A 57,671-nucleotide genomic window follows, 5' to 3' on the forward strand; every position below is an offset into this window, starting at 1 on the left:
TCCATTCAACTAATGTGATATTATATTTTTCACTCAATGACACAAATTTATCTTTGGCATAATCCGAAATCGTATCATCTATTACTTTTCTTCGATACTTCACAACTAACACAAGATGGTAATGCATCAAAAATACTGAATGATTGTTACTGTCTAATTTCATTGTTATCTCAATCCTTATACTTAATAAGACTGATTATACCATAATAAGAAAAAAGACAAAATAAAAAACCTTTGGGCTGTCGCCCAACCGACATTCATCTCCCCCTTATCGTTGGCTACGCCCTTCACACGCTTGAAGAGGGAGACTTCTTTCGGAAGTGCGTTAAAAGTTACGAGTAAGCAGTATATCCATAAGTAGCTCGTGTCTTAAAATGATGAGAAGTAACTGTAATGGATAGATAACATATGAAGAAATAATCAAAAAACAACAGAAAAAGGAGCGAGAAATTTATGACAAACGTCACGATTATTTTTTACAGTATGGGTGGAACAAACGTCCAATTAGCAAAATGGGCAAAAGAAGGTGCAGAACAAGCAGGTGCTAATGTGCGCTTAGTTAAAGTAGAAGAATTAGCACCAGAATCCGTTATTAATAGTAATGAAGGTTGGAAAAACACAGTTGAGTCAATTAAAGATATTCCATCAGCCACAAGTGATGATATTGAATGGGCCGATGCGATTATCTTTAGTGTACCAACACGCTTTGGTACGATGCCATCACAAATGAAACAATTTATTGATATGCAAGGGGGTCTATGGGCGAATGGTAAGACCGTCAATAAAGTCGTAAGTGCCATGACATCAGCTCAAAATCCTCATGGTGGACAAGAAGCGACATTGTTATCACTTTATACAGCGATGATGCACTGGGGCGCCATTATCGCAACACCTGGTTACTCTGATCCAGTTGTCTTTGGTGCGGGTGGTAACCCGTATGGTACAAGTGTATCGGTTGACCAAGACGGTAACATGGTTGAAGATGTTGAAGCAGCAGTAAAATATCAGGCTAAACGTACAGTGACAGTAGCCGATTGGGTAAAACAAGGTCAAGCTTAAGTATTCATTAACTGAATAGAAATCAAAAAAAGTTTTATGAAGCTACTTATCCTGCATCAGGAATTCTCACCATTTTCTTTAAAGTCGTCTTTCTTGTTTGTTCTGAAGAGATTAGCTCAGTGAGATGATTCAGTAAGGAGGGACCTCCTTCTGCTTGTTTAGGGACATGGAAGTTATACTCACCGAAGCGATAAAGATATAAGTAATCATCATCCATTTCGTGATAGCCGAGATAGATCAGTTTTCTCTGATCAGCTAATATTTTTAATGCCCTATCTTTTAACTTATACAAATTCCGTTGGCGAGATTTTCGACTCTGTGTTGTCTGGTGATCGCCCAAGAAATAGGCGAGATTTTTCGCATCGCGGCTTTTTTTAGCGAATTTGTTAATGATGTATAACGCTTCGCTCAATGTTTTATCTGTAAGGGGGAAATGTTTGGTTTCTACATGACGCTTCTTAATCGGAACAGCATCTTCAATCGCATATAATTTAAAATTTTTACGTCCGTGTGGTGTACAGAGGCTTACGGTCCCTCTTACTTTAGTCTTTTCAGTGATTTTTCGGTGGCGGACTTTCAGAAGGGTTGTTTTCGTCGCTAAATGGTGGGGGATCTGTTTGAAGTGTTCCATAAATATACTCCTCTTATTGTTATGACTAAGAGTATATCAGAACCATTTAAAACATGATGATAATCGAGGTGGTAAAAGCATTGATTCATAAGGATGAAAATAAGTGATGGCTTCGTTTTTTTAAAAATCAATGACATTTTACATATAAAAAACAATCACACTAAACAGCATGATTGTTTTAGAATGAGTGATTATTTTTGTGGTTTAAACAATTCTTTCATATCGTCAGGAATGCGGATCACATTCACAATCTTGAGCTCTTCCTCATTGTCGAGTTGAGGCTTAAATTTAATCAACAGCATTTCACCATTATCGAAAGTGAGTAATTCATAGTTTTTAAAATTTTCGCCTGATGTCGACAGCTCACCAAAGCTTTCAAATGTTTCCACGGAAATGATGTCTTCTCGTCCTTCTGAGAACAACGACTGGAAATAATCATAATTTTGACTATCGATGTGTCATTTCATTAAGTATGCTGTATTGGTTGGTGTGGTTGGTTTCATAGGTTGGTCACTGCTACAAGCGGTGAGCAGTATAACTGAAAGTAAGAAAACAAGTTTCTTCACTGACACGCCTCCTTATGTATTTGTTGTTGATAAATGTTTACGTACAGTCTGCTCTACTGCTAGTTGGTACGTGATTCTTTGGTAAATGATCTTACGAATAATGTACCGGCTAAAACGGCTAAAATCATATGTGTTTCAGGAATTATCAGTGCCTCAAGATACAAAGGATGATCTAACCTAAACCAAGCGATCCAACTTGTCGCAGGGATAAAGACAAAGACCATTAATACTGATGTCACAACGAGTAACGTTGATTGAAGGCGGATGTCGCCTTTAATGACGCGGGATAGTCCCCTATATTCCATTAACATACCAAAAAGAAAAGCGTAAAGTGACATGAGAATAAGTAAGGTTGATAAATTGCCGGTGACTTGATTTGATGCTTGTTCAATATCAGCATAAGTAATGGTCATTAACGATAGCAACACAATCATTCCTAACAAAATCAAGACTGTAGGTAATATCTTCTTCATTAAAACACCTCCTAATTAAATTAGTAGAAAAGAGAAAGTAACAAAAGAAAATACAATATATTTGGCGTGAAGGAAACAAAAGTGTTTGTCAAAGGCTTACAAGATTTTTTGTTAAGAAAGAGATGATATGTTAGGCGTTTTAATCAACATTAATGTTGGCCATTTTAACAACTTCTATACCGGCATATAAACTTGAATCTGCATGGATCAGTTGATTATGATGATAGAGTTTAAAGTCAAGCTTTCCACCTAAACCCTCTTTAATGGTATCGGTCATGGCACCATTGAGTGGTGCTTTTAATTCTTTCGCGTCATCAAGCCAAGCGTTTATTTCTAATCGCCATTGCTTTTTGGTTAATATTAAGAAGAGATGTTTGTCGGTGATTTTCAACTTCGTAATTTTACTGCCGTTGTAAGTCGCGAAGCGATATTCCTTTCCGTCAATGTGAAGATTACATAAATGCCCGATAAAAGACGTTCTTAATAACGGAATCGTTGCAACGCTGACCATTAAGCTGGCTTGCTTTTTAGGGAAGTGATTGGCTTGTGACCAAATATATTTTTCAGGGAAGGAGTGCCCCCAGTCTTTTTCAATATAGCCGTAATCATCTTTAAATGTTAGGGTATGTCCGCTCGCATCGGTTAATGTACCATTTACATGGTGATGCATACTCATCACCCCGTGCTTACACGCCATCTTTGGGATGTAGCTGAAAAATCCCATAATATTAGGAGTGAATAGTGTTCGGTCAATCGGTGTTAAGTTATCGTAATATAACTGCCCTTTAAAGTGATGGTTACCATCAGTTATATCAATGCGTGTTTCGGTCAAACTAAAGAAAGAATCACCTATTGTCAAAGAAAAAGGGACATCCGTCGTATGAAAACTCTCAAGAGGATAGGTGAAATAATATGTTCTTACGGGATGAGACTGGATGACTTGAATAAAAGCATGGCTGTTATCGGGATTTAAACTGACGCCGGGAATAAATGCAATGCTTTCTTTTGATGATGTTGATGTATGCTTTAAATACCAGCCCTCGAAATAATGTTGATGTTTTAACTGACCTTGAAAGATTTCAGGGTGTGTATGTCGGTTAATCATATGCGTCATCCTTTCAAACGATTGTTTTAATTGATAGCTTTTATTCATTATAACAATTTTCAGCAAGGAAAGCTGTTTTAATCTGATATGGTACACTTTAACGCCTATCATAGCGTTGGAGAGCGTGTTTCTATCTTGACAGAAGGAGCAATTGCTTGTACACTATAATTAATGATTACACTTGTAAACGAAAGTGGTGACACGATGGCAATTGAAATGGATAAAGACATTACCAATGCGGAATGGGAAGTGATGCGCGTTGTCTGGGCGCAAACAGAAGTACCTTCTCACGTCATTATTGACGTTTTAACAGATAAACGAGGGTGGAAAGAACCGACGATTAAAACATTAATCGGTCGCCTTGTTAAGAAAGGTGCTTTAAAAACTAAAAAAGACGGACGAAAGTTTCTTTACTCAACGGATATTAAAGAAGATACGCTTGTCAATGAAACATTGGATCAATTTTTCCATAACATTTGTAGTAAAGATATTGGTAAAACGATTGGCGTGTTGATTGATGAGGCTATGCTGAGTCATGATGATGTTGCTTTATTAAAAGAAAAGCTGAAGCAAAAAGAACCGATTGCCTATGATACGGTTCTTTGTAACTGTGTCAAAGGTCAATGCCAATGTCAGCATCACGGGTAACGATTTGACACAAGTGATTATCGTATCATATCAATGGATATAGGGTGAGAGAAGCGAGTATTTTTAATAGCTCTCATTAAATGTAAGGAGGGAAATAATATGACAAAAACAATCTTTGAAGTAGCGGGTATGAATTGTATGCACTGTGTAGGTAAAGTAGAGTCAATCCTCAGAGATCAAGCGGGTGTAGAGAAAGTCAAAGTAAACTTAAAAAAAGGTGAAGCTAAAGTGAAATACGACGAATCAGTCGTTACCGCTGATCAGTTAATCGAAAGCATCAAAACGGCGGGCTATACAGCCACAACAAAATAAGCCAATAGTCATCAATGGTTAAATACAATGACAGAAAAATCAAAAAAAGGGGGGAGTTCACTGACTAACGCCCCTCTTATTTTTTGTTGTTCTTTAAATGATCATCTTACAACGTATTACCCTTAGCGGGAATCGGGTGATCTTTTAACAGTTTAGCAAAATACAAGGTATTATAAACAAGCATTTCGATATGTTTATTCGTAAAGGCATTCTCACTTGCCTCGCCATCCATATAAGATGGCCCTGGTCCTGCTTCTCCGACCCAGTAAGCATCAACGTTTGGTGGAATGACAAAACCGATATGACTGAGCCCGTAAATAATCGAAGCTGCGGCATGTTTCGCCCCGTCTTCATTACCCGTAATCACAACACCCCCCACTTTGTTGTAATAGATTGCTTGGCCCTTGTCGTTTGTATCGCCGCTCGTGCCGTATAACCGTTCAATGGCTTGTGTGGAGAGACTGCTTTTTTCGCCGAGCCAAAGCGGGGTACCGATTAAGACAATATCAGCTTTCTTTACTTTTTCTAATAGCTCTGGCCACTCATCTCCTTCTCCTTCATCTCCTGTGACACCGTAATGAATGGCGTAATCAGCCAGGCGCACGCTTTCGGTGTGTGCCCCTTCTTGTTCATAAAGCTTTTGTGCCTTCTCGTATAAACCTTGTGTGTGTGACGGTTCTGAACTGTCTTTTAAAGATGCGTTAAGAAACAAAACATTAATGGCTGTCATGTGAACCGTTCCTCCTTTTTGTCTGTCACTGTACATGTTCCACTCAGCCATTAGCATTAAACGTGTTGTGATTATAAATGTATTAAGATGCAAGTTTTAGCTTCTGGTTAAGTTTTTCAGAGAATACTAACATAAACCCAGTTAAGATAAGTAAATAAACAGGGAAGAAGCCGATAGTTGACACACTCACGATGAATCCGAAAAGTGGTGGCATAACGGTTATCCCAAGGTAAGCACTTGCCATTTGAATACCGATAATACTTTGCGAATAGCGCTTAGGGAAGTTCACCGGTGTTGAGTGAATGATTGATGGATAAATCGGTGCACACCCTAGCCCAATAATAATTAAACTTATCATATACATTGTGTGAGAGCTGTAATCAAACATAAATAAGCCGACACCTAACAAGATGATAAGCGATCCATAACGGATCATATGCTTATCGCCAACAACATCAGAAATAAATCCCGCAAGAAACCTGCCGCCAGTAATCCCGATAAAAAAGAACGAAGCAAATTTTGCAGCAATATCTGCCGGTAACCCCCGGTATTCTACTAAATAACTGCTGGCCCAAAGTCCAGTAGTACTCTCGATTGCGCAGTAACCGAAAAAGGTGATTAAGACAAATAGGACCCCTTTGATTTTTAAAGTATCTTTAAGGGTAATCGGTTCGTAATGCTCAGTCGAGGCTGTTGCCACACCCTTTGGCTTTTTCCATAGCGGTAAGCTTACTAGTAAGGTAAAGGTGACGAATATTTGTATCAAGGAAACAAAGAAATAACCTTCTGTGTACGCGCGCCCTCCAGTTAAAAAATAACTCATAATATATGGACTAATCGACGCACCCACACCCCAAAAGCTATGAAGCCAGTTCATATGCCGTGAGGCATAATGAAGTGCCACATAGTTGTTGAGTGCCGCATCAACTGCGCCTGCACCAATTCCGTAAGGGATAGAAAAAATGAGTAACATGCTGAATGATTGGGTAGAGCTAAAGCCAAATAAAGCAATGGCGGTTAATAGGACACTCAAAACGGTCACAAGACCTGTACCGAATTTTTTTGTTAGACGGTCTGAAAGTAAACTCGATACAATCGTTCCGATGGAAATGACAACCGTAATCATACCGGCATAAGAAATAGGCACATCCAGCGATTGATGCATGACGGGCCAAGCTGATCCAAGCAACGAATCAGGTAGACCAAGACTAATGAAAGCTATGTAAATAATGACGAGTAACAGTGTATACATGAGCGACTCCTTAATGTAGTAAATATTTTACTGACTGCCCATCATTGTAAGCGATTTAATCTGAAAAAGCCAAGAAAAAGATTAAAATAATCGATACATATTCTGTTATAGGTATAGTCTATAACGTCCTATCAAAAACAACCATTACTTACCAAAGGTTTGGCCGTGCTATAGTAACGTTAACTTAATTAGAGGAGGCGTTTTAATATGAAAAGTGCGATTATTGGTTACCCGCGTATTGGTACAAACCGTGAGTTGAAATTTCAGACCGAGGCTTATTTTAGAAAAGAGAAAACCGAGGAGGAACTAAAACAAGTAGGGAAGGACTTACGACAAAAACACTGGGAGAAAGAGCGAGACGCAAGGGTCGATTATATCCCGTCAAATGACTTTTCTTTTTACGACCAAGTCCTTGATACTGCGATCCTGTTAAATGCGATTCCAAATCGTTACCGTGCACTGAACTTATCACCGCTTGATGTCATGTTTGCGATGGCAAGAGGTCATCAACAAGGGGATAAGGATGTCCACGCCTTGCCAATGAAAAAATGGTTTAACACGAACTATCATTATCTCGTACCTGAGTTATCAGACCCTAAAGAGATAAAGCTCGTCGGCACTAAACCGTTCGATGAATACAAGGAAGCAAAAGTACTTGGGATTGAAACAAAACCAGTCCTCATTGGCCCGTTTACTTTCTTACAATTGGCGAGTTATCAGGAAGGATTAAACAAGAACGCATTTGTTCAACCGCTGATAAAAGCTTATCAACAACTGTTGCATCAATTTGATACATTAGGAACAGAATGGATTCAAATCGATGAACCCGCATTGGTCTATGATTTAACAGAAGAAGACCAAAAGCTATTTACTCAATTATATGAAGAAATCTTACGTCATAAACAACACGTCAACGTCCAGCTTCAAACGTACTTCGGTGATGTACGTGATGTGTATCAAACACTGCAAACTTTACCGTTTGACGCGATCGGTCTTGACGTGATTGAAGGTGTCTACAACATAGAACTCATTAAAACGTATGGTTTCGATCAATCAAAAGTGCTCTTTTTAGGTCTTGTTAATGGGAAGAATATTTGGCGCAACAATTATAAGCGATCACTAGACATCATTAACCAAATCAAGCCACACGTCGGTGAAATCGTCTTATCGTCATCATCGTCACTACTTCATGTGCCGTATACAGTGAAAAGCGAGAGACATTTATCGGCTGAGTATGTGCGATATTTTAGTTTTGCAGAAGAAAAGATTACGGAATTACATGAATTAAGTCAGTTAGTAGACGTAACGGATGTTGCCGCTGATGAGTGTTTTATAAATAATCAACAATTATTTGAAAACGCGCGAACAGAAGTTGACCAACATGTAAGAGAACGTGTGGCGCGTTTAACGAGTCAAGATTTTAAGCGCTCGCCGTCACTGCATGAGCGAAAGAAACGCCAACAAGAACGTCTAAAGTTACCTCTTCTCCCAACAACGACAATCGGGTCGTTTCCGCAAACAGCTGATGTGAAAGACAATCGACGTGACTTTAAGGCAGGAGAAAAAACAGCCGACGCTTATCACTGCTTTAATAAAGATAAAGTAAAGGCGTGTATCAAATGGCAAGAAGCGCTAGGACTCGATGTGTTGGTACACGGAGAATATGAACGCAATGATATGGTCGAGTACTTTGGGGAGCAACTGAACGGCTTTATTTTCACTTCACATGCGTGGGTACAGTCTTACGGCACGCGTTGTGTGAAACCACCGATTGTATGGGGCGATGTGTCAAGACGTGCACCGATGACTGTCGATTATGCGACGTATGCCCAAAGTCTTACTAAGCTTCCGGTTAAAGGCATGTTGACCGGCCCAATCACGATTTTTAATTGGTCATTTCCGCGTGAGGACTTACCGGTTAAAGCGACAGTCGCTCAAATCGCCTTAGCTATTCGTGAGGAAGTATTAGATTTAGAAGAAGCCGGTATCGGTATTATTCAAATCGATGAAGCGGCGTTACGTGAAAAATTACCGCTAAGACAATCGGATTGGCATACCAATTACTTAGACTGGGCTATCCCGCTCTTTAGATTGACACATGCGAAAGTAAAGCCAGAGACACAAATTCATACTCATATGTGCTATAGCGAATTTACAGATATTATTCACGATATAGATGCGATGGATGCAGATGTCATCACCTTTGAGTCTTCGCGTTCGAACTTAGAGCTACTTCAAACACTTAAAGCCGTTGATTTTAAGATGGCAGTCGGACCAGGTGTGTATGATATCCACTCACCGCGTATCCCGTCAGTACCTGAGCTAAAAACAACCATCGAATACATTCTGTCTGTTTTGCCGATTGAAAATATTTGGATTAATCCGGATTGCGGTTTAAAAACACGAGGAGAAAAAGAAGTTGATCAGAGTCTTAAACATTTAGTAAATGCGATCCAATTTGTAAGAGAGACGATTGTTTATGAAAACGTCTGAACTATTTCAACGTAAAAAGGTGTTATCTTTTGAAATTTTTCCGCCTAAACAGACGGAAAATTTAGCGGCTATTTATCAAACGGTCAATGCGTTAAAAGAACTGGCACCAGACTTCATTAGTGTCACCTTCGGCGCCCTTGGCACAAAGAATAACCAGCGCACATTAGATATTGCCTCAACGGTAAAACACACGTATGGCGTGGAAAGTGTGGCGCACTTACCTTCTAGTCAATTCACAAAAAGAGACGTGCAAGACTTGCTCACCCGTTTTAAACAATTAGGGATTGATAATATTCTTGCTTTACGTGGAGATGACATCACAGAGCACAAAGAGAAAAAAGATTTTCATTATGCGAGTGATCTCATCGAATATATTAAATCAGAAGGTGACTTTAACATCATTGGCGCCTGTTATCCAGAAGGCCATATTGAATCTGTGTCTATACTTGATGATGTCCGGCATTTAAAAAGAAAGGTTGATAGTGGGTGTGACCAACTGATTTCGCAATTGTTTTTTGATAATGATTACTTCTATACTTTCAAGGAACGCACCGAACTGGTTGGCATCGATGTACCGATTCAAGCGGGCATTATGCCAGTTGTGAATAAACGCCAAATCGAAAAAATGGTTAAAATGTGTGGGGTTAACGTACCGAAAAAATTCCTGAAAATGATGGAGCGTTATGAACATCATCCAGAAGCGATGCGTGATGCGGGGATTGCTTATGCGATTGATCAGATTGTTGATTTGATTACTCAAGGGGCAGATGGTATTCACCTTTATACGATGAATAACCCCTATATTGCCCATAGAATTTATCAAGCGGTCAATCAATTGTTGATCGCATCATAAAGAGAGGTCTGCCTCTCTTTTTTTTGATGGAGTAAAAGTTGTATTTAAAATATGGGACTTTTAATTTTATTGATTTTTGTACGTACCTTTTAATTTATTTATTATTTTAATTTTATTTTAACAATAACTTAATGATAAATCCTTATTTTATAAGCAATTGATTTTAAAAAGTATATGTCTTTTATAATTTTAACTTGGACTTACAAGTTAATCATGGTATGATTTAATAAGAGAATCATAAGGTCAACTTATAAGAAAAGATGTATTTATGTAAACGTTATCTTTTAAGTCTAAAATGATTAAGTCAATGGAGGGTTTATGATGCATGATATGAAACAAATGATTGAACAAGGCCAAACAGTCTTAGGGATTGAGCTCGGATCTACGCGTATTAAAGCGGTACTCATTGCGGAGAATAACCAGCCGATTGCCAGTGGGGCATTCGATTGGGAAAATCAATTGGTAGAGGGTTACTGGACATATAGTGAACAAGCGATTTGGGAAGGGCTTAAACAAGCGTATCTGAAGTTGAAAGAAGATGTTCAAAATCAGTATGGTGTCACGCTTAAAAAAATTGGTGCGTTAGGATTCAGTGCGATGATGCACGGCTATATTGCGCTAGATAAAGAAAGTAACTGGTTAGTACCGTTTCGGACGTGGCGAAATAATCGTCAAGAAGAAGCAGCCAGCTCGTTAACGGAAGCGTTTAACTATCAAATTCCACAGCGCTGGACGATTGCGCATTTATATCAAGCAATCTTAAACGGGGAATCACACGTGAAAGATATTCATACGTTAACGACGTTAGCGGGTTATGTGCATGAGAAGTTAACCGGTGAAAAGATTTTAGGTGTTGGTGAGGCGTCAGGTGTTTTCCCAATCGATTTAGAAACAAAGTCATACCAACAAAAAATGGTGGATACATTTGAAAAGCTTGCGAGCGATAGAGGTGTAGTGATCGATTTACGCGCGATTTTACCTGAAGTAAAAGTGGCAGGTGAATCAGCAGGGGGGTTAACAGAAGCTGGTTGTTTATTACTTGATCCATCGGGTGACTTGAAAAGCGGCTCATTACTTTGTCCACCAGAAGGTGATGCTGGTACGGGCATGGTTGCGACAAACAGTGTCAAGGTGAGAACAGGTAACGTCTCAGCAGGTACGTCTGTCTTTGCGATGGTCGTGTTGGAAAAAGAATTATCAAAAGTCTATACTGAAATTGATTTAGTCACCACACCAACCGGAAATCTCGTGGCGATGGCCCACTCAAATAACTGTACGTCTGACTTAAATGCTTGGGTCAACTTGTTTAAAGAATTCCAAGAAACAATGGGGATGCCTGTTGATATGGATGCTTTATATCAAACGCTATATGAGACAGCGCTGTTAGGTGAAAAAGACGGTGGTGGTCTACTGAGTTACGGCTACTTATCGGGTGAACATATGACGCACTTTGAAGAAGGAAGACCACTCTTTGTCCGAGGCACCGACGCTAAGTTTAACTTAAGTAACTTTATGCGTACCCACCTCTATTCAGCACTTGGGGCAATGAAGATTGGCATGGACCTCTTACTAAAAGAGGAACAAGTCGCGCTTGATGAGATGCTTGGTCATGGTGGTTTATTTAAAACAAAAGGCGTTGGCCAGTCCATTATGGCGGCGGCTTTAAATACGCCTGTATCCGTGATGGAAACAGCCGGTGAAGGTGGGGCTTGGGGGATTGCGGTACTTGCATCCTTTATGCTTCAAAAAAGCGAAGAGCAAACGTTGGGTAACTTCCTTAATACACACGTCTTTAATAAAGCAGAAGCAGATACGATTTATCCAGATCGAGACGATGTTTTAGGATTTGAACAGTTTATGACGCGTTATAAACAGGGGTTACCAATTGAACGAGCAGCTGTTGATCATCTCAAATAATACTCTTTTCTTAGGCAGGTCAGCCGTCAAAGGTGATCTGTCTTTTTTTTTCGCTTGAAGTTAAGCACAGCTTACCTTATGGGCGCATACGTTAGAGGTAGCAAGAGAAAAAGAGGAGGTCTTTTATGTACCCGTTTAATCGCTTACCCCGACAAAATAGCGTCCCTTATGTGACGAATATTGACACGCTCACCCAACAGAACAATGCTTACCGGAGAGTAATCTGGACAGGAGATGAGTTACAGCTCGTCGTTATGAGCATTCCGCCAATGGGTGACATTCCGTTAGAAAGACATGATGCAGAAGATCAGTTTATTCGAGTGGAACAGGGCCAGGCTTGGGCAATCGTTGGTCCAAATGAGCAACAGCTAAATCAGCAATGGATCCTAGAAGAAGATGACGTTTTACTGATCCCGAAGGGATATGCGCATTACATTAAGAATTTAAATAACGCCCCGCTTAAGCTCTATACCCTTTATGCTCCACCACACCATCCACCGCATGTAATCGAACAACTGCCATCGTGAGTTACTGAGCGCAACGAGGCCTTGGTCTGGTTGCGTTTTTAACGTCATTAAAACATGGTGTTTTTACTCTACTTTGTTTGGTTTTTGATATGAACGTTTTCTGATAGAGTAAAGGTGATAACGTATGACAATGAACCCGACAATATTATTCAATCGCGATTGGTTGTTTCAAAAAAAACCATTACATACCACAAAAGTCACATAAGAAAATTTTGAACCAGTAGAAATTCCGTACGATTGGCTGATTTATAACAGTCAATCCTTATTAGTGATCTATGGTCACTCACTGGTGGATAAAAATACGATTCACGTGCGCTTTTATGATGGCACGACAGAAAACAATCAGTTAATCGAATTTACTGAGACAGGTACGCTAACTGAAAAAGTTTTTGAACTAGATCGAGTGTATGGTAAACAATCAGTGACTTTTATTTTTGTTCCTGGTTCGCACTTTGATTTTGCTTCATTTAAATTCACAACAAAACAGTATCCATATCAAAAAGTCACGTGTAGTCAGAGTGGTAAAGCGAGTTGGGTAAGTGAATAACTTTAGAGGTAAGCGCGTAAAGACCCGTACAGATTTTTACGTGCTTTTTGATGGGAAAAGATGAGTGGAATTGAACTACCCCACCTAACATTCTTACGAATGTTTGAGGAAGGGGATTCCGTAAGGACACCCTAAAGGGGACCCATGCTCCTTCAACTAAGCATAGGTTTTTCTACTTTCCAACCGCCGCAAACCTATTTTCTCAACCTCTGTTAAAGCCTCTTGAGGAAATAGTGTGTCCAAGGAACACAACTTGCTTTGGTCAAATCGTTCTGTATAATCATTTAATCCGTAACGTTGCTTTAACCGTTGATGGATGGAAACGGGACTTTTCTCTCTCAATCCCCTAAGCTCACGGCCCTCCGCTTGATAGCGAAAATGTTTAGCTTGATTAAACACCCAGAGGGTGTGATCCATGGACATAACAAAATCAGGGTGGATATTATGCTTATATAAGGAATTTGAAAAAAATGACCTTCATGCTCATGATACCCACCCTCTCTTTGTTTTGTGTCGATCATTGTTAACGTTTTAATTGCACCGTGTGGAATATACGTTTGCCACTTCGAAAATATTCAAAACAAGCGATTCATCACCCACCTAGTGCTAACGCACTTGAGGAAGCTGTCTTCTCGCTCTAAAACGATAAAATAAGATTGACGGACATTCAAATGTGTATTAGAATGTAATTAATCAAATGATTGTTTGAATGTTGATGTTATCAGTAAGAGGGTGAAAAGTATGATACATATTGGCTTATCAAGCTTTGGTGACCACCCACAGCTTTATTTACCAGAAACAAAACCAGGTGAACGACTCGCTGATTATGCGAGTCATTACTTACTCGTTGAAATAGATAATACCTTCTATACGGGTTGCCAGCTAAGAGAACACGTTACTTTAGTGACGTGGTGAATTAGCATCTCGGGCGACCCGCATGGTATTCGGTTAGTTGGTTATCGACATGGTCTTTAACGATATGTTTTGATACATTGCCTAAAACTGATATATATTCAGGTTAAAGTGTTATGAAAAGAAAGGAAGAGGAGTTATGGGACATCAACACCATCATCACAATCATGGTCACGAGACAGGTAATATTAAAATCGCGTTTTTCCTCAATCTCAGTTTTACGATTATTGAAATCATCGGAGGATTAATGACAAACAGTATGGCCATTTTAGCCGACGCCCTGCATGACTTAGGAGATTCTCTATCTTTAGGCATCGCGTGGTTTCTGGAAAAAGTATCAGGCAAAAAACCAGATGATACGTTTACATTTGGCTATGCACGCTTTTCTTTGTTAGCGGCTTTTATTAATAGTATGGTATTGATTATCGGGTCAACAATTATTTTATACCATGTCATACCAAGACTCTTAAATCCTGAACCCGTTGAAGCAAGTGGCATGTTAGTGTTATCACTTCTAGGTATTTTTATCAATGGTTTGGCGGTATTACGGCTTAAAAAAGGGCATTCAATGAATGAAAAAGTTGTCACCTGGCACTTAATGGAGGATGTTTTAGGGTGGATTGTTGTCTTGGTAGCGAGTATCGTATTAATGTTTGTTGACTGGCCTATTATTGATCCGCTATTGTCACTCGGTTTGACGTTTTATATTTTATATAATGTCGTCGGTAACTTAAAGGAAATCGTCGGGATTTTCTTGCAAAAAACACCGTCAGGTGTATCAAAAAGCGAGCTTAAACAGGCGCTTGAGAAAGAACTCAACGTCCATACACATCATCTGCACCTTTGGTCACTAGACGGTGAGAAAACGATGCTATCGCTGCATTTAGAAGTAAACGACGACTTAGCAACGGATGAATTAATTGAAGAAAAAAGGCGGGTAAGAACATGGCTCAATGATCATGAAATTGATCACGTTACAATAGAGTTAGAGTTTGAAAAAGAGTGTTGTGAAGCAAGTGATTGTGAGTAAGACTGAAGGCACTTAGTGAACCTAAGTGTCTTTTTGTTAAGAGTATGTAAACTTCTTGTATTTATTATGGGGATTGATTAGTATATAAGTATACACTTATATAAGGTTAATTGAGTAATAAGTAGGGAAAGGTAACAGTGTGAAAAGAAAGATGTTTAATAATTGAAATATAATTGAGGAGGCAGACAAGATGAAACTTATTGTCATAGGCGCAGTAGCTGCCGGAACATCAGCGGCCGCAAAGGCAAGGAGGAACCAAGATGATTTAGAGATTACGATTTATGAGAAGGATGTCGATATTTCTTATTCTGGTTGCGGCTTACCTTACTATATTGGGAATGAAGTTGAATCGATTGAGGAGTTGACGCCAAGAGATCCAGCTTTCTTTAAGAAGAAATACAACATTGATATTCATACCGCGCATTTAGTAACAAAAATAGATCATGACAACCAACAAGTGTATGTGAAAAACTTGCAGACAGACGAAACGTTTACCGATTCCTACGATAAACTTGTTATTGCAACCGGAGCAAAAAGCATTGTGCCACCGATTGACGGTGTTGATTTGCCGCATGTCCATTCATTACGTACCGTTCAAGATGCGCGCCGAATTAAAGGTTATATCGATGAACATCAACCGAAAAAAGCGGTCGTTGTTGGCACAGGCTTCATTGGATTTGAGATGCTTGAGAACTTAATCGAGCGTGATATTGATGTGGTTATTGTTGAAATGAAGCCCCACATCACCTCAAATCTTGATCCTGACATGGCGGATTATTTAGAAGATAAACTTGCGAAAAAAGGTATTGACGTGAGAACGAGTAAAACAGTTCAAACCATTCGAGCTGATTACGTCTTGATTGATGAAGGAGAAACGATTCCAGCTGATCTTGTCATTTTAGCTACTGGTGTGAAGCCAAATGTGACGCTCGCTAAAGCGATTGGTATTGAGATTGGTCAGACGGGTGCGATTAAAGTAAATGAGCGAATGGAAACAAATATTAAAAATATTTACAGTTGTGGTGACTGTATTGAAACGTTCCAACGACAAACAAATCAACCTGTTTATCGTCCGCTTGGTTCTACTGCGAATAAAACGGGTCGTATTGCCGGAGATCAATTATCGGGTGGCTCGTTAGAGTTTAAAGGCATACTTGGAACAAGTATTTATAAGTTATTTGAATTTGCGATTGCTAATACAGGTTTGTCTGAAATAGAAGCGCGAGATGCAGGCTATGATGTTGAAATTTCTCACAATATTAAACCCGATAAACCGGCATACTTTAATGGGACAGAGATGAATATAAAGGCCATCGCTGATCGTGAGTCGAAAAAATTACTAGGTGTACAAATTGTAGGACAAGCGGGCGTAGATAAACGCATTGATGTATTTAGTACGTTAATTACTTATGGTGCGACAGTTGATGAATTGTTCCATTTAGATCTTGCATATGCACCGCCGTTTTCGACAACGAAAGATCCTATACACTATAGTGGTATGATACTTGATAATGCTATGACGAATAACCGCGCATTAAAAACGAGTGAAGATGTTAGAAAAATGCAGGCTGACAATCAACCGTTACAAATAATTGATGCAAGGGCAGAGAAACAACATATAGTAAACTGTGTAGATGGTGCCATAAGTATGCCACATGCGATTGTTCGTGCGAGACTTAATGAGTTAGATAAGAACTTACCTACAGTGACTTATTGTAATAGTGGTACGACTGGGAATGCGGTACAAAACATTTTGATTAATTACGGATTTAAGGATGTTTCAAATCTCTCTGGTGGAAATAAATTTTATCAAGCAACTAAAAAGAAACAGGATAAGTAATAGTTAACAAGAAGGTAACTCATATGAGTTACCTTCTTGTTTTACTTTATTTTCCATCGTGTTTATCATGTTTTTATACATTAAGCATTCTGTTAAGGTGGTGGAAAGTAGAGAAAGTTAGGAGTGAAGATGAATGATAAGTAAGATAGGCGTCCCAATTGAAGGTTTTAGTGCATTTAGTCGAAAGGTGGCTGCTGAAGGTGCTGTATTATTAAAAAATAATCATCAAACGCTGCCATGTGAATGGACACACCGAGTCGCTTCATATATTTCATCTTGCCAATTTGACTGGTATAAGTGGGATTAACAACGTAGACAGCAACCCCCATTTTTTCGGTTCTTGACTTGATCGCTAGGATCATCTTTTGATAAGCAAATGCACCCATTTTCCGATTGGCTTTCTTGTTTCCATAAGGACGCGACGCTTTGGACCGCCGTTGTATCCAATCTTTCGATGGCAAGTGGTTTATGCTGTTTAACGGCATAGTCAACCAGGGCAATAACCTCTGCTTCTATTATTTTCGCCTTCTGTCCACTCGTTTTACCCTCTAATGGAACGAATATATTAACGAAAGAAAATGTCACGCCAGTCCTTAACTTACACAGTAGCCAATTCAGGTGTTTATCGGCCGTACATTGCTTATACATCAATAGGAGAAGATTTAAGTCAGTAGGCTGTGACAGTTCATTTAAATGATATAGTAATCGGAACTGTTCAAGCTAGCGATACATAAGAAGAGAAAGTTACTCAAAAGCTACCAAAAGTGATACTAGAGGAAGGTGCGTATAACCTAAGGTTTAACGTTCAAAAAGCGCGGCTATATGTTCAAGAGATAGTGTTTATAAAAATAAAAGATTAAAATGTCACCTTCGCCCAATGTATCTAGCTTATAGCAACATAGTTTAAAAAAGACCAAAAGTTACTTAATACTTTCGGTCTTTTTTGGTATGCGATGAAGCAGACTTAGCGTTCCGCTAATTGTTTTAATTTGAATAAATCTTTATCTTCGCCAAGTACAATAAGCGTTTGATAAGGTTTTAATCGATAATCTTTCATAGGGTTAAAAATAATATCTTCATCTTGTGGATTTTTAATCGCGATAATAATTAAATCTGTTTTTTCAGGTATATTAGCCTCCATCAACGTTTTATTACATAACTGTGATTTAGGATTAATCACGACCTGATTTAAATTAAGGTCAATGTTACCTGAATGGGTAATGGTATCTAAAAAAGCTACGACAGACGGCTTTAATAACATGGAAGCCATTCGATGCCCACCAATTTCATTCGGAGAAACGGTCTTATTTGCACCTGCGCGAATTAATTTATCATGAGAATTATTGTTAATGGCTCTTGCGACGATCATCAGTTGCTGATTCATTTCTCGGGCTGTTAAAACAGTGTATAAATTACTTGCGTCCGTTGAAAGAGTTGCTATTAAACCTTTAGCTTTTAAAATCCCGGCTTTTTCTAGTGCTTCATCTGTTGTCGCATCATCCAAAAAAGCTATCACTTTATTGCGCTTCAAAGCTTCAACCTTTACTTCATCCTGTTCGATAACAACAAATGCAATATTTTCTTGTTTTAATGATTCAATAACATGCCTACCTGTTTCTCCAGCCCCACAAACAATCATATGGTCTTTCAATTGACTTAGTTGATCACGCATTTTACGTTCCCTCCATGCCTCTCGCATTTTTCCTTCAAAAAAGAAATGTACCAACGATGTCCCTGCATAACCTATAATTCCCAAACTTAAAAAGATTAAGAGAATAGTAAATATTTTAGCTGAAAATGTTAGAGGAACAACCTCTCCAAAACCAACAGTGGAAATAGTGATAACAGTCATATAGAGAGCATCAATAAAGGGGATATCTAGTAAAGTTAAATACCCGATTGTGCCAATAATATTAACGATTAGTAATAAAGAAAAAATATAATATGTCCGTTTATACTTCTGCAATGGTAATCACCTCGAGGTGTATCTTGATTTTTCAAGTAAAGCACTTTCATTGTAGCACTTTTTGCATGTTGAGGAAATACAAGAGACTGAGTATAAATGCTTTATATGCCATAAGCGTATCTAACGAAATGAAACGACTTTATTACTTTCAATGAGATAGGTATATAAACCTATTTATTTTAACGATTACTACAATAAATTGTATTTTAACAATAAATACAGTATAATTGACTCAAGTTAAAGAGGGTATAATAGGTTAAAATGTCACATACCCTACGGTGTTAACGTAATGATTTTGGATTTTTCTTGTATTTTTTACCGAAATAACTCAAGGTTATATCACTGATTTGTTACATCTCTCAAGTCAATAAGTATAAAAGGTTATTAGTAGAATCAGATGCATCGTTATCAATCATGCGCTTTATGGAATTTGAGTAGAAAATACGCAAGTAGATAGGGGAAACCTAAAGCTAATAACTGGACATAGGGTATGTTCTTGTAGGTGTTCGGAAACATGTTAAGAATAAAATGATTGGTGAAGGGAACTGATGTGATGAGTGAGTTAGAGAAGTTAATAGAACGTATTTTCACGATTGTTCATACTAATAGTGATTTTAAAAAGGCAAAGGACACACTCGTTGAAGTGCTAAAAAGTTACCGTATAGAATTACACCATCAGAATGATGAATTAAGAGACATAAATCAAGTACTTTGGGAAACTAAACAGGAATATGAGCGCTTGTTTATGGATGCACCTGTCGGTTTTTTGATAGTGAATAGAGCGGGTATCATTGAAAAAGCTAATCATTATAGTCATCATATATTTCGCTCGCTCATACCATATCAATCCGAGTTACAGCATTTCATTTCAGAAAAAGACCAAGAACGATTTTATAGCTTCTTTCAACAATTAAATAGCGATCATTTAGCGACCTCTTTTTCGTTTCAAACGCGAACAGAACCGGTAAAGAATATTAAATTTCTTCAAAAACTTTCACGGTCAAATGAAACCGTGATTCATCTGGCTGTTATTGACGAAACAGAACTGGTCACCTACCAGAAAAAAATTCAATACATGAGTGAGCACGATGCGTTAACAGGTGTTTATAACCGTCACTACTATGAGCAACTTATCGAAAGGTTAAACAATGAGCTAACAGAACATTTCGGTGTGATTTTTTTGGATATTAATGGCCTGAAAATGATGAATGGCGCATTTGGTCATGATTTTGGTGATGAATTAATTAAGCGTGCGGTAGAGATCACTAAAGCTCAATTGGACGAGACGATGTACTTATCGCGAATTGGAGGAGATGAGTTTGTTATTATTATGACAGAAACATCAGAAGATTTAATGAAGTCATTTGTGCAAAACCTCAAAGAGAAAGCAAAACAGGTAAAAGTAAAAGATATTCAATTATCTATTGCGTTTGGTTTTAGCTATAAACGAAAAGAAGATCAGACACTGTTGAAATTGATTCACTTAGCTGAGGACCGAATGTATCAGAATAAATTATATACAAAATCGAGTGGGCGAAAAGACATTATTGGTGGTATTTTGGCTGTGCTACATGAGAAAAAGCCGCGAGAGAAAGAGCACGGTGAGCGTGTAAGTTTTCTAGCAGAACAGTTTGGTAAAGTGCTCGATCTAAATCAAACGGACATTTATCGATTAAAAACAGCAGGGCTACTGCATGACATCGGAAAAGTAGCTGTTGATCATACGATTTTAGATAAAACAACGAGATTGGACACAAAAGAGAAACGTGAAATGAAACAACATCCGGAAATGGGTTTTCGTATTTTGCAAGCATCACAAGAATTTAAAAGTATAGCAGATATAGTGCTTGCCCACCATGAGTTTTTTGATGGCACGGGTTACCCGAGACAACTTAAAGGGGAAGAAATCCCTTATCTTAGTCGTATTTTAGCCATCTGTGATACGTACGATGCGATGACAAAAGAACGCCCTTATTCAGTCGCTGTTTCTAAAGAAATGGCTATGAATGAGTTAAACCAACATAAAGGCACACAATTTGATCCTGAGCTTGTAGAAGTTTTTATACACAAAGTATTAAAACAATTAAACGAATAGAAAAGATGAGGCTGACAGTTAGTCAACCTCATCTTTTTTTGAATAATAAAAGGAGTGTGTGCTGCTTTTACGTAAAAGGGTTAATTAATTAATTAATCCTTGTTCGGTCAAGTACTCTTTTGCAACGATAGCTGCCTCTTCATTTTCAACGCCTACACGATAATTCATTTCACGCATTTCATCAGAGGTGATGCGACCACTTAATTGATTTAAAATAGCTTCAAGTTGTGGATAATTGTCTAACGTCTCTTGTCGCAATAATGGTGCCCCCTGATATGGTGGGAATAACTCTAAATCATCTTCTAAAACGACTAAATTATAGCGTTCTAATTCAGGGTCTGTTGAGTAGGCATCAATCAGGTTAATATCCCCAGATTCAATCGCTTGATAACGCAAACTAGGTTCCATTGTCTGCAGCGATGAGAAGGTAAGATTGTATAGCGATTGAATACCTAAATAGCCATCTTCTCTATCAGAAAATTCTAAAGTGAAACCTGCTTTAATATCGTCAACGGCTCGCTCCAAATCAGAAATCGTTTCAAGATTGTAAGTTTCAGCAAGTGTTTCTGTAACAGCTAGAGCATAGGTGTTATTAAATGCCATTGGTTCTAAAAGTGCCATGTTGTAATCGCGCATAATACCAGATCTTGCTTGGGCATAGACGGCTTCAGCCGAGTTTGTTTCAGCTTGTTCTCTGATTAACTCACCAAGAACTGTTCCCGTAAACTCAGGGTATAAGTCAATTTCTCCACTATCTAAGGCATTAAAGACAAAGGTGGTTCCACCTAAACCAGAGCGCGTACGCACTGTTACATCTAATTCTTCTTCAATTAATGCCTTATACATTTCAACAAGAATCTCAGGTTCAGCACCAAGCTTACCACCGATTATGATGGTCTCATCTTCTTGACTAAGAAAAGATGGGGCTAGTGTTAAACCTAGTGTTAAAACAAGAATCGCCACAATGGCTGTGATAGAGTATTTGTAATTCACTTTTTCTAGTTTTCTTAAGATGAAATCAAATAAAATAGCTAATAAAGCAGCGGGTATTGCACCAATAAAAATGAGTGACGTATTGTTACGGTCAATACCCAGTAAAATAATATCTCCTAAACCACCTGCGCCAATTAATGCGGCAAGTGTGGCTGTACCAACAATGAGGACCATAGCTGTTCTTATACCAGCCATAATAACGGGCATAGCAAGGGGGATTTCCACTTTTACGAGTCTTTTTATGGAATTCATCCCCATAGCTGTTGCTGCTTCAATAAGTGAGTCATCCACCTCTTTAATTCCAGTAAAGGTGTTTCTTATGATAGGTAATAAAGCGTAAATGGTTAAAGCGATAACGGCAGGTACTTTACCAATTCCGAACAAAGGAATAAATAGCCCGAGTAAGGCTAAAGATGGTATGGTTTGTAAAACAGCTGTTATACCAATGATCGTCTCAGCTAGGGACTGTTTGCGTGTTAAATAAATGCCAAGAGGAATAGAGATAAGTACAGCGAAAAATAGGGCGATAAATGATAGCTGGATATGTTCAATTAAAGCGCTAATTAACTGGTCTTGACGCTGAGATAATGTTTCAATAAAAAGTGTCATCTTAGACCACCCCTTTCTCGTAATGATCGATAAAAGCATCGATAAACATATCTTTTGTTAGAGTGCCGATCACTTTATCGTTCTCTGTGATAATGAGTTGGTCTGTTGTTTTGAACCGTCTTAATAATTCAAAAGTAGATGTGCTAATAGCAACGTGTGGTGCATCATTTTTAATATCTTCAATTATTAGTCTTTTTAAATCAAAGGTGTTATTGCGTTGCACACTTTTGGTAAAGGTACGAACGAAATCGTTAGCTGGTTTATGAATGATTTCTTCAGGTGTACCTACTTGAACGATATTCCCTTCTTTCATTAAGCAAATGCGATCAGCTAGTTTTACTGCCTCACGGATATCGTGGGTAACGAATACGATTGTTTTTTTAATTTTCTTCTGCAAGTCTTGGATGTCAGTTTGTAATTTTTCACGACTAATAGGGTCCAGTGCGCTAAATGGTTCATCCATTAGTATGATATCAGGGTCTGCTGCTAGCGCACGCACTACCCCGACGCGTTGTTGTTCGCCACCTGATAACTCATGCGGGTAGCGTTTACGATACTTTTCAGCTTCTAATCCGACCATGTTTAATAGCTCTGTCACCCGGTGCATAATAGCGGCTTTGGACCACTTTTTTAGTTCAGGCACAATCGCAATATTTTCTTCGATGGTTAGGTGAGGGAAAAGCGCAATTTGTTGAAGAACATAACCGATATTCCAACGCAATTTATTAATATCGTAGGCGCTAATTTTTTTATCTTGAATAAAAATAGTCCCATCAGAAATTGGAATGAGTCGATTGATTGTTTTAAGTGTGGTCGTCTTACCGCAGCCGCTTGGTCCGATAATAACGAAGAACTCACCTGCTTTTATGTCAAAGCTACTATCCTTGATGGCCACTGTGCCATCGTTAAATGTCTTTTTTACATGTTCAAAGCGAATCATTGTATTTCTCCTTTCAAGATTAAGTTTCTTTAATTGCTTCAATAATTTTAAGTACCCGATAATGATAGAGTCAAAACAATGCGTTAACAGCTAGCCAATAGTTCAATAGATTTGATATGATAGAATTGTTGGAATAGATGTTTTTTTGTGTGGTTATTAAATGGAGGTTATGGTGTGAAGGAGAAGTTTAAACAATTTATGATTGGACGTTATGGTCTTGATCAGCTTTATATTGGTATGTTGGTGCTATATTTTGTGTTGCTTTTTTTAAGTCGTTGGTTTATGCCGGCTTTAATGACTGGAGCAATGACCATTGTTATTACCCTAGCTGTCTTTCGGATGTTTTCAAAGAATATTAGTGTAAGGCAACGAGAAAACGCTGTCTACTTGAGTGTAATAAATCGAGTGAAGCAAACGGTGAGGCAAATGTTTCAACGATTAAATGATTTACCATCTAAACGTTATCGTGAATGTCCTGCTTGCGGTGTAACATTGAGATTGCCGAGAAAACGTGGAAAACATAAAACAAGTTGTCCAAAATGTGGGACGTCATTTGAGGTTACAATTAAGTTTTAACAGGATCATATTTAAATTATGATAAAAGCCCTTCACTAGTCAAGGTTATGACGGTGAGGGGCTTTTTAATAGAATCATTGTTTAAGTTGTTTCACCTTTAATTAGCTCTACATCAAAGATTGCTCGTTCTGTTAGGGGCTGATCGTTATGTTTCATTTGTTTAATAAGTGATTTAACCAATTGTTTTGACAGTTGTTCAATCGGCTGTTTAATTGTTGTTAATTTTGGCGTCTGTAATGTCCGTATAAAACTATTGTAATCATACCCGATAATTTTTAAATCATCCGGCACAGTGATGCCGTGTCTAAATGCATAGACTGACAGTGCATAAGCCATTATGTCATTACTGCAAAATACACCATCAAAATCTCTGATTATATCAGCTAAATTATCTTCAATGAAACGATAATTATCCTCAAATGTGAAATCAACATTTGCTCCTTCAATAACATCCCACATTATGCTGTTTCGAGAACATGTCATCTGAAAAGCATCGAATCGACGATTGGAAAGCATCTCAAAATCTAGAGGGCCGGCAATGTGTAATAACTTGCGACAGCCTCTTTTAATTAGGTGTTGTGTAGCGAGCTCTCCGCCATGGTAATTATCACTTGCAACGTAGGGGATTTTAGATGAAATAATACGATCAAAGGTTACGATGGGCATCGTTAAGCTTTTATATACTTCTATGTCTAACGTATGTGAGCACATAATGACACCATCAGCCCGGTGCTCTTTCAACATTTGTAAATACCCAGATTCTTTTTCTTTATCGTTAACGGAGTTACAAATAATGATTTTGAAATTGTTTTGGCTGGCATAATGTTCAATCCAGTGAACGATTTCACTAAAGAATGGATGACGGATTTCGGGAACAATTAATCCTATTAAATGCGACTCATTAGATAAGAGGGATCGCGCAATTTGATTAGGAGAATAATTGAGTGCCTTTATTGCCTCTTCCACTTTCTTGCGTGTTGCCTCCCCAATGTATCCACGATTATTCATTACGCGTGATACGGTGGTAACGGAGACTCCTGCATGTTTAGCAACATCTTTAATACTGACCATAGGGCATTCCTCATTTGTGTGATAGTTGTAGTTTATGACATTAGTATATCATATGTTAAAGGTTTTCATAATATTTTCAGTTAAAGCGTTTCCAATTTGTGCAAAGTGACAAGGTTTGCGATGTTAAATCGCACATTATGTGTATTTTTGGTAGTTTTAAGTGTTTAAAAATATAAAAAAACGTATGAAAACGATTGACATACATTTTCGCGGGTGATATTATGTAGTCATAAAGTTAATGCAAACTTACACTTTTAAAAGGAGGCGTATCCTCAACAGAAAGAAAGACGGTTTATTTTTTAGGTTATAGTTGATAACGCTTACAAAAAAACAGGAGGTTAGGAAAATGAATAAAATGATAAAAGGTGTCATCGTATTGTTACTTGCTTTACTAGTATTAGCTGCATGTGGTGGGGATGACACAACAGATAATGAGGCATCAAATGGTACGTCAGGTGATCAGGTTGAATTGGAGTTCTTTCAATTTAAGAGTGAAGCAGTAAGAGAATTTGATGCGTTGATAGAAAAATTTGAAGCAGAGAATCCAAACATTAAAGTTGTTCAAAATAATTCACCGGATGCTGATACGGTTTTATTCTCGCGATTGTCTCAAAATGATATTCCAGATGTTTTAACAATTAACGGTGGTGTTACATTTGGTGAAGTAGCTCGCGCTGGCGTGTTGAAAGACTTATCTGGTGACCCGCTTCTTGACACAGTAACAGATGAATATGAAGACATGTTAAAACGCTTAAGCCGCACGGATGAGTTGTATGCGTTCCCTCATTCAGTAAATGCAAATGGTGTTATTTACAATAAAACTATTTTTAATGATTTAGGTCTAGAAATTCCAACGACATGGGATGAATTTATTAGTTTGCTAGATGAAATTCAAGCGGCAGGTGTGAATCCGTTAATGTCAACATACGGTGAAGCTTGGACGATTTTACCACCACTTAATACAATTGCATCAAATACACACGGGATGGAATTCTTTGACGAATTAGAGGCAGGAAACACATCTTTTACTGACGTATATGGTGAAATTGCTGAAAAGCTATTAACGCTTCTTCCATATGCTGAAAACGATGTCTTTGGATCAGATTACAATATGGGTAATACAGCCTTTGCTAATGGTGAAGCAGCAATGTACTTACAAGGTGTTTGGGCATTAGGTCCGATTTTGGAAGCGAATCCAGAATTAGAAGTAGGTGTATTCCCGATGCCAGCGACAAATGGTCATAATAGCATTGTATCAGGTGTTGATGTAGCCATTGCGATAGCAGATGATTCAGACCATCCAGAAGAAGCACAACAATTTGTTGAGTTCTTACTACAGCCGGAAAATGTCGAATTTTATTTAGAAACACAGCGTATGTTCGCAGCGGTTGATGGTGCTGAACAAACAGACCCAGCACTTCAAGAATTACAACCATTTTTTGAAGTTGGTGATGTTTTACCGTTCTCAGATCACTACTACCCTCAAGGCTACGCAGTTGAGGTTATGTTCCAAGATTATATATTAGGTGGTTCATTAGAAGATTTATTAGCTGAAATGGACTCTGAATATGAGCGATTAAGCCAATAATGTGATATGGAGGAGAAATAGTATTTCTCCTCCTTACTTTTAAGGAGGAAAATCCAATGATGGATAAAAAGAACACGCGGGTATATTTAATGATGGTATTACCTGCACTTGTTTTATTCTTTAGTTTTCATACTTTCCCTCTCTTGCAGGGGATTTTTTATAGCTTTACAGATTATCGGGGATACGGTGATTGGAATTTTATCGGTATTGATAATTATATCAATGTATTTAGAGACCCACGCATTTTAAACTCCTACCAATTTACCTTTAAATTTGCCATTGTATCAACTGTATTAGTTAATATTATAAGTTTAACAGTTGCACTAGGATTAAACTCGAAAGTGAAGTTTCATAAAACACTCCGTGGCATTTATTTTATGCCAAATATTTTAAGTATTTTAATTGTCGGTTTTGTCTTTAAATTCATTTTTTCTGTTTTTATTCCTGAGATTGGACAGTCTTTTGGTATTGAGGGAATTGCAAAGAGTATATTAGGAAATCGTGATTATGCTTGGATCGCTATTGTAATTGTTGGTGTATGGCAAGCAGCTGCACTGAATGTCATTCTCTATCTATCTGGATTAGCAACAATTCCAGAGGATTTATACGAAGCTTCTGGCCTTGATGGTGCGAGTAAATGGCAACAATTCCGTCATGTAACGTTTCCATTAATTGCGCCATTTTTCACGATAAATATGGTACTAGCAATGAAAAACTTCTTAATGGTCTTTGACCATGTTGTTGCTTTAACTGGGGGTGGACCAGGTCGTTCAACGCAGTCTATCTCACTCTTGATTTATCAAGATGGTTTTACGGGAGGTCAATTTGCGTTACAATCTGCTAACGCTGTTGTCTACTTCTTCGTTATTGTCACTATATCAATAATTCAAATTAGATTCCTTCAAAAACGGGAGGTGCAATTGTAATGCGTAATAAAACAAATTATATAACGACGATTCTTCTTATGTTAGGATCGGTATTCATTCTATTCCCGGTGTTTATTACGGTGATAAATGCCTTTAAAACACCAGCAGAGACAGCGCAATCTATTTTAGCACTACCTTCTGTTTGGACATTTGATAACTTTAAAACAGCTATCGAAATGACCAATTTCTTTAACGCATTTGCAAACAGTGCGTATGTTACATTTTTCACCGTTATATTTACAATACTATCCAATTCACTTGTCGCTTATGCTATTGCAAGAAACTTACACAGAAAAGCTTTTAAGTTCTTGTATTTTTATTTAGTTAGTGCGATGTTTGTTCCGTTCCCAATTATCATGTTACCCATTGTTAAACAAATGAGTGCGATTGGTTTAATGAACTTAAACGGTCTAATCATCCTTTATGTTGTTTACGGTCTTGCTTTTAATACGTTCCTCTATACCGGTTATGTAAAGACCATCCCGAAAGAATTAGAAGAAGCTGCCATTGTTGATGGCTGTTCAAAATGGGGTGTTTTCTGGCGAATTATCTTCCCGATTTTATCTCCAATGAATGCGACAGTAGGTATTCTCACAGCACTTTGGGCATGGAATGATTTCTTATTACCATTAGTTATCCTATCTGATCAAGGTGATCGAACATTGCCGCTAGTTCAATATGTCTTCCAAAGTCAGTTCGCCACAAACTATAATTTGGCTTTCGCATCATATTTAATGGCATTATTACCAATGTTAGTCGTATATCTTTTCTTGCAACGACGCATTATTAGCGGTGTTACACAAGGGGCAATTAAATCATAAGAAAGAAGGGTACTTATGGCAATCTATTTTGATCAAGAGACAAAAACATTTCATTTACAGACAAGTCAATCAAGTTATTTATTTCAAGTTGTAAATAATAATTATCTTGCACATTTATACTGGGGTAAACGTGTACGTTCGACATCCATGCCGAAAGCTCTACGTTATATTGATCGAGGGTTTAGTGGTAATCCGAATAAAGAAGATCGTACATTTTCATTAGATACTTTACCACAGGAGTATCCATCATATGGTCATACTGATTTTCGCTCGCCAGCACTTCATATCGAATCGCCAGATGGTAGTCGAATTACTGATTTGCGTTATGTTAGTCATGAAATTGAAGCAGGAAAACAAGCCTTAACAGGACTTCCATCTACTTATGTAGAGGATAACTCAGAGGCGGATACGTTAAAAGTATATTTAATTGATGCGTTGACGCAATTACACGTCACATTGATTTATACGGTCTATTCAACTAGAAATGTTATCACACGCTCAGTTCTTTTTGAAAATAAGGGAACAGACACACTTTCACTACAAAAAGTAGCCTCTATGAGTGTTGATTTTAGAGATACAGAATTTGAAATGATTAACCTACCGGGAGCGCATGTAAGAGAGCGAGATATTGAACGTTTACGACTGCGTCGCGGGATGCAAAGTATAGAAAGTCGCCGTGGATCTAGTAGTCATCACCAAAATCCTTTCATTGCTTTGGTAAGAGAGGAAACGACCGAGACTAAGGGTGATGTATATGGGCTTAGTTTTGTCTATAGTGGAAACTTTAAAGCTGAAGTTGAAATTGATCAGACTAACCAGGCCCGCGTGATGATGGGAATCAACGATTTTGATTTTAACTGGATACTAAAACAATCATCGGTTTTTCAAACACCAGAGGTCGTCATGGTTTATACCGATCAAGGATTAAATGACATGTCGAAAACGTATCATGACCTTTATGGAAGACGACTGGCCAGAGGGAAGCATCGTGACAAGCAGCGCCCGGTTTTAATCAATAATTGGGAAGCTACTTACTTCGATTTTAATGAAGATAAGATTTTAACCATTGCTGATAAAGCAAAAGATGCTGGTGTGGAATTATTTGTGTTAGATGACGGATGGTTCGGTCAACGTGATGATGATTTTACTTCTTTAGGCGATTGGTTTGTTGATGAAGCAAAATTACCAAATGGCTTAAAGTCTTTAGCTGAAAAAATTAATGCTATGGGTATGCAGTTTGGTTTGTGGTTTGAACCTGAAATGGTCTCACCGGAAAGTGAATTATATAAAGCACATCCTGATTGGTGCCTACACGTACCTAATAGACGACGATCAGAGAGCCGCAATCAATTGGTCTTAGATTTTTCGCGTCCAGATGTATGTCAAGAAATGATAACGCGTGTATCAGCCATCTTAGAATCAGCACCGATAAGCTATGTGAAGTGGGATATGAATCGTAATATGACAGAAATCGGTTCAAGTTATTGGCCTAAAGACCAACAACAAGAAGTGGCACATCGCTATATGTTAGGTCTTTATCATGTCATGGAAACCATCACGTCAAGATTTCCTGAGATATTATTTGAAAGCTGTTCTGGTGGTGGTGGGCGCTTTGATCCAGGAATGCTTCACTATATGCCCCAAACATGGACAAGTGATAACACGGATGCTATTTCTCGCTTACGTATTCAGTATGGAACAAGTCTTGTCTACCCTATTAGTTCAATGGGATCTCACGTATCAGAAGTCCCAAATCATCAAGTGGGAAGAACGACACCGCTTGAGACAAGAGGTCACGTTGCAATGGATGGCAACTTGGGTTATGAACTCGATGTTACGAAGTTATCGGATGAAGAGATTAGAGGTATTAAAGACCAAGTAGATCTTTATAAGTCTATTCGCAAGACGATTCAATACGGTGATTTTTATCGCTTAGTAAGTCCGTTTGAAACAAGCAACTATGGCTCTATTCATGTCAATAAGTCAAAAGATGAAGCGGTATTTATTTATGTACACACTTTAGCAGAAGCAAATGGACCATTTAAGTCTGTCAAATTATTAGGATTAGATCCTGATAAAGATTATCGAATTATTGAAACAGGTGATATTTTCAGTGGGGATAGCCTGATGCATATTGGCCTCAATGTGCCTTTTGCTAAGCACGATTTTAAGAGCACATTATATCGTTTAGAGGCTACTAACTAAGAAAGGAGCGATCGCTATGGTAAGACTAGATCAACCCTTTATGTTGAAAGCTGCTTCAACCGATGTGCTTTCTATTGGGGAAATATTGATTGATATGATTTCGGATAGTTATCAAGCGTTAACTGAAAATAATGGTTTTCATGCTTATTTTGGAGGCTCGCCCGCTAACTTGTGTATGAATATTAATCGCTTAGGTGGAAAAGCAAAGCTTGCTGCTTGTGTGGGAGAGGACCGTTTTGGGGACTTTCTTATCCATCATTTAAAACACCAAAAAGTCGATACGTCGCTTGTTCAACGAAGTCAAGTGTCCACAAGTATGGTTATTGTGAATAAAAGTAAAGGTAGTCCTATACCTATTTTTTATCGCGGTAGCGATTACCGTATTGTGTTAACGGAAGAATTAAAGGCGGCTATTCAAGATACGAAAATAATGCATATCTCATCATGGCCACTGTCGCATCGATTATCTCGAGCGGTGATATATGAAGCTGTGGCGTTAGCTAAGCAATCAGATGTGATTATTGGGTTTGATCCTAATTATCACCCAGGTTTATGGGAAGAGTATGAGGATGGTCTTTCTGTGATGAAAGAGATGGTATCACAATCAGATATCGTTAAACCCTCAGAAGATGATGCTGAAAGACTTTTTGGTAAAGATACGCCTGAAAATCAAATCAATAAGTTCCATGCTTTAGGGTGTCCGATTGTATTAATGACACTTGGAAAAGATGGCGCCATTGTTTCTTTTGAAGGTGAAAAAACTTACTATCAAACGGAGGCATCAACTGTTGTTGATACAACGGGAGCTGGAGATGCCTTCTGGTCAGGTTTTTATACAGGCATCACGCAAGGTTTGCTGATAGAAGAGGCGCTTTATCTTGGATTTAAAACAAGTGCGTATAAATTGCAGTTTACCGGTGCGGTTGTCGATTTACCTAACTACCATCAGCTATTAGAAAAGGAACCACATCGATAAGAAGGGAGCAAGGCTTGTGTTAAATAATAAAGTTCAACTCATTACGTACCCAAATTCTTTAGGTGGCAACTTAAAAGAATTGAATCAGTTATTAGATAAACATTTTTCAGATATATTTACTGGTGGTGTGCATATTTTACCGCCATTTCCATCGTCGGGTGACCGAGGCTTTGCGCCACTTACTTACTTAGAGATTGACCCGAATTTTGGTGATTGGGATGATATAAAAGCCATTGGAGAAAAACGGGATGTGTTACTGGATTTAATGGTTAACCATATTTCTCAACAATCACCATACTTTCAAGATTTCTTAAAAAATGGCCGAGCATCCGCGTATGCTGACTATTTTTTAACATTAGATAAGATATGGCCTGATGGTGAGCCGAAACAAGCAGATATCGATAAGATGTTTTTACGACGTCCAATGCCTTATTCTACTTTTGAAATTGAAGCAACGGGTGAAACCGAACGCGTCTGGACAACGTTCGGTAAAACAGACCCATCTGAACAAATTGATTTAGATGTACATTCAGAAAAAGTTAAAGCGTTATTTACTGAGTTCTTTTTAAACTTTAAAAAGAACAATGTAAGTATTGTCCGCTTAGATGCTGTCGGTTATATTATAAAAAAACTTGGCACAAGTTGTTTCTTTGTTGAACCCGATATTTATAAGTTTCTTGATTGGATAAAAGCCCTTGCAGACTCACTTGACATCACGTTATTGCCTGAAGTGCATGCGCATCATTCCATTCAATACAAACTAAGTGATCATGGCTTTTGGATTTATGACTTTATCTTGCCGTACCGGATCTTAGAAGCGATGATTAATGGTGAGTCAGAGGCGTTAACTACTTACTTAAAGGACAGGCCAGCTAATCAGTTCACAATGCTAGATTGTCATGATGGTATTCCAGTTAAACCTGATTTAGATGGAATGATTGATACAAAAGAAGCAAGAACGTTAGTTGATGAAACAATTGCAAGGGGATCAAACCTAAGTTTAATCGTCTCAGAAGATCACAAAGACGCGGATGGTTTTGACGTGCATCAAATTCGCTGTACGTACTATTCTGTCTTAAATGAAGACGATGAGCGTTATCTTGCTTCGCGCGCAATTCAATTTTTTGCACCTGGCATTCCACAAGTATATTATGTAGGTTTACTTGCGGGTATCAATCAAGATGAACGTGTAAAAGAAACAGGGGATGGACGGGAAATTAACCGGGAAAACTTCTCTGTAAGTGACGTAGAAAAACATTTAGAAAAAGAAATCGTTCAGCGTTTACTAGACCTAATTCGATTTAGAAATGAGTATCCAGCTTTTGATGGTGATTTTACTGTCTTGCCGAGTAGGGAAGGAACCGTAGCGTTACAATGGGAGAAGGATCAATATATTTGTAAGCTTCACGTCGATCTATCAACAGGACAATCAGAGATTCATTATGTAGATGAACTTGGAGAAGAAGCTGCTTATTACATTTAAACTTATGACTTGACATAAACTATTGAAAAAGCGCGGAGAAGAGATTATCTTTTCCGCGCTTTTTTATAATTCGTCCATATTGTGAGACATTATTTTAAGTTTTTAGCAACTGCTCTTACTTTTTCCAAACCTTCAGCAACAATCGCTTCACCATTTACAGGGTCTTGGTTATGTCCTTCGATAATGACCTCATCGATGATTTCCATACCCATTACACCGCCAAATGACGTACGCATATAGTTCACAGCCATTTCCATTGGTTGCATTTCAGGCGTTGAGTATACACCGCCACGTGCATTGAGTAAAATGACTTTTTTATCATTCATTAATTGAATCATGTTACCTTCAGTATCGTATTTGAATGTGTAGCCTGCAGCGAATACATAGTCTACAAATGTTTGTAGCTTAGCAGGAATAGTTAAGTTCCATAGCGGAAATACAAAAGCAACTGTGTCTGCCGCTTCAAATAAATCACGTGCTTTCTTTTGAGCATTAAATAAACGTTCCTCAGATTCAGTTAAAGGCTCATGAGCTTCCAACTTCATGTAAGCATTAAAGATGTCTTGACCTAAGTATGGTGTATCTTCTTGGTATACGTCGTAAACAGTGACGTTAACGTTGTCGTTATTTTTTAACTCTTCCATAAATGCTTCATACATTTTGGGAGATGTCGCTTGACTTGATGGACGATCATTTGCTGTAACAATTAATAAATTCATTCTAATATTTCCTCCAATTAATCTTTTTATTTGCCTACCACTTAAAATAGTTTCAAATGATGACTATATTTGGTATTATATAATTATCTTCAGTTCAAGACAAATATTTTGTATTAAAAAAAGATTTTTTTATAAAAATGCGTCAAATGTTCTATAAACGAAGTAAAATAGATGGATGTATATTGAAAAAACCTAAATATGTAGAGGAGAATCACTTAGATGCATACAGACCCGAGAATTGTTAGGACAAGAAAAAGTATTATAGATGCACTACTCGCTTTAATGGTAGACAGGGAAATTGAAAAAATTACGGTGAAAGATATTACAATAAAGGCAGGCGTTAATCGTGCCACTTTCTATCATCATTTTAAAGATAAACAGGCACTCTTATCGTATACGATAGAAGAAAGACTCATTCGCTATGTATTGTTGCCATTTAGCAAAGCGGAAACTATAGGCCCGTCAATTATTCGTCACGTATTAGAAGCGATTGTTGAGTTGCATGATTACTTAGAGGGACACTGTCAGCTAAATTTTTATAATTATAAACTCGAAATTGAAAAAGAAATTAAAGCTGTTCTCGTACATAGCTTTTTGCCCCTCGTAGTAAAGTCGAAGAATACCATATCTGAACCGATGGCGAAAGTGTATACCTATAAACTTGTGGGTGGAATTTATAGTAGTGCAGTTGCGATTAGGCAAGTAAATCAACAGCGAAGTGATTTAATATCTTATGCTATTGATGAACTTCTGAAATAAACGCGTATTTTTTTTGTTTAAGCGCCTACTTCTTAAGGGAATAGATAATTAGAAATAAAAAGGAGGCAACAAACATGAATGAACGATTTGATAAGTTACGGCGTTTTAATTTAATTATGGGTGGGTTTCACTTTATTCAAGCGATTATTATGCTATTCCTTGCGACATCTGTTATTCAAACCATTTCCGAATTTAGTCCGACAATCACGCAATTTTATTTATCTTTTAATCCGGAAACGCAATCACTTGAACTTGCACAGGATCAGTTGTTTGATTTACCTTTTGGTATTTTAGTTAGTTCATTCTTATTTATTTCGGCATTGGCTCATTTTATTATCGCGTTACCTAAAAAGACGAATGCTATTTATAATCGAGATTTAAAGAGAGGGATTAATCAATTTAGATGGTTTGAATACGCACTTAGCTCGTCCATTATGATTGTGTTAATTTCAACGCTATTTGGAATACATGATATTGCATCACTTATTCTTATTTTTATAGTAAATGCAACAATGAACTTATTTGGTCTTGTGATGGAACAATTAAATGAAGGGCGAGATAAACATCATGTTCGCTGGGGTGCCTTTGTATGGGGTTCAATTGCTGGTATTGCTCCGTGGATTGCTATTTTTCTCTACATGTTTGGTACAGGTAACTTTGATATGGTCCCGTGGTTTGTATGGGCAATTGTTGTCACGTACTTCGTTGCTTTTAATACATTCCCGGTGAATATGATTTTGCAATATAAAAAGGTTGGTAAGTGGAAAGATTATTTATATGGTGAACGGGTCTATATTATCTTAAGTCTTGTAGCTAAAACTATCCTCGCTTGGCTTGTGCTATTTGGTGCGATGCAGCCATAACCAATCATGAAAATAAATAGGTGTAAATTATTCTCCCCTTGTGTTTAAGCAGTTCACGAGGGGATTTTCATTTTAATATAAAGCAGGATCAACTCTTTATACAGCTCGTAAGTGCGTGAAACGATTAATTTCAAAGTTTATTCATTAAGTGTTTAGCAACGCGGGTGTAGTCGTCACGATCTAGACCTGGCGCAAAGAACTCAGGCAAGCTGTCTAAATCAGGCATCTTTCCTCCAATAGGTGTGCCCTTTTTTACGATTAATGATGCATTTGTTTCTGGGTGTGTGCCAGTAAAAATTGTTTCAATGCCTAAGTAATCACCGACGTCATTCCAATTATAAAGTACGTTACCGAGTCCTTGGTCTTCAAACTTTTTCGCCGTATCAAACTTTTTATTTGACACATCTGGAATTGGCAGTAGCTTTCCTAGAGATACACCGGTTAACGATTCAATTGCTTTTTGGTAAGCTACGACATGCGTCCCTCCCCTTACTAATAAGTAACCAATCATTTCCCTTGCAGTTGGGTGGTCAGTCATTTCATAGACACGCATTTTATGTGTCCTTGCACCAATCTCTAAAAAGAAATTGTGTAGGAGATCGAGAACAAGATTACCGCTTGAAAAAACATTATCACCGGTCCAACTATTCCCCGTGGCATCGATTGGTAAAGAAGTATTGGCTGAATGAATAAAATGTTTCGGGTGTGGGAATGCCACAGCTCCTCTTAATGCGGTATCATTAACATCAAACGGGACGTCTGATACGTCTTTAAATAATAGATTAATGGTATGGCTGACAAGCTCGACATGACCGAGTTCTTCAGCTGTAATACTTGAAACTAAATCATAGTAAGGTTTTAATTTTTTTCGCTCTCTAAAGTTAAATGATTGAAATAAATAGTTGTTTAGTGTGGAAAGTTCACCGAATTTCCCTCCTAATAGTTCTTGTACGACCAAAGCCGCCTTCTTGTCACCATAGTCAGGCTCAGGTAAATCAATTAACAGTTTATTTGTTCGTTGAAACATATTTCGTTACGCCTCCTTCTAAGCTTATATCTAAGGGGCTTATTGTATACTTCTTTACTAAAGGGTATACAAGTTATGACCCAAGTAGTTATAGTATATGTAAGGAGCGGGACTTTTGTGCGAAAATTTAGAAAGTCATCGCTAAGATGCGTCGAGTTTGTTATAATTGGAAATTAGTAGAAGTGCATTTATAAAATATAAAGAGGATGTGTAGCGATTGAAGCAAACAAGCCTAGTATTAGAAGGTGGCGGCATGCGCGGTGTATTTAGTTCTGGCGTACTTGATTATATGATGACCGAAGATTTATACTTCCCGTATGTGATTGGTGTCTCAGCAGGTGCATGTAATGCCTTAAGTTATTTGTCTCGACAACCAGATAGGAGTCGGTACATCAATGTGAATTTTGCTAATGATTCCCGCTATATTAATATGGGAAATGTCTTTAAAGGCAAAGGCATGTTTAATATGGACTTCTTATTCAACGAAATTGCTAATGAACTCGTGCCATTTGATTTTAAAACATTTCATGATATTGATGAGCGTTTTGTTATCCCGACAACGGACTGTGAGACGGGTGATGTCCGTTACTTTGATAATAGACAAGAAGCGGATGTATTTACGGCTGTTCAGGCATCTAGTAGCTTGCCATTAGTTGGTGTACCAGTGAAATTAGCCGGTTACACATTATTAGATGGGGGCATAGCCGATCCAATCCCTATACAAAAAGCGATTGAAGATGGGTATAAACGCCATGTTGTTGTATTAACACGTCCTAAAGGCTATCGTAAGAAACCCTTTCGTGCTAAATTAACATCTAAATTGGTATACCGTGAATACCCACAACTCGTTGAAGCCATGTTGAAGCGACATGAAATATATAATCAAACACTTGATCAGTTGGAAGCTTTAGAAGAACAAGGCGATGTATTTATTATTCGTCCAAAGGGGCATGAGCAAGTTAAACGCGCGGAAAAGGATCCGAAAAAATTAAATATGTTGCACGAAGCAGGTGTGGCGGCTGCTAAACATCAGACGCCTTTATTAAAAGATTGGTTAACGCATTCTCTGCCAGTCAAAGTATATTAAACTCGGTTGAGGTGACCTATGAAAAAACAATGGTTTAAATATATAGTTTTTTACGGTGTGTGTATTCTTATCGGTATCGGTTTGGGGCTTTATGCAGGCTTTGGCAATCCTTTTTACGGTCCTATGTTAGAACAACTAACTTTTATGAACTTCATACTTTTTTACTTATTTTTACTTATTTCTTTATTTTTAGTTATTAATATTCATGAAGCTGGTCACTTTGTGACGGGTAAATTAATTGGTATGCGTCTACTTATCTACCGCATCGGGTTTTTAGAATGGAAGAAAGTTAATGGAAAGTTATCGGTTGACTATGTGAAAAATAATGGTTACAGCGGTCTTTGTGCAATGTCGCCACCAGAGGATTCTGTGGTGACAAAGTGGCAATACAGCTTCTTTTTTGCTGGCGGCATTTTATTTAACTTATTTTCTGCTGTTTTTGCTTATCTTATAATGTCATACTCAACAGGAAATACACGTTTCTTTTTTGGAGTGTTTACTATTATTTCGGGACTTATTGTTGTTATGAACAGCTATCCCTTTAAAACGTCATCTAATATGTATTCCGATGGGGCATATATTCTAGGCTTAATGCGTGACAAAAAAGAAATTATAGATAAAATTGAGGTTGTTAATTTTGCTAATCAAATAATGGCTGGAACGCGTCCAAAAGCGCTTGATTTTAATGGATTAAATGATAATGAGGATATAACCCTCCTTGTATTAAAACATTATCATGCACTAGATTGTTTTGATATGCACTTACTCGAGCAGACAACAGAAGCGTTAGAATTACGGTTATCGGACTGTGATCCACTGACACTGACCAGTGTACAATATGAGCTTGTTGTCGCGGGTATTCTATTGATGGATAACGAGCGGGTCGAACGAATACGACCGCTTTTAAAAAGATTGGACAAGGATAAGGATGCAAATGGCCACCGGGTAAAAGCGTTTCTTGCCTATTATGATCAAAATGATGAAAAAGCAAGAGATCATATTGATGAAGCGAGACGTGTCCTTCCTTACTACCCTAGTATAGGGCAGCAGCAAATGGAACAGACATTACTTAACTATCTGGAAAGTGAATTAGAAGAAGAAAAAGCAAACATAAACTGAAGATGCTTTTTTACTTGTTTCATAACTGACGGGGTATTACCGTTTTTTGAAAAACTATACATGATTATTTTAAAAAAACAGTCACTTTGGGCTGTTTTTTTCATGTTCATTTGTGTTAATACGTATTTTGCTCTTAGTTTAATCATATTTATTGACAAAAGTCGTGTAAAACGTAATAATAGATAGCATGCTATGTATTAGTGAGGAGGGTTTCATTTGCCGGAAGATTTAATTCTTTACATACGTTTTGTTTATTTTGCGCTTGAAAAGGAGAAAAATCACTATTTTGAACAGCATAATCTCACATCTTCTCAAGGCGATATTTTATTGTTTCTTGGTGGGGCTCATTACCATAAGGTAGAGGTGAATCAAAAGAATATTGAAGAACATTTTCATTTGACAAATCCAACGGTAACAGGTCTATTGAAACGTTTAGAAGAAAAGGGCTTTATTGGACGGAGAAAAAGTGAGGTAGATGGGAGACACAAACTTATTAATTTGACAGACCAAAGCATGCGAGTGCTTGAAGACTTTCAAACGCATAAAAAAAAGATTGACCAAAAATTACTTCGAGGTATTGATGAGGAAGAAGAACAAGCCATTCTAGTGCATATGAAAAAGTTGTTAAGTAATTTAGATCCAGAGCACAGACATTGTTAACATGATGGGAGGAAAAGCAATGATTAAGAAATTACTGCCTTTTTTAGGTGAATATAAAAAGGCGACCATTTTGACGCCGGTTATGGTTGTATTTGAAGTCATTTTAGAACTGATGATACCATTACTTATGGCGCAAATTGTAGACTATGGTATCCAGGGAGAAGGAGGTATGCGTTATACCATCCAGATGGGGTTACTCATGATTTTAATGGCTGTTGTGGCACTTGTTTTCGGTGCGCTTAGTGGCAAGTATGCGGCAGAGGCTGGTATGGGGTTTGCAAAAAATATCCGCTCGGGTCTGTTTGAAAAGATTCAAGGGTATTCATTTGCGAATGTTGATAAGTTTTCTACTGCCTCACTTGTCACGCGTTTGACAACAGACGTAACAAATACACAAAATGCCTTTATGATGATCATTCGTATGGCTATTCGTGCACCTATTATGCTTGTTGGGGCTACGATTATGGCGGTATCGATCAATCCAAGATTATCTATGATATTTTTGATTTCGATACCGGTCTTGTCTCTAACATTGTTCTTTATTGGTAAGAATGCACACCCACGTTTTCTAGCGATGCTTGAGAAATATGATGGGCTTAATGAAAAAGTTCAAGACTTTATCGTGAATATTCGTGTAGTTAAAGCATTTGTAAGAGAGGACCATGAAGAAACGCGTTTCTTAGAAAGTGCTGAACAAGTGAGAGATGCTCAGCTTAATGCAGAAAAACTAGTTATATTAACTATGCCTATTATGCAACTAACCATTTATGCAAGTGTCGTAGCCATTCTATGGTTTGGTGGTAATATGGTTATTGATGGGACGTTTAATATTGGACAAATGTCGAGTTTTATCATGTATATTATGCAAGTACTTATTTCTCTGATGATGATTTCCATGATTTTCATTATGATTATTATTTCTCGTGCCTCATTTTCAAGAATTATTGAAGGGCTTGAAGAAAAATCAACGCTTGATGACGACGGTGCAGATGCGGACTTAAAATTACAGGATGGTTCGATCGTCTTTAATGATGTTTCATTTAGTTATACGAACGATCCAAATAATGTAGTGCTTCGTAACATTAATTTATCGATTCAATCAGGAGAAACCATTGGTATTATAGGTGGAACAGGTTCATCTAAGACGACGCTTGTCCAATTAATTCCGCGCCTTTATGATGTGTTAACTGGTGAGGTGCTAGTGGGTGGACACAATGTCAAAGAGTATGCGCTCAAAACCTTACGTGATGACGTAGCCATGGTGCTGCAAAATAATGTGTTATTCTCAGGTACAATTAAAGATAACCTCAAATGGGGAAATGAAGCGGCTACTGATGAAGAAGTGATACAAGCAGCAAAAGCAGCCCAAGCCCATGACTTTATTGAGTCATTTCCTAAAGGGTATGATACTGACCTTGGCCAAGGCGGGGTAAATGTATCAGGGGGTCAAAAACAGCGCTTGACCATTGCACGTGCTCTTCTTAAAAATCCAAAAGTGGTCATATTAGATGACTCGACAAGCGCCGTAGACACGGCGACAGATGCAAAAATTAGAGCGGTATTTAGAGAAACCTTTAGTGAAGTAACAACGCTAATTATTGCACAGCGCATCAGTTCGATTTCAGATGCGGACCGTATTATCGTCCTAGATGATGGTCAAGTTAAAGGCTTTGATACGCATGAGAACTTAATGGAGACGAGCGATATTTATCGTGAGATATATCAATCTCAGAGTAAAGGAGTGAGTATTGATGGCTAAAGCTAAACCTATTACAGGCCCAATGGGTGGACCCAAAGGGATGGGTAAACCAACCAATGTGACGGCTACTTTAAAGAGAGTCGCAGAATATATGAAAGAAGATAAATGGGTGTTTCTTCTCGTTTTTATTGCGATTGTTACAAGTGCTTTGAGCAATGTCATTGGGATCTCATACTTGCAAACGATCATTGATAATTACTTAACACCACTTATGGAAGAACAATCATCAGAACTCATGCAAGGCTTTGTGATGGTGATTGGAACAGTGGCTATTGTTTATTTGGTTGGGGCAATCTCAACGTATATTTTTAATCGTTTGATGGTTGGTATTTCAACGCGGACATTGTATAAAATCCGTGTGGACTTGTTTCAGAAGTTAGAGAAGCTTCCGTTAAAATATTACGATACGCATACGCATGGGGATTCTATGAGTCTTTTTACAAATGATATTGATACACTTAGACAAGTGCTATCAAATTCAATTACAGGTGTAATCAACTCATTGATTACGGTTGTCGGCGTTTTTGTTATGATGCTTTATTTTAGTTGGCAACTAACGATTCTTGTTGTCTTGATGCTTCTGTTAATGTTGTATGCTGTCAAGGAAATTGGTGGTCGAAGTGCGAACTTCTTTGTTAAACAGCAACAAGAAATTGGTGACGTGAACGGTTATATTGAAGAGATGATTGAAGGACAGAAAGTGATTAAAGTCTTTTCAAGACAAGAAAAAGTACATGAAGAGTTTGATGTTTTAAATGAAGCCTTAAGAAAAAGTGCGACTAAAGCTAATACCTTTGCCAATATATTAATGCCGGTGATGGGAAACTTATCGTATATCCTTTATTCAGTAACGGCTATGGTTGGTGGGTTACTTGCTATTCAAGAAATATTAACATTAGGTACAGTTGTTGCTTTCTTGCAATTCACACGAACATTCTCACAACCTATCACGCAAGTATCACAGCAAATTAATGCTGTATTAACCGGTCTTGCTGGGGCAGAACGGGTTTTTACAGTCATTGATGAAAAACCTGAATTTGATGAAGGTACTATAGAGATGGTCCCTGTTACGATAAATGATGATGGATCGTTAACGGAAGTAACGGAGCGAACAGGGGAATTCGCTTGGAAAGATAGAGACGTATTAACTCATGTACGTGGAAGTGTGGTCTTTGATGATGTCGTCTTTGGCTATGAAGAAGATAAAACGGTCTTAAATGGGATTTCTCTATATGCAAAACCAGGTCAAAAAATTGCATTTGTTGGCTCAACAGGGGCAGGGAAAACAACGATAACGAATTTAATTAATCGTTTTTATGATGTGCCTGGTGGAAAAATCACTGTAGATGGTATTGAAATTAATCGTATTAAAAAGCCGGATTTGAGGCGATCACTTTCTATGGTTTTACAAGATACGCATCTATTTACTGGAACAGTGATGGAGAATATTCGCTATGGTCGATTAGATGCAACGGATGATGAGGTGATAGAAGCAGCGAAACTTGCGAATGCGGATACGTTTATTAAACATCTAAAAGATGGCTATCAAACCGAGCTGAAGTCCGATGGTAATAGCCTATCACAAGGCCAAAGACAATTATTAGCGATTGCCAGAGCTGCTGTTGCTAAAACACCAGTACTCATCTTAGATGAAGCGACATCATCAATAGATACGCGGACAGAGGCATTGATTCAAAAAGGAATGGATCGTTTAATGGAAGGTAAAACATCGTTTATAATTGCTCACCGCCTATCGACGGTACGCTCAAGTGATGCGATCATGGTGTTGGAACAAGGTGAGATTATCGAACGAGGAAATCATGAACAGCTTATTGAACAAAAAGGAAAATATTATCAACTATCAGCAGGATTGTTTGAGTTAACGTGAAAATCACTATTGAAGGTTATATAAAATCCCCGTCGATGTTTCATCGACGGGGATTTATGGATGTGTGGTTTAATTTTGTGATATTAACTTGCTTTATTAATCGTGTAGTTCAAAAATGCCCGAATACTGCGCTTCATCATTAAAGAAATAATCAAGGCGAGAGAAACAAGACCGGCAAAGATATAAAATGCCATATTATAATTACCTGTCGTATCTTTAATGTAAGCAACAAGTAAAGGTCCGAAAACTCCTGCGGCTGACCACGAAGTTAGAAGTAAACCGTGAATGGCACCTAGTTGGCGTGTGCCAAATAAGTCGCTAATGAAGGCGGGGAGAAGAGCAAAGCCGCCACCATACATAGATACTGTAATGAAGATTAATGCTTGCAGCAACAAGGCATTTGTCACATTTGGTAGTAGAAGCATAATAATCGCTTCTACACCAAAAAACATCATGAAGACGTTACTACGTCCTAAACGATCAGAAAAAGCAGACCATCCAAGACGTCCGCCACCATTAAAAAGCCCCATTACGCCAACCATTGTGGCAGCTGCGGTAGCTGTCATGCCGGCTTTTGTTTGAGCTAATGGTGAAGCTGCAGAAATAAGCATAATTCCCGTTGAAATGTTAATGAACATCATCAACCATAATAACCAAAAACGAGAGGTGCGAATCGCTTCTTTTGCATTTAACTGCTGCAAGCTTGGTGTTATTTTCTTTGTTTTTTGTTCTTTGTTTTTGGTCTTGTTTGGTGTATAGCCCTCAACAGGTTTAATAATATAGCTCGCGCCACTTATCATTAATATGAAGTAGACACTTGCCATAATAAAGAACATATTGTGTAAGCCCACATTTTTAATTAACTGCGTGATAATAGGAGCAGCTATTAAAGAACCCGCCCCGAACCCCATGACGGCCATACCTGTTGCAAGGCCTCGACGATCAGGGAACCACTTGACGAGTGTTGAAACTGGCGATATATAACCGAGCCCTAAGCCGATACCGCCAATAACGCCATACCCTAAATAAAATAGAGCGACTGATGACGTGAGCATACCAAAACCAGCAATCACTTGGCCGCTCGCAAAGAAAAAGGCAGCGATCGTCGCTGACTTTCTTGGACCCCATTTTTCAACAAATCTTCCAAAAGTTGCGGCAGATGTTCCGAGTAAAGCAATCGCAATCGTAAATGATACGGTAACGGTTTTGTCACTCCAACCTAGATTTTCTACGATAGGATATTTCAGAACACTGTAAGCATAGACTGACCCAATTGATAAATGAATGGCTATAGCTGATAATGCTATAAGCCAACGATTTTTCCTCATGATAACCTCCATAGCTATCAAACCACATCCACTGCATATAACTATATCAGATAACTGATTGTGAATCAGTGAACAGATTGTGAACAATGAACGAAATGTGTACATTTGCGAAGATGTGTTGATAATCTTTCGGATAAGTTGTTAAAAATCGCTTGTTGCGTTAGTAAACGGACATAATTTAAAAGCTAAGCCTCTAAATTAAATTAAATTAAATTAAAGTATAGAAGTGAAAAAGCCTCCATACGTATGATTATGTATGATCAGCAATGGTGATAGATTGGCAGCGCTCAGAAAAAACATCAAATAAGTCGATTTGCCATTCTTCTTTATCCTTAATATAGCTGATTTGGTCAATGACAAAAAGTTCTGATGGGTGCGTGGTAAGGCCACTATATACTTTTTTAATGACTTTCTTTTTGCTAAGACGGCTATTGTATGTGGATTGCTGATTTACAGGCGCAATTTTCTTTGTGGAAGCTATACGTGGGTAATGTTGGCTGATTGAATGATACCAAACGTCTACATGATCACCCAATTCTAATGAGCTAGAATTTGTCTCTACCCAAATAAGTTCATAATAGCGTTCTCGTCCGCCAGATCGCCGTAAATCTTTTGATTTTTCGGACTGTATAAGTAAGCGTTCCGGTGTTTTCTTAATGACATATCCTGTAAGGTCCGCGGGCGTTTGTTTAAAATATATGCATAGACTTAAACATGTCATACTAATGATTATGAATAAAGTCATTCCAATGGTCTTTTTCAATTTTGGACGTCCCTTCGTGTTATTAAAAGAGTAGCGTATATTTAATAAGACGGTAAACCTTCCTAAAAAGTTACATTTAATGTGTGAATTTTCAAAGCAATTAACCTATTTATCGCTACTTTTTAGTGGGAGAGCCACAAAGATGAGACATGATGTATATTATTAAAATCTAAAAACAGTACTCGACAAAGGTCGAATACTGTTCTCATGAGCAATAATTCTTTTTAGTTAATTAAAGCTTGCAACGGTGCTGGGATACGTCCGCCACGCTTAATCATTTTTTCAGAGCTAAATGGTTTTACACCGATGATAGGTGCGCGTCCAAGTAATCCCCCGAACTCAACCATGTCTCCTTCGTTCTTGCCAACGACAGGAATTACTCTAACGGCCGTTGTTTTTTTGTTAATCATACCAATGGCAGCTTCATCTGCGATAATCGCGGATAGAGTTTCAGCTGGTGCATCACCATTTAAAGCAATCATATCTAAACCGACTGAACAAACACAAGTCATCGCTTCCAGTTTATCGAGCGTAAGGGAACCATCCTGGATACCACGAATCATGCCATTATCTTCACTTACTGGAATGAACGCACCACTTAATCCACCAACATAGGAACTGGCCATAGCGCCACCTTTTTTAACGGCATCATTCATGAGGGCAAGTGCAGCAATTGTGCCATGTGTGCCTACGCTTTCTAAACCGATTTCTTCTAAAATCTCTGCGACACTATCATTCATAGCATTCGTTGGTGCGAGTGATAAATCCATAATACCAAACGGTACATTTAATCTTTCGGCTACAACACGACCAAGTAACTCCCCGGCACGAGTAATTTTAAAGACTGTTTTTTTAATGACATCCGCCACTTCGCCCAAATCGGCATCTGGGTAGCGTTTTAGGGCATTTAATACAACCCCTGGTCCACTTACACCGACACTTAATACTGCCTCACCTTCACCGGCGCCATGAAAAGCACCAGCCATGAATGGGTTATCTTCAACAGGGTTACAAAAGGCAACGAATTTAGCGCAACCTATACTATCTTGGTCTTTAGTTAACTCAGCCGTTTCTTTGATGATGTGTCCAAGTTGACCAACAGCATCCATATTGATGCCTGTTCTAGTCGTACCAATGGATACTGAGCTGCATACTCGATTTGTTTCACTTAGCGCTCGCGGAATTGATTGGAGCAACGTTTGATCAGCTTTGGTCATTCCTTTATGCACAAGCGCAGAATATCCACCAATAAAATCAACCCCAGTTGCCTCTGCGGCTTTATCTAATACTTTAGCAAGTTCAACAGCCTGATCAACTGTTAAGTCACCTAATATTTCTGCAATAGGTGTAATAGATATCCGTTTATTTACGATAGGAATGCCATATTCTTTTTCAACTTGCTCTGCGACTGGCTTTAATTGCCCAGCATAGCTCACGATTTTATTGTAGACATTATCTTTCACTTTATCAAAATCACTGTCTTGACAGTTGCGTAAGCTAATACCCATCGTGACGGTGCGTATATCTAAACTTTCCATTTGAACCATGCGAATAGTTTCTTGAATTTCTGAATAATGAATCGCCATTAGTTTTCCTCCTTAAATTCGGTGCATAGCTTGAAAGACATCTTCTAATTGTACGCTAATCGTTAAGTTCATATCATCTTCCACGCGTTCAAATGCCTCAAGCAAATCCTCTAAACGATCTTTATTATCCATTTCAACAATCATCATCATAGTAAAGTAATCTTGAAGAATTGTTTGACTGATGTCGTGAATGTTCATTTTATGTTCAGCTAATACGGTCGTTACCTTTGAAATAATTCCAACTTGATCTTTTCCTACAACTGTTACTACTGCTCGCTTTTGCATGTCCTTCACCTCATATTAATTTTTTAGAATGAAAAAAAGATTGGAGTCAATCCCCAATCTGTAAAGACAATAAGCTTTCAAATATACATGATTATTGTCTTCTGTCCTTTTACCTGAGATTGTGAATCCTTCGGTGCCGTCATCTGACGGGCTCTCCAGAAGTTGCTCCCATTATAGTGTCACCCATAATGATCATTGCGACTTATTTAATTACTATGCATCGTACCAAGTTTTCATTAAAAGGTCAACAGTTCTTTTTAGTGTGACAATTGGACAAGGGCGATGTCACAAGTGACATCGCCCTTTAAAAGGTAAAATATTTGTTTTTTAATACAAATTGCCGCGGTAGTTCATTCATAATGCTTCTAACTTAAACACATAATCCCTACCTCTATTATGTTCTTACGACTCTTGAGTCGATCCAGTTGAATAAGTGTTACGTTATTATTGTTTATCAATTTGCAACCATGATAAAATCCGTTCAATAATCGTGTCGTTCATCATACCGTCATGATGTGTATCCAAAACGTCAGAATGATGCCTCTTTTTACCTTGCCTATCTAAAGGCTAATCTTAATTATTGCACACAACTATATGTTTTGTCAATGAAAATATAGTTTTATCATAATTTAGGCATCAGTTGAGAACTGTTGTTACTTCAATCATGGATTGTTGACATAGACGATAAAACCCACGTCTAACTCTTAACTAGTGTCTATTTTTAAAAAATGGTATGATAATTATGATATATAAGGGGGGAAACACTTATGACAAATGATATTAAACTTATCGCATTAGATTTAGATGGTACGCTTGTTGACCATGGAGGGAAGGTTGTTACACCGCGATTGATTGAAGCTGTAAGAGAAGCTAAGAAACAATCGGTTGAAGTGGTTATAGCAACGGGACGGCATAGGACAACCAGTATGACAATCGCAAACGCGTTAGATGTTGATCACTTAATAACGTTAAATGGTGGGGAAATTTGGACAACCGGTGGAGAATTATTGTTACGGCAAGCTATCGCAAAAGAAGATGTTGAAAAAATCATTGGACAATTTGAACGTTTAAACAGCCATTACTGGCTTGTAAGTGATCGAGGTATTTTTCAACGTGAATTACCAAAGGATTATGTAGAACATGAATGGATAAAATTCGGATTTGATATTGTTGATGATGGTCTTCGAAATGAAGCGATAAAGTATTTTGAAGCCATTCGATCACTAGAACTGACGAATTCTAGTCCAACAAATATCGAAATCAACAACCAGGGCACGCACAAACGTCAAGCAATTGAATATTTACTAGAATCACGCCAATGGGATTTTAATCAAGTGATGGCTGTTGGTGATAGTATGAATGATATTAAAATGATTGAGCGGGCAGGTTTTGGTGTTGCGATGGGCAATGCTCAAGATGAAGTTAAGCGAAAAGCAAGATATACGACCAAGCGTTTTGATGAAGATGGAGCAGCTTTAGCCATTGAGAAAATGTTATCTGGAGAATTTTAAACTGATCTTTTATTTGATGTGAGAAAAAAGAGAATTTTTAAAAAATTCATTTGCATCTCACGCGAATCTGTTATAACTTAGTATATGTGACAAAGGGGTTTTAGGTGGATAATTTGCGCAATGATAAAAATCCACGTATGATAGAAAGAGAATGACACAGACAAAGGAGCTAAAAAATCATGACAAAACAACAATTTGGAGTCATTGGTCTTGCGGTTATGGGGAAAAACTTGGCTTTAAACGTAGAAAGTCGCGGGTATTCAGTATCTGTATTTAACCGTACGTACAAAAAAACAGAAGATTTCATGGGGAATGAGGCACAAGGAAAGAACTTCTTTGGTGCTGAAACGATTGAAGAATTTGTTGATTCATTAGAAAAACCACGTAAAATTATGTTGATGGTTAAAGCAGGACCAGCAACGGATAAAACAATCGAAACTTTACGACCTTTATTAGATGAAGGCGATATTATTATTGATGGAGGAAACACTTTCTTCCAAGACACAATTCGTCGTAACAAAGAACTTGATGAATCAGGTATTCACTTTATTGGTACAGGTGTATCAGGTGGTGAAGAAGGTGCGCTTAAAGGTCCTTCAATTATGCCGGGTGGACAAGAAGAAGCATACAAGCATGTGGCGCCAATCTTAGAAGCGATTTCTGCAAAAGTCGATGGCGATTCTTGTGTAACATATATCGGACCTAATGGTGCGGGGCATTATGTAAAGATGGTCCACAATGGTATTGAGTATGGCGATATGCAGTTGATTGCGGAAGCATACTTTATTCTTAAACACGTCCTTGGCCTATCAGCGCAAGAGTTACACGATGTATTCAAAGATTGGAATCAAGGTGAGTTAGATTCATATTTAATTGAGATTACAACGGATATCTTTAAAAAGACAGACGACGAAACAGGTAAACCAATGGTTGATGTGATTTTAGATAAAGCAGGGCAAAAAGGAACAGGAAAGTGGACAAGCCAAAGTGCATTAGATTTAGGTGTGCCCCTTCCTGTTATTACAGAATCTGTTTTTGCGCGTTTTATTTCAGCGCTTAAAGATGAGCGTGTGAAAGCAAGTAAGATTCTCTCTGGACCTACGGCGCAAACTGTGCCGTATGAAGGTGATAAAGAAGAGTTAGTTGAGGCGATTCGTCAGGCGCTTTATATGAGTAAAATCACATCGTATGCTCAGGGGTTTGCTCAAATGCGTACAGCATCTGAAGAATATGAATGGGATTTAGATTATGGTGAAATTGCGATGATTTGGCGTGGTGGATGTATTATCCGAGCACAGTTCTTACAAAAAATTAAAGAGGCCTTTGACCGTGATAAGCAATTAGCTAACCTTATGTTAGATGATTACTTTAAAGACATTGTTGAAACTTATCAAACATCGCTTCGTAAAGTGCTTTCTGTTGCGATGGATCGTGGTATTCCAGTCCCAGGTTTTGCAGGCGCGTTAGCATATTACGATAGCTATCGTACGGAAACATTACCAGCGAACCTTATTCAAGCGCAACGTGATTACTTCGGTGCTCACACATATGAGCGTGTTGATAAAGAGGGTGTCTTCCATACAGAGTGGTTAGACAAATAAAATAAAAGCAGTAGGTACTTAATAGCCGTTGATCAGCATGTAAATGCTTGTCAACGGCTATGTTGTTTATTGTTTAATTACCTAGGGCTAGTATTCACTAATATAAAAAGGTGAAAAGCAGGCTGGTGGCCTGCTTTAATCATGTATCATTCATATTAATACGCACTATTATTTTTCTTGTTTATCTTTAGAACAAGTTTCCCACCAGTGGAAACCATCTTTATTTAATAGAGTATCAGATATATCAGGTCCGTTCATGCCTGAGGCATAATTAGGGAAGTTAGCCTTAACTTTTTCCCAGCGTTTGCTAATGGTATCAACGAATTTCCAAGAAAGTGCCACCTCATCGGCGTGAACGAAACTTGTAGAGTCGCCATTGATACAATCATTAATTAAGAGTTCATATGCTTCTGGGACCTCAACGTTTTCTAAGCTCTTATCGTAATGCATTGTAATAGCCTTGCTTGTCATCCCGTAATCCGTCTTTTTGGCATTTAAATGCATGGTTATACCTTCTTCAGGGGCAACATGTATAACTAGTAGGTTAGGATTTATTGTTCCTTCGTTATCTTTATAAAGATTTAATGGTAAATCTTTAAATTGCACCACTATTTTTGTGCATTTTTCTTTCATACGTTTACCAGTTCTCACATAAAACGGTACCCCAGCCCAGCGGAAGTTATCAATCATGAATTTCCCCGCAACGAAAGTCTCGGTATTAGAGTCTTCTTCTACGCCATTGCTTTCTCGATAACCATTTAGTTCTACATCATCGACGATACCTTTATCATACTGACCGCGAACGAAGTAGTCATCGACTGTTTCATCGGTTAATGGCCTTAAACTACGCAACACTTTCACTTTCTCATAGCGGATATCATCCGGATGGATTTTTGCTGGTGGCTCCATAGCAACGAGTGAAACCATCTGCAAGAGGTGGTTTTGAATCATATCACGTAAAGCGCCTGATTCATCATAATATCTTCCTCGTTCTTCAACACCTAACACTTCACTGGAGGTTATCTGAACGTTAGCGATATACTGATTGTTCCAAAGGGGTTCAAACATGGCATTCGCAAAACGAACTATTTCGATATTTTGAATCATTTGTTTGCCTAAATAGTGATCAATTCGATAGATTTGATCTTCATCAAAGGCTTGACCTATCTGGTCATTTAGTGCTTGAGCAGTTTCATAGTTGTGGCCGAATGGCTTTTCGATCACAAGACGAGACCAGCCTTTATTGTCAGTAAGTCCTTGTGATTTTAGGTTAGCCGCAATTGGCCCAAAGAAATTAGGCGCCATTGCCATATAAAACAAACGATTACCGCCTGCTTGATGGTGTTGATCAAGTTCAGTAATGAAATTATCAAGTTTTTGATACTCAGATAAGTGCTGAGCATCGAATGGGTTATAATGAAAATGTGAAGCAAATTCGTCGTGATCAATTGAATCCCCTTGATACTCTTCAATCGAAGCTTTGACGTTGTTTCTGAAATCTTCTTGCGTTAATGGCCTTCTTGCTACTCCCACTACTGCAAAATGATCGGATAATTTTTTATTCCGATACAGTCGGTACAAAGCAGGGTATAATTTTCGATTAGCTAAATCCCCGGTTGCTCCAAAAATTACAATAATAGCTCTTGGTGTGTCTTGTGTCATTGGTTTTAACTACCTCTCTTTTATAGAATAAATGCTTAATTGTGATATGTAGGCCCTTTATATATTTAACATACCACTTTCAAGCCTTTAGATAAACTATTTTACATTTAACCGTCTTTAAAGTTATAATTCTTACAGATGGTTATCCTCTATCTTATCACGTATTCAGAAAATAACAAATAGTTTTACAATTATTATTTATGGGAGGAAATTGAATGAAGACATATAATGGCTATTTAATCGATCTTGATGGAACGGTCTATAATGGGACAGAGAAAATTGATGAAGCGGTTGATTTTGTTCGGGCTCTTAATCAACACAATATCCCGTATTTATTTTTAACAAATAACTCAACAAAACACCCGCGTGATGTTGCAAAGAAGTTGCAATCAATGGATATTGAAGCGACAGAAGCTCAAGTATTGACAACGAGCATGGCAACTGCAAAATATGTGAGCAAACGACACCCTGGCGCGCGAGTATATGCTATTGGTGAAGAAGGACTCATAATGGCATTAGAAGCCGAAGGCCTTATAATGACAGCTGATGCACCTGATTATGTCGTAATGGGACTTGATCGAGAAATAACCTATGAGAAGTTAGCAACAGGTGCGTTAGCTATTCGTAACGGGGCTCAGTTTGTTGCGACAAATGGTGACATTAAATTACCTAGTGAACATGGTTTTCTCCCAGGGGCAGGATCCCTTATTTCAGTTCTATCAGTAACAACGGAAACTGAGCCAACGTTTATTGGTAAACCAGAACCGATTATGGTGGAGCAAGCGCTTGAAGTGCTAGATATGACTAAAGCTGAAACATTAATAGTCGGAGATAATTATTATACAGATATATTAGCGGGGATCAACGCCGGTATTGATTCCTTATTAGTCTATACAGGTGTGACAAAGAATGAGGATTTAGTTCAGGTGAAGCAATTACCGACGTATACAATACAGTCGCTTAATGACTGGAATTTTTAAGGAGGCAGATTAAATGGCTATATCATATGAAATCATTCAACATATTGCTGTATTATCAGAAAACGACAATGGCTGGAAAAAGGAATTAAACCTCATTTCTTGGAATAATCGCGAAGCAAAATATGATCTGCGTGATTGGTCAGAAGATCATCAGAAGATGGGGAAAGGTTTAACATTAAGTAAAAAAGAAGTCGTAGAATTAAAGAAAGCACTAGAATTAATTGAATAAGCATGATAAATTATGTGCAGACTATGCTTTAAATTAAAAAAATAGGGTATAGAAACATATAAGTGTATATAACAAGGAGGACAAATTTTATGTTTAAAAAATTATTTGGAAAAGAAGAAAAAGTTGACAAAGAAGTACTTGTTTCCCCAATGACTGGAGAGGTAGTAGATGTGACAGAAGTACCTGATCCGACATTTTCAGAAAAAATGATGGGAGATGGCATTGCGTTTAAGCCGAGTGACGGTGCAGTTGTTTCCCCGGTAGCAGGTGAAGTCGTAAACTTATTCCCAACAAAGCACGCGATTGGCATCAAGTCTAAAGCGGGAGTTGAATACCTTATCCATATTGGACTTGATACGGTAATGTTAGATGGAGAAGGGTTTACCGCACACGTAAGTCAAGGAGATAAAGTTGAAGTGGGAGATCCGTTAGTTACATTTGACCTAGACTTTGTATCTCAAAAAGCAAAAACTATTACACCTCTTGTTATTACAAGTGATGTCGGTTCAATTGAAAAAAATATTAATAAGACAGTAGTCAAAGGTGAAACGGAAATTCTGACTGTACACTTATAAGAAACATGTACTTTAAAAAAAGCGAAGACCTCAGTGTCTTCGCTTTTCTATGATTACCGGTAAGTGACGCTTAGTTGAACTAGAACCTATACTATCTCTTCTTGTTTGTCACTGTTTTCGTTTGTAGCGTCAATCATTTGGTCGCCTGTTTGTGCTTTTCTCATTTGATGCGTTGGTATGTCTTTAGTGCGGTGTTTTTTTTGAGCTATAGACATTAATGTCCCTTTTGCGACAGATAATAAAGGCTCATCTGCAACATGAATAGGCACATGTAGTTCGTTTTCTAACCAAGGTATGATCCCTTTTAATAAAGCACCTCCACCAACAAGGGTAATACCAAAATCAACAATATCACCACTTAACTCAGGTGGTGAAGCTTCAAGTGTTTGGTGGATCATTAAGGCAATATGATTCAGTGTATCAGATAGTGCCGATTGAATCTCTGTGGATGTCAATTTAAGTGATTTAGGTAGACCAGTAAGTAAATCGCGACCACGTATGTTAAGTGATACCTCATCGTGTTCTCCAGGTGCATAACCGATCGTTTGTTTGATATATTCTGCCGTTTGTTCACCAATCAAAATATTGTAGGTATGCTTAACATATTGAATTAATTCCTCATCTAAGTCGTCACCTGCTGTTCGTAATGAACGACTTGTGACAACACCACCATACGAAATAATTGCTACTTCAGTTGTTCCGCCACCAATATCGACAATGGTACTACTGATAGGTTCTGTAATAGGTAGACCAGCGCCAACTGCCGCAGCAACAGGTTCTTCAATGAGTTGAACAGACTTTACACCGAATGAATGCATCGCATTTTCAATGGCGCGTTTTTCAACAGCTGTGCTACCTGAGGGTGCACAAATGACGATATGTGGTTTTCTAAAACGCTGATTTACTTGTACTTGTACTTTGGATAGCACCTCTTTTAACATTTGACTCGTTAAATCAAAGTCAGCGATTACGCCTTCTTTTAAGGGGCGAATGGTTTCGATATGTTGAGGTGTTTTTCCTATCATTGCTTTTGCCTCGTGGCCAATAGCAGTTATTTTATTCGTTTGTCGGTTAACCGATATAACTGTTGGTTCATTGTAAAGTATTCCTTTGTTAGAAGCATAGACCAGCGTATTTGCTGTGCCTAAATCAATGCCGAGTTGAATAGGTTGAATCATAAACATTCTCCTTTTATTTCTATAAGTATATAACTTGTCATCAAACTGTATATTCAGGTATAGTGTTTTATGCGGTATGTTTCTTTTTACGCAATACATAGCAGTCTAGCACATCGTTAAATAATGAGACAAACGCCAATAGACCTAATCGTTAAAAGACGTGACCTCTGCTTCACTTGAGATTAAATTTCTATTATAATAGGTGAGGATATAGTCATTTAAACACAAAAAAACACTAGGACTTCAGCTTGGAATTTAACAAATTCATCACAGTAACATCACGTTTTCTTTACGCTATATCACAAGGATGTAACAAAAACTAGCATATTTGAAGGAGAAGTTTATGAAAACAAAATTAATTTATTTGTATGCCATCATTATTACTACATTAACGTTGCCAAAATTGAAGCAGGCGCAAAAATTACCAAACGATAACTATGAAATAAAAGGTCAAGCGATTTATAAGACGCCAGAAAGCATCTCGCGTCGTGTGATTAAAAAGACGGGCACAGCTGTTACGGTTCATGGTTTAGAAAAGATTCCTGAGGGACCTGTGCTTTTTGCTTCGAACCACCAGGGATTGTTTGATATTTTACTATTGTTAGGTTATATTAATCGTCCGATTGGTTTTATTGCTAAAAAAGAGATAAAAAAATTCCCTATTATAAGAAGTTGGATGAAGGAATTGCAATGTGTCTTTATTGACAGGAGCAACCGTAGAGCAGCTATTAAAGTGATTGAAGATGGAGTGAATAGTTTAACGCTTGGTCAGTCAATGGTTATATTTCCGGAAGGGACCAGATCAAAAGGTGGCCCTATTGTGCCCTTTAAGTCTGGGAGTCTTCGTTTAGGTACACGAGCGGGTGTGCCGATTGTCCCTATTACAATAAACGGGACCTACCTAATGCTTGAAGCAAACAATGGTAAAATGAAGGCAGCGAATGTTTCGTTAACTGTTGGTGAGCCACTCATGCCTGAGGATTATCGAGATCTAAAATCCCAAAAGATTGCAGATATTGTATTTGAACGTGTGGAAAGTCATTTGAATCGTTAAAGTATAAGCACCCTTGAAAAGTTGAATAACTTTTCAAGGGTGCTTATTATTGAGCAGTGTTCTTTTAATAACTATGATAATGGGTGGTACTACTAATAAGCTGGCGTGAATGATTAAAAGGCACTTGATATTTAGCTAATCCAGTCGATATAAGCTTTAGGACTATACTTTTTAGTTGTGATAGGCTATTTAGATGGAATTAATCGTTTTTTTTCATCAATAGCTAGGTTTTTTTATATAATTTCGCTATACTAGTATGAGATAATAAGGTAATCAATCCATTAAATCCAATAAATTACAAGAGGCTAAAGGTGAAGCTATGACAAACCCATCCATAACAGACATGTTAGAACAACAGACATTAAATCAACTACTTGAACAGTTTAAACAGCAACAACTGGCTGACGATGAGTTAAAAGAGCAACTTTATACATACGTTTCAAAAAAAGTTTTTTCGACAGATGAGTTAAATAAGCTTGTGAGTCGAACCTTCGATATAATTTTAATGGATGAACAGGGCTATTTAACATACTGTGATCAAGGATTTGCAGAACAATTAGGCTATCGCCAAGATGAATTGATTGATCATCATTATCGCATGCTTCATGCCAAGGTACATGATGATCAGTTTTATAATGAAATGTGGCAAATGATTCAACAGGGCGAAGTATGGCGCGGTGATATTGCTACTGCAGCTAAAACAAATGACGTTTACTGGCATCGGACGACTATTATTCCTATTTTAAGTCAGGCGCAAACACCTTATCAATTTATCGTCTTTCGAACAGATATTACGGATGTCAAAAAAACAGATAAAGCTATTTTGGAACAACTTGATGATGACTACAGAAAAGTGTTAAGTCATGTGATGAATTTAACGTTTAGAGTGAATCGAGATAAAACGATTAATCGATACAAATTCAGACTTTTTGAAGGTAAGCTAATTAGAAAAATGTCACCATCTTTTGACAGAATTGTTACAGGACACGATGTGTTTTTTTATCATGACCCTAGTTTAACTCGGTATTTTGAACGTGCCTTTGAAGGTGAGGAGGTAAGGTTTAAGCATCGCTATAAAAAGGTTACCCTTCTAACAACGCTTGTCCCGATTATCGAACATGGTCAAGTCATTGAAGTTGTTGGAAGTTCAAGTGATGTCAGTTCGCTAGAAGAAGCAGAAAAAAAAGCTAACCGATTGACTTATTATGATTTATTGACTGAGTTACCTAACCGGGCCAAATTTAAACTGGATTTAAACGCCGTCGTTCATGATCGTCTAACAGATCTTGCGGTAATTATTTGTGATATTGATAAATTAAAGAATATTAATGATACACTGGGTGAAACGATAGGTGATGATGTTATTCAAACGGTTGTTAAGCGGATTCAAGTTGAATTAAAAGATGACGACCAATTATATCGTTATGGTGGAGATGAATTCGCTATTATTACGGCAGGGGATGAGGAACAGTTAAAAGACTTAACCAGCCGAATGATAAAGGCAATCAATAAACCAGTAACATCACATCGTCAAGATATGTTTGTTTCAACCTCGATGGGGGTTAGCCGTTTTGGTATTGATGCCCATACTGAACAAGAACTTGTGCAACATGCGAATGTAGCCGTTCATTATTGTAAAATCAATGGGCGAAATCATATGTTGATGTATTCACTAACAATGGAAGAGGCTTATAATGAAAATGTTATTTTAGATGCAGATATTAGAAAAGCCCTCCATAATGATGAATTTGAATTATATTACCAACCGCAAATAAACGTAACAACAGGAGAGGTTATTGGTTTGGAAGCACTTATTCGATGGATGCATCCTAAAAAAGGACCAGTATCACCAGCGAAATTCATTCCGCTTGCAGAAGAGTCAGGTGTGATTACT

General features: G+C 37.9%; 55 protein-coding genes and 1 riboswitch (1 of these 56 running past the window's edge). Of the genes, 33 read left to right on the forward strand and 22 right to left on the reverse strand.

Features of this window, described 5'->3' with window-relative positions; genetic code table 11:
• Positions 1 to 163 (reverse strand): transposase (locus tag BM163_RS07830; RefSeq protein ID WP_177200250.1); only part of this gene is annotated, 163 nt, incomplete at its 3' end.
• Positions 164 to 453: 290 nt separating this feature from the next.
• On the opposite strand from BM163_RS07830, the gene wrbA reads away from it, so the two are divergent.
• Positions 454 to 1,059, forward strand: a complete 606-nt coding sequence (gene wrbA, locus BM163_RS07835; protein ID WP_089801894.1) for an NAD(P)H:quinone oxidoreductase — start codon at positions 454 to 456, stop codon at positions 1,057 to 1,059.
• Between the two features lie 46 nt (positions 1,060 to 1,105).
• Here wrbA and BM163_RS07840 read toward each other — a convergent pair whose 3' ends face one another.
• From BM163_RS07840 to BM163_RS07855, 4 genes are all read right to left on the reverse strand, one after another.
• Positions 1,106 to 1,690 (reverse strand): hypothetical protein, encoded by a 585-nt coding sequence (locus BM163_RS07840; protein ID WP_089801896.1) that lies wholly within the window; start codon positions 1,688 to 1,690, stop codon positions 1,106 to 1,108.
• 191 nt (positions 1,691 to 1,881) lie between these two features.
• Positions 1,882 to 2,079, reverse strand: coding sequence for a hypothetical protein (locus BM163_RS07845; protein WP_089801898.1), 198 nt, complete (start codon positions 2,077 to 2,079; stop codon positions 1,882 to 1,884).
• A gap of 236 nt (positions 2,080 to 2,315) precedes the next feature.
• Positions 2,316 to 2,729: a hypothetical protein gene (locus BM163_RS07850; RefSeq protein WP_089801900.1), complete on the reverse strand. Its 414-nt coding sequence runs from the start codon at positions 2,727 to 2,729 to the stop codon at positions 2,316 to 2,318.
• 139 nt (positions 2,730 to 2,868) lie between these two features.
• Positions 2,869 to 3,834: a tocopherol cyclase family protein gene (locus BM163_RS07855; RefSeq protein WP_170243686.1), complete on the reverse strand. Its 966-nt coding sequence runs from the start codon at positions 3,832 to 3,834 to the stop codon at positions 2,869 to 2,871.
• Between the two features lie 204 nt (positions 3,835 to 4,038).
• On the opposite strand from BM163_RS07855, the gene BM163_RS07860 reads away from it, so the two are divergent.
• Positions 4,039 to 4,482 carry a CopY/TcrY family copper transport repressor gene (locus BM163_RS07860; RefSeq protein ID WP_089802004.1) on the forward strand — a complete coding sequence of 148 codons (444 nt, stop codon included), beginning with the start codon at positions 4,039 to 4,041 and terminating at the stop codon, positions 4,480 to 4,482.
• 99 nt (positions 4,483 to 4,581) lie between these two features.
• Complete coding sequence (locus BM163_RS07865; protein WP_089801904.1) at positions 4,582 to 4,794, forward strand: cation transporter; 213 nt, start codon at positions 4,582 to 4,584, stop codon at positions 4,792 to 4,794.
• 106 nt (positions 4,795 to 4,900) lie between these two features.
• On the opposite strand, the gene BM163_RS07870 is transcribed toward BM163_RS07865, so the two are convergent.
• Both BM163_RS07870 and BM163_RS07875 read right to left on the reverse strand, forming a co-directional pair.
• A complete protein-coding gene (locus BM163_RS07870; protein WP_089801906.1) occupies positions 4,901 to 5,524 on the reverse strand; it encodes a flavodoxin family protein in 624 nt (207 codons plus the stop codon).
• A gap of 82 nt (positions 5,525 to 5,606) precedes the next feature.
• On the reverse strand, positions 5,607 to 6,776 hold the full coding sequence (locus BM163_RS07875) for an MFS transporter (protein WP_089801908.1): 1,170 nt from the start codon (positions 6,774 to 6,776) through the stop codon (positions 5,607 to 5,609).
• 207 nt (positions 6,777 to 6,983) lie between these two features.
• Between BM163_RS07875 and metE the strand changes: the two genes are divergently transcribed.
• From metE to BM163_RS07900, 5 genes are all read left to right on the forward strand, one after another.
• Entirely contained in the window at positions 6,984 to 9,269 is a 2,286-nt protein-coding gene (gene metE / locus BM163_RS07880; protein ID WP_089801910.1) for a 5-methyltetrahydropteroyltriglutamate--homocysteine S-methyltransferase, read from the forward strand.
• Positions 9,256 to 10,122, forward strand: a complete 867-nt coding sequence (gene metF, locus BM163_RS07885; protein WP_089801913.1) for a methylenetetrahydrofolate reductase [NAD(P)H] — start codon at positions 9,256 to 9,258, stop codon at positions 10,120 to 10,122. Before metE ends, metF begins: the two co-directional genes overlap by 14 nt.
• A gap of 318 nt (positions 10,123 to 10,440) precedes the next feature.
• Positions 10,441 to 12,039, forward strand: a complete 1,599-nt coding sequence (locus tag BM163_RS07890; RefSeq protein WP_089801915.1) for a xylulokinase — start codon at positions 10,441 to 10,443, stop codon at positions 12,037 to 12,039.
• Positions 12,040 to 12,164: 125 nt separating this feature from the next.
• Positions 12,165 to 12,566 (forward strand): cupin domain-containing protein, encoded by a 402-nt coding sequence (locus BM163_RS07895; protein WP_089801917.1) that lies wholly within the window; start codon positions 12,165 to 12,167, stop codon positions 12,564 to 12,566.
• Between the two features lie 289 nt (positions 12,567 to 12,855).
• Complete coding sequence (locus BM163_RS07900; RefSeq protein ID WP_089801919.1) at positions 12,856 to 13,113, forward strand: hypothetical protein; 258 nt, start codon at positions 12,856 to 12,858, stop codon at positions 13,111 to 13,113.
• A 156-nt stretch (positions 13,114 to 13,269) separates the two neighbouring features.
• On the opposite strand, the gene BM163_RS13645 is transcribed toward BM163_RS07900, so the two are convergent.
• Positions 13,270 to 13,455 carry a hypothetical protein gene (locus BM163_RS13645; protein WP_177200258.1) on the reverse strand — a complete coding sequence of 62 codons (186 nt, stop codon included), beginning with the start codon at positions 13,453 to 13,455 and terminating at the stop codon, positions 13,270 to 13,272.
• A gap of 399 nt (positions 13,456 to 13,854) precedes the next feature.
• On the opposite strand from BM163_RS13645, the gene BM163_RS13650 reads away from it, so the two are divergent.
• From BM163_RS13650 to BM163_RS07910, 3 genes are all read left to right on the forward strand, one after another.
• On the forward strand, positions 13,855 to 14,028 hold the full coding sequence (locus BM163_RS13650; protein WP_143088200.1) for a DUF72 domain-containing protein: 174 nt from the start codon (positions 13,855 to 13,857) through the stop codon (positions 14,026 to 14,028).
• Between the two features lie 136 nt (positions 14,029 to 14,164).
• Positions 14,165 to 15,055 (forward strand): cation diffusion facilitator family transporter, encoded by an 891-nt coding sequence (locus BM163_RS07905; protein ID WP_089801921.1) that lies wholly within the window; start codon positions 14,165 to 14,167, stop codon positions 15,053 to 15,055.
• A 190-nt stretch (positions 15,056 to 15,245) separates the two neighbouring features.
• The gene (locus tag BM163_RS07910; RefSeq protein WP_089801923.1) at positions 15,246 to 16,895 is read left to right on the forward strand and encodes an FAD-dependent oxidoreductase; all 1,650 of its coding nucleotides are present in this window, start codon (positions 15,246 to 15,248) and stop codon (positions 16,893 to 16,895) included.
• 176 nt (positions 16,896 to 17,071) lie between these two features.
• Here BM163_RS07910 and BM163_RS14205 read toward each other — a convergent pair whose 3' ends face one another.
• The 3 genes from BM163_RS14205 to BM163_RS07920 form a co-directional block, all read right to left on the reverse strand.
• On the reverse strand, positions 17,072 to 17,281 hold the full coding sequence (locus BM163_RS14205) for a hypothetical protein (protein WP_170243687.1): 210 nt from the start codon (positions 17,279 to 17,281) through the stop codon (positions 17,072 to 17,074).
• Positions 17,199 to 17,480, reverse strand: coding sequence for a hypothetical protein (locus BM163_RS14020; protein ID WP_170243685.1), 282 nt, complete (start codon positions 17,478 to 17,480; stop codon positions 17,199 to 17,201). The genes BM163_RS14205 and BM163_RS14020 overlap by 83 nt, the downstream gene beginning before the upstream one ends.
• A gap of 379 nt (positions 17,481 to 17,859) precedes the next feature.
• Positions 17,860 to 18,861 carry a potassium channel family protein gene (locus tag BM163_RS07920; RefSeq protein ID WP_089801927.1) on the reverse strand — a complete coding sequence of 334 codons (1,002 nt, stop codon included), beginning with the start codon at positions 18,859 to 18,861 and terminating at the stop codon, positions 17,860 to 17,862.
• Between the two features lie 553 nt (positions 18,862 to 19,414).
• Here BM163_RS07920 and BM163_RS07925 point away from each other — a divergent pair.
• Entirely contained in the window at positions 19,415 to 20,956 is a 1,542-nt protein-coding gene (locus tag BM163_RS07925) for an HD-GYP domain-containing protein (protein ID WP_089801929.1), read from the forward strand.
• Between the two features lie 84 nt (positions 20,957 to 21,040).
• Here the strand turns inward: BM163_RS07925 and BM163_RS07930 are convergent, their stop codons facing one another.
• Both BM163_RS07930 and BM163_RS07935 read right to left on the reverse strand, forming a co-directional pair.
• Positions 21,041 to 22,558 carry an ABC transporter permease/substrate-binding protein gene (locus BM163_RS07930; RefSeq protein WP_089801931.1) on the reverse strand — a complete coding sequence of 506 codons (1,518 nt, stop codon included), beginning with the start codon at positions 22,556 to 22,558 and terminating at the stop codon, positions 21,041 to 21,043.
• Position 22,559: 1 nt separating this feature from the next.
• Positions 22,560 to 23,498, reverse strand: a complete 939-nt coding sequence (locus tag BM163_RS07935; RefSeq protein ID WP_089801933.1) for an ABC transporter ATP-binding protein — start codon at positions 23,496 to 23,498, stop codon at positions 22,560 to 22,562.
• 174 nt (positions 23,499 to 23,672) lie between these two features.
• Here BM163_RS07935 and BM163_RS07940 point away from each other — a divergent pair, with 174 nt between their 5' ends.
• Positions 23,673 to 24,074: a hypothetical protein gene (locus tag BM163_RS07940; RefSeq protein ID WP_089801935.1), complete on the forward strand. Its 402-nt coding sequence runs from the start codon at positions 23,673 to 23,675 to the stop codon at positions 24,072 to 24,074.
• Between the two features lie 81 nt (positions 24,075 to 24,155).
• Here the strand turns inward: BM163_RS07940 and BM163_RS07945 are convergent, their stop codons facing one another.
• Positions 24,156 to 25,145, reverse strand: coding sequence for a LacI family DNA-binding transcriptional regulator (locus BM163_RS07945; protein ID WP_089801937.1), 990 nt, complete (start codon positions 25,143 to 25,145; stop codon positions 24,156 to 24,158).
• Between the two features lie 346 nt (positions 25,146 to 25,491).
• Between BM163_RS07945 and BM163_RS07950 the strand changes: the two genes are divergently transcribed.
• The 6 genes from BM163_RS07950 to gtfA are packed head-to-tail and all read left to right on the forward strand — an operon-like array spanning position 25,492 to position 33,144.
• Complete coding sequence (locus BM163_RS07950; protein ID WP_089801939.1) at positions 25,492 to 26,733, forward strand: ABC transporter substrate-binding protein; 1,242 nt, start codon at positions 25,492 to 25,494, stop codon at positions 26,731 to 26,733.
• A gap of 59 nt (positions 26,734 to 26,792) precedes the next feature.
• Positions 26,793 to 27,659: a carbohydrate ABC transporter permease gene (locus tag BM163_RS07955; protein ID WP_089802006.1), complete on the forward strand. Its 867-nt coding sequence runs from the start codon at positions 26,793 to 26,795 to the stop codon at positions 27,657 to 27,659.
• Positions 27,659 to 28,480, forward strand: coding sequence for a carbohydrate ABC transporter permease (locus tag BM163_RS07960; protein WP_089801941.1), 822 nt, complete (start codon positions 27,659 to 27,661; stop codon positions 28,478 to 28,480). The genes BM163_RS07955 and BM163_RS07960 overlap by 1 nt, the downstream gene beginning before the upstream one ends.
• 15 nt (positions 28,481 to 28,495) lie before the next feature.
• Entirely contained in the window at positions 28,496 to 30,685 is a 2,190-nt protein-coding gene (locus BM163_RS07965) for an alpha-galactosidase (RefSeq protein ID WP_089801943.1), read from the forward strand.
• Between the two features lie 16 nt (positions 30,686 to 30,701).
• Positions 30,702 to 31,661: a carbohydrate kinase family protein gene (locus BM163_RS07970; RefSeq protein WP_089801945.1), complete on the forward strand. Its 960-nt coding sequence runs from the start codon at positions 30,702 to 30,704 to the stop codon at positions 31,659 to 31,661.
• Positions 31,662 to 31,677: 16 nt separating this feature from the next.
• Entirely contained in the window at positions 31,678 to 33,144 is a 1,467-nt protein-coding gene (gene gtfA / locus BM163_RS07975; protein WP_089801947.1) for a sucrose phosphorylase, read from the forward strand.
• 89 nt (positions 33,145 to 33,233) lie between these two features.
• On the opposite strand, the gene BM163_RS07980 is transcribed toward gtfA, so the two are convergent.
• Positions 33,234 to 33,863, reverse strand: a complete 630-nt coding sequence (locus BM163_RS07980) for an FMN-dependent NADH-azoreductase (protein WP_089801949.1) — start codon at positions 33,861 to 33,863, stop codon at positions 33,234 to 33,236.
• Positions 33,864 to 34,082: 219 nt separating this feature from the next.
• On the opposite strand from BM163_RS07980, the gene BM163_RS07985 reads away from it, so the two are divergent.
• Positions 34,083 to 34,622: a TetR/AcrR family transcriptional regulator gene (locus tag BM163_RS07985; protein WP_089801952.1), complete on the forward strand. Its 540-nt coding sequence runs from the start codon at positions 34,083 to 34,085 to the stop codon at positions 34,620 to 34,622.
• A 74-nt stretch (positions 34,623 to 34,696) separates the two neighbouring features.
• Positions 34,697 to 35,485, forward strand: a complete 789-nt coding sequence (gene heR, locus BM163_RS07990; protein WP_089801954.1) for a heliorhodopsin HeR — start codon at positions 34,697 to 34,699, stop codon at positions 35,483 to 35,485.
• A 130-nt stretch (positions 35,486 to 35,615) separates the two neighbouring features.
• Here heR and BM163_RS07995 read toward each other — a convergent pair whose 3' ends face one another.
• Positions 35,616 to 36,512, reverse strand: a complete 897-nt coding sequence (locus BM163_RS07995) for a manganese catalase family protein (protein ID WP_089801956.1) — start codon at positions 36,510 to 36,512, stop codon at positions 35,616 to 35,618.
• A 217-nt stretch (positions 36,513 to 36,729) separates the two neighbouring features.
• Between BM163_RS07995 and BM163_RS08000 the strand changes: the two genes are divergently transcribed.
• From BM163_RS08000 to BM163_RS08020, 5 genes are all read left to right on the forward strand, one after another.
• Positions 36,730 to 37,599, forward strand: coding sequence for a patatin-like phospholipase family protein (locus tag BM163_RS08000; RefSeq protein WP_089801958.1), 870 nt, complete (start codon positions 36,730 to 36,732; stop codon positions 37,597 to 37,599).
• An 18-nt stretch (positions 37,600 to 37,617) separates the two neighbouring features.
• Positions 37,618 to 38,718, forward strand: coding sequence for a M50 family metallopeptidase (locus BM163_RS08005; protein ID WP_089801959.1), 1,101 nt, complete (start codon positions 37,618 to 37,620; stop codon positions 38,716 to 38,718).
• 216 nt (positions 38,719 to 38,934) lie between these two features.
• Positions 38,935 to 39,378, forward strand: coding sequence for a MarR family winged helix-turn-helix transcriptional regulator (locus tag BM163_RS08010; RefSeq protein ID WP_089801961.1), 444 nt, complete (start codon positions 38,935 to 38,937; stop codon positions 39,376 to 39,378).
• A gap of 19 nt (positions 39,379 to 39,397) precedes the next feature.
• Positions 39,398 to 41,137: an ABC transporter ATP-binding protein gene (locus tag BM163_RS08015; RefSeq protein ID WP_089801963.1), complete on the forward strand. Its 1,740-nt coding sequence runs from the start codon at positions 39,398 to 39,400 to the stop codon at positions 41,135 to 41,137.
• Positions 41,130 to 43,025 (forward strand): ABC transporter ATP-binding protein, encoded by a 1,896-nt coding sequence (locus tag BM163_RS08020; RefSeq protein ID WP_089801965.1) that lies wholly within the window; start codon positions 41,130 to 41,132, stop codon positions 43,023 to 43,025. Before BM163_RS08015 ends, BM163_RS08020 begins: the two co-directional genes overlap by 8 nt.
• 83 nt (positions 43,026 to 43,108) lie before the next feature.
• On the opposite strand, the gene BM163_RS08025 is transcribed toward BM163_RS08020, so the two are convergent.
• The 4 genes from BM163_RS08025 to BM163_RS08040 all read right to left on the reverse strand — a co-directional run bounded on the left by BM163_RS08025 (position 43,109) and on the right by BM163_RS08040 (position 46,987).
• Complete coding sequence (locus tag BM163_RS08025) at positions 43,109 to 44,353, reverse strand: L-lactate MFS transporter (RefSeq protein WP_089801967.1); 1,245 nt, start codon at positions 44,351 to 44,353, stop codon at positions 43,109 to 43,111.
• A gap of 250 nt (positions 44,354 to 44,603) precedes the next feature.
• A complete protein-coding gene (locus BM163_RS08030) occupies positions 44,604 to 45,116 on the reverse strand; it encodes a DUF3221 domain-containing protein (protein ID WP_089801968.1) in 513 nt (170 codons plus the stop codon).
• Positions 45,117 to 45,340: 224 nt separating this feature from the next.
• Positions 45,341 to 46,702 carry a PFL family protein gene (locus BM163_RS08035; RefSeq protein ID WP_089801970.1) on the reverse strand — a complete coding sequence of 454 codons (1,362 nt, stop codon included), beginning with the start codon at positions 46,700 to 46,702 and terminating at the stop codon, positions 45,341 to 45,343.
• A 12-nt stretch (positions 46,703 to 46,714) separates the two neighbouring features.
• Entirely contained in the window at positions 46,715 to 46,987 is a 273-nt protein-coding gene (locus BM163_RS08040) for an ACT domain-containing protein (protein WP_089801972.1), read from the reverse strand.
• Positions 46,988 to 47,078: 91 nt separating this feature from the next.
• Positions 47,079 to 47,156, reverse strand: a riboswitch (glycine riboswitch).
• Positions 47,157 to 47,754: 598 nt separating this feature from the next.
• Here BM163_RS08040 and BM163_RS08045 point away from each other — a divergent pair.
• Positions 47,755 to 48,498, forward strand: a complete 744-nt coding sequence (locus BM163_RS08045; RefSeq protein WP_089801974.1) for a Cof-type HAD-IIB family hydrolase — start codon at positions 47,755 to 47,757, stop codon at positions 48,496 to 48,498.
• Between the two features lie 179 nt (positions 48,499 to 48,677).
• A complete protein-coding gene (gnd, locus tag BM163_RS08050; RefSeq protein ID WP_089801976.1) occupies positions 48,678 to 50,099 on the forward strand; it encodes an NADP-dependent phosphogluconate dehydrogenase in 1,422 nt (473 codons plus the stop codon).
• Between the two features lie 168 nt (positions 50,100 to 50,267).
• On the opposite strand, the gene zwf is transcribed toward gnd, so the two are convergent.
• Positions 50,268 to 51,761 carry a glucose-6-phosphate dehydrogenase gene (gene zwf, locus BM163_RS08055; protein WP_089801979.1) on the reverse strand — a complete coding sequence of 498 codons (1,494 nt, stop codon included), beginning with the start codon at positions 51,759 to 51,761 and terminating at the stop codon, positions 50,268 to 50,270.
• A 215-nt stretch (positions 51,762 to 51,976) separates the two neighbouring features.
• On the opposite strand from zwf, the gene nucF reads away from it, so the two are divergent.
• The 3 genes from nucF to BM163_RS08070 all read left to right on the forward strand — a co-directional run bounded on the left by nucF (position 51,977) and on the right by BM163_RS08070 (position 53,545).
• Positions 51,977 to 52,741, forward strand: coding sequence for a 5' nucleotidase NucF (gene nucF / locus BM163_RS08060; RefSeq protein WP_089801981.1), 765 nt, complete (start codon positions 51,977 to 51,979; stop codon positions 52,739 to 52,741).
• A gap of 13 nt (positions 52,742 to 52,754) precedes the next feature.
• Positions 52,755 to 52,970 carry a YdbC family protein gene (locus BM163_RS08065; RefSeq protein WP_089801983.1) on the forward strand — a complete coding sequence of 72 codons (216 nt, stop codon included), beginning with the start codon at positions 52,755 to 52,757 and terminating at the stop codon, positions 52,968 to 52,970.
• A gap of 89 nt (positions 52,971 to 53,059) precedes the next feature.
• A complete protein-coding gene (locus BM163_RS08070; protein ID WP_089801985.1) occupies positions 53,060 to 53,545 on the forward strand; it encodes a PTS sugar transporter subunit IIA in 486 nt (161 codons plus the stop codon).
• Positions 53,546 to 53,631: 86 nt separating this feature from the next.
• Here the strand turns inward: BM163_RS08070 and BM163_RS08075 are convergent, their stop codons facing one another.
• Positions 53,632 to 54,723 carry a rod shape-determining protein gene (locus tag BM163_RS08075; RefSeq protein ID WP_089801987.1) on the reverse strand — a complete coding sequence of 364 codons (1,092 nt, stop codon included), beginning with the start codon at positions 54,721 to 54,723 and terminating at the stop codon, positions 53,632 to 53,634.
• 343 nt (positions 54,724 to 55,066) lie between these two features.
• Between BM163_RS08075 and BM163_RS08080 the strand changes: the two genes are divergently transcribed.
• Together BM163_RS08080 and BM163_RS08085 are read left to right on the forward strand one after the other, a co-directional pair.
• Positions 55,067 to 55,777, forward strand: a complete 711-nt coding sequence (locus BM163_RS08080; protein ID WP_089801989.1) for a lysophospholipid acyltransferase family protein — start codon at positions 55,067 to 55,069, stop codon at positions 55,775 to 55,777.
• Between the two features lie 319 nt (positions 55,778 to 56,096).
• On the forward strand, positions 56,097 to 57,671 hold the 5' portion of the coding sequence (locus tag BM163_RS08085) for a sensor domain-containing protein (protein WP_089801991.1). It continues 570 nt past the right edge of the window; 1,575 of the gene's 2,145 nt are visible here — the first part of the coding sequence; it begins with the start codon at positions 56,097 to 56,099; its stop codon lies off the right edge, out of view.

Source organism: Halolactibacillus alkaliphilus (assembly GCF_900115465.1).
In the GTDB taxonomy this organism is placed as follows: Bacteria; Bacillota; Bacilli; order Bacillales; family Amphibacillaceae; genus Halolactibacillus; species Halolactibacillus alkaliphilus.

What these genes read in the sequence shown, in the direction of transcription:
- BM163_RS08035 (WP_089801970.1), bottom strand. Translation starts at nt 46,702, where the DNA reads ATGGCGATTCATTATTCAGAAATTCAAGAAACTATTCGCATGGTTCAA.
- BM163_RS07875 (WP_089801908.1), bottom strand. Translation starts at nt 6,776, where the DNA reads ATGTATACACTGTTACTCGTCATTATTTACATAGCTTTCATTAGTCTT.
- BM163_RS07955 (WP_089802006.1), top strand. Translation starts at nt 26,793, where the DNA reads ATGGATAAAAAGAACACGCGGGTATATTTAATGATGGTATTACCTGCA.
- metE (WP_089801910.1), top strand. Translation starts at nt 6,984, where the DNA reads ATGAAAAGTGCGATTATTGGTTACCCGCGTATTGGTACAAACCGTGAG.
- BM163_RS08005 (WP_089801959.1), top strand. Translation starts at nt 37,618, where the DNA reads ATGAAAAAACAATGGTTTAAATATATAGTTTTTTACGGTGTGTGTATT.
- metF (WP_089801913.1), top strand. Translation starts at nt 9,256, where the DNA reads ATGAAAACGTCTGAACTATTTCAACGTAAAAAGGTGTTATCTTTTGAA.
- BM163_RS07970 (WP_089801945.1), top strand. Translation starts at nt 30,702, where the DNA reads ATGGTAAGACTAGATCAACCCTTTATGTTGAAAGCTGCTTCAACCGAT.
- zwf (WP_089801979.1), bottom strand. Translation starts at nt 51,761, where the DNA reads ATGACACAAGACACACCAAGAGCTATTATTGTAATTTTTGGAGCAACC.
- wrbA (WP_089801894.1), top strand. Translation starts at nt 454, where the DNA reads ATGACAAACGTCACGATTATTTTTTACAGTATGGGTGGAACAAACGTC.
- BM163_RS07855 (WP_170243686.1), bottom strand. Translation starts at nt 3,834, where the DNA reads ATGATTAACCGACATACACACCCTGAAATCTTTCAAGGTCAGTTAAAA.
- BM163_RS08065 (WP_089801983.1), top strand. Translation starts at nt 52,755, where the DNA reads ATGGCTATATCATATGAAATCATTCAACATATTGCTGTATTATCAGAA.
- BM163_RS07925 (WP_089801929.1), top strand. Translation starts at nt 19,415, where the DNA reads ATGAGTGAGTTAGAGAAGTTAATAGAACGTATTTTCACGATTGTTCAT.
- BM163_RS08020 (WP_089801965.1), top strand. Translation starts at nt 41,130, where the DNA reads ATGGCTAAAGCTAAACCTATTACAGGCCCAATGGGTGGACCCAAAGGG.
- BM163_RS07950 (WP_089801939.1), top strand. Translation starts at nt 25,492, where the DNA reads ATGAATAAAATGATAAAAGGTGTCATCGTATTGTTACTTGCTTTACTA.
- BM163_RS07995 (WP_089801956.1), bottom strand. Translation starts at nt 36,512, where the DNA reads ATGTTTCAACGAACAAATAAACTGTTAATTGATTTACCTGAGCCTGAC.
- BM163_RS08045 (WP_089801974.1), top strand. Translation starts at nt 47,755, where the DNA reads ATGACAAATGATATTAAACTTATCGCATTAGATTTAGATGGTACGCTT.
- BM163_RS07870 (WP_089801906.1), bottom strand. Translation starts at nt 5,524, where the DNA reads ATGACAGCCATTAATGTTTTGTTTCTTAACGCATCTTTAAAAGACAGT.
- BM163_RS07865 (WP_089801904.1), top strand. Translation starts at nt 4,582, where the DNA reads ATGACAAAAACAATCTTTGAAGTAGCGGGTATGAATTGTATGCACTGT.
- BM163_RS07910 (WP_089801923.1), top strand. Translation starts at nt 15,246, where the DNA reads ATGAAACTTATTGTCATAGGCGCAGTAGCTGCCGGAACATCAGCGGCC.
- BM163_RS07890 (WP_089801915.1), top strand. Translation starts at nt 10,441, where the DNA reads ATGATGCATGATATGAAACAAATGATTGAACAAGGCCAAACAGTCTTA.
- BM163_RS07985 (WP_089801952.1), top strand. Translation starts at nt 34,083, where the DNA reads ATGCATACAGACCCGAGAATTGTTAGGACAAGAAAAAGTATTATAGAT.
- BM163_RS07960 (WP_089801941.1), top strand. Translation starts at nt 27,659, where the DNA reads ATGCGTAATAAAACAAATTATATAACGACGATTCTTCTTATGTTAGGA.
- BM163_RS07850 (WP_089801900.1), bottom strand. Translation starts at nt 2,729, where the DNA reads ATGAAGAAGATATTACCTACAGTCTTGATTTTGTTAGGAATGATTGTG.
- BM163_RS07980 (WP_089801949.1), bottom strand. Translation starts at nt 33,863, where the DNA reads ATGAATTTATTAATTGTTACAGCAAATGATCGTCCATCAAGTCAAGCG.
- BM163_RS07840 (WP_089801896.1), bottom strand. Translation starts at nt 1,690, where the DNA reads ATGGAACACTTCAAACAGATCCCCCACCATTTAGCGACGAAAACAACC.
- BM163_RS07930 (WP_089801931.1), bottom strand. Translation starts at nt 22,558, where the DNA reads ATGACACTTTTTATTGAAACATTATCTCAGCGTCAAGACCAGTTAATT.
- heR (WP_089801954.1), top strand. Translation starts at nt 34,697, where the DNA reads ATGAATGAACGATTTGATAAGTTACGGCGTTTTAATTTAATTATGGGT.
- BM163_RS08080 (WP_089801989.1), top strand. Translation starts at nt 55,067, where the DNA reads ATGAAAACAAAATTAATTTATTTGTATGCCATCATTATTACTACATTA.
- BM163_RS08015 (WP_089801963.1), top strand. Translation starts at nt 39,398, where the DNA reads ATGATTAAGAAATTACTGCCTTTTTTAGGTGAATATAAAAAGGCGACC.
- BM163_RS07965 (WP_089801943.1), top strand. Translation starts at nt 28,496, where the DNA reads ATGGCAATCTATTTTGATCAAGAGACAAAAACATTTCATTTACAGACA.
- BM163_RS08025 (WP_089801967.1), bottom strand. Translation starts at nt 44,353, where the DNA reads ATGAGGAAAAATCGTTGGCTTATAGCATTATCAGCTATAGCCATTCAT.
- BM163_RS08075 (WP_089801987.1), bottom strand. Translation starts at nt 54,723, where the DNA reads ATGATTCAACCTATTCAACTCGGCATTGATTTAGGCACAGCAAATACG.
- BM163_RS07860 (WP_089802004.1), top strand. Translation starts at nt 4,039, where the DNA reads ATGGCAATTGAAATGGATAAAGACATTACCAATGCGGAATGGGAAGTG.
- BM163_RS07935 (WP_089801933.1), bottom strand. Translation starts at nt 23,498, where the DNA reads ATGATTCGCTTTGAACATGTAAAAAAGACATTTAACGATGGCACAGTG.
- BM163_RS07895 (WP_089801917.1), top strand. Translation starts at nt 12,165, where the DNA reads ATGTACCCGTTTAATCGCTTACCCCGACAAAATAGCGTCCCTTATGTG.
- nucF (WP_089801981.1), top strand. Translation starts at nt 51,977, where the DNA reads ATGAAGACATATAATGGCTATTTAATCGATCTTGATGGAACGGTCTAT.
- BM163_RS13650 (WP_143088200.1), top strand. Translation starts at nt 13,855, where the DNA reads ATGATACATATTGGCTTATCAAGCTTTGGTGACCACCCACAGCTTTAT.
- gnd (WP_089801976.1), top strand. Translation starts at nt 48,678, where the DNA reads ATGACAAAACAACAATTTGGAGTCATTGGTCTTGCGGTTATGGGGAAA.
- BM163_RS07905 (WP_089801921.1), top strand. Translation starts at nt 14,165, where the DNA reads ATGGGACATCAACACCATCATCACAATCATGGTCACGAGACAGGTAAT.
- BM163_RS14205 (WP_170243687.1), bottom strand. Translation starts at nt 17,281, where the DNA reads ATGGGTGCATTTGCTTATCAAAAGATGATCCTAGCGATCAAGTCAAGA.
- BM163_RS08040 (WP_089801972.1), bottom strand. Translation starts at nt 46,987, where the DNA reads ATGCAAAAGCGAGCAGTAGTAACAGTTGTAGGAAAAGATCAAGTTGGA.
- BM163_RS07945 (WP_089801937.1), bottom strand. Translation starts at nt 25,145, where the DNA reads ATGGTCAGTATTAAAGATGTTGCTAAACATGCAGGAGTCTCCGTTACC.
- BM163_RS08070 (WP_089801985.1), top strand. Translation starts at nt 53,060, where the DNA reads ATGTTTAAAAAATTATTTGGAAAAGAAGAAAAAGTTGACAAAGAAGTA.